41 protein-coding genes and 1 riboswitch (2 of these 42 cut by a window edge) are annotated in these 57,671 nt (G+C 46.8%); of the genes, 7 read left to right on the forward strand and 34 right to left on the reverse strand.

Annotation, left to right across the window (positions count from 1 at the left end):
• Positions 1 to 452 carry the 3' portion of a response regulator transcription factor gene (locus tag NYE45_RS25380; RefSeq protein WP_340014472.1) on the forward strand. The gene continues 247 nt to the left of window position 1, outside the view, so only the last 452 of its 699 coding nucleotides appear in the window; the start codon falls outside the window, past its left edge; the stop codon is at positions 450 to 452.
• 48 nt (positions 453 to 500) lie between these two features.
• Here the strand turns inward: NYE45_RS25380 and NYE45_RS25385 are convergent, their stop codons facing one another.
• Complete coding sequence (locus NYE45_RS25385) at positions 501 to 917, reverse strand: hypothetical protein (RefSeq protein WP_340014473.1); 417 nt, start codon at positions 915 to 917, stop codon at positions 501 to 503.
• 242 nt (positions 918 to 1,159) lie between these two features.
• Here NYE45_RS25385 and NYE45_RS25390 point away from each other — a divergent pair, with 242 nt between their 5' ends.
• The 3 genes from NYE45_RS25390 (at position 1,160) to NYE45_RS25400 (ending at position 5,272) form a co-directional block, all read left to right on the forward strand.
• Positions 1,160 to 2,302: a virulence factor gene (locus NYE45_RS25390; RefSeq protein ID WP_062836452.1), complete on the forward strand. Its 1,143-nt coding sequence runs from the start codon at positions 1,160 to 1,162 to the stop codon at positions 2,300 to 2,302.
• Between the two features lie 147 nt (positions 2,303 to 2,449).
• Positions 2,450 to 2,665: riboswitch (Lysine riboswitch) on the forward strand.
• Positions 2,666 to 2,782: 117 nt separating this feature from the next.
• Positions 2,783 to 4,261, forward strand: a complete 1,479-nt coding sequence (locus tag NYE45_RS25395; protein WP_339310812.1) for an amino acid permease — start codon at positions 2,783 to 2,785, stop codon at positions 4,259 to 4,261.
• 369 nt (positions 4,262 to 4,630) lie between these two features.
• Complete coding sequence (locus NYE45_RS25400) at positions 4,631 to 5,272, forward strand: class D sortase (RefSeq protein WP_340014474.1); 642 nt, start codon at positions 4,631 to 4,633, stop codon at positions 5,270 to 5,272.
• A 127-nt stretch (positions 5,273 to 5,399) separates the two neighbouring features.
• Here NYE45_RS25400 and NYE45_RS25405 read toward each other — a convergent pair whose 3' ends face one another.
• From NYE45_RS25405 to xylA, 9 genes are all read right to left on the reverse strand, one after another.
• Positions 5,400 to 9,923, reverse strand: a complete 4,524-nt coding sequence (locus NYE45_RS25405) for a collagen binding domain-containing protein (protein ID WP_340014475.1) — start codon at positions 9,921 to 9,923, stop codon at positions 5,400 to 5,402.
• Between the two features lie 152 nt (positions 9,924 to 10,075).
• Positions 10,076 to 11,203, reverse strand: a complete 1,128-nt coding sequence (locus tag NYE45_RS25410) for a transglutaminase domain-containing protein (RefSeq protein WP_340014476.1) — start codon at positions 11,201 to 11,203, stop codon at positions 10,076 to 10,078.
• A gap of 201 nt (positions 11,204 to 11,404) precedes the next feature.
• Positions 11,405 to 13,798, reverse strand: coding sequence for a YcdB/YcdC domain-containing protein (locus NYE45_RS25415; protein ID WP_340014477.1), 2,394 nt, complete (start codon positions 13,796 to 13,798; stop codon positions 11,405 to 11,407).
• A 227-nt stretch (positions 13,799 to 14,025) separates the two neighbouring features.
• A complete protein-coding gene (locus NYE45_RS25420; RefSeq protein WP_340014478.1) occupies positions 14,026 to 14,952 on the reverse strand; it encodes an alpha/beta fold hydrolase in 927 nt (308 codons plus the stop codon).
• A gap of 167 nt (positions 14,953 to 15,119) precedes the next feature.
• Entirely contained in the window at positions 15,120 to 15,746 is a 627-nt protein-coding gene (locus tag NYE45_RS25425; protein WP_340014479.1) for a bifunctional 4-hydroxy-2-oxoglutarate aldolase/2-dehydro-3-deoxy-phosphogluconate aldolase, read from the reverse strand.
• A 249-nt stretch (positions 15,747 to 15,995) separates the two neighbouring features.
• A complete protein-coding gene (locus NYE45_RS25430) occupies positions 15,996 to 18,137 on the reverse strand; it encodes a glycosyltransferase (RefSeq protein ID WP_340014480.1) in 2,142 nt (713 codons plus the stop codon).
• Positions 18,134 to 18,865, reverse strand: a complete 732-nt coding sequence (locus NYE45_RS25435; protein ID WP_340014481.1) for a glycosyltransferase family 2 protein — start codon at positions 18,863 to 18,865, stop codon at positions 18,134 to 18,136. Before NYE45_RS25435 ends, NYE45_RS25430 begins: the two co-directional genes overlap by 4 nt.
• A 220-nt stretch (positions 18,866 to 19,085) precedes the next feature.
• Complete coding sequence (gene xylB / locus NYE45_RS25440; RefSeq protein WP_340014482.1) at positions 19,086 to 20,579, reverse strand: xylulokinase; 1,494 nt, start codon at positions 20,577 to 20,579, stop codon at positions 19,086 to 19,088.
• Between the two features lie 515 nt (positions 20,580 to 21,094).
• Positions 21,095 to 22,411: a xylose isomerase gene (gene xylA / locus NYE45_RS25445; protein ID WP_062836441.1), complete on the reverse strand. Its 1,317-nt coding sequence runs from the start codon at positions 22,409 to 22,411 to the stop codon at positions 21,095 to 21,097.
• Between the two features lie 200 nt (positions 22,412 to 22,611).
• On the opposite strand from xylA, the gene NYE45_RS25450 reads away from it, so the two are divergent.
• Positions 22,612 to 23,778 (forward strand): ROK family transcriptional regulator, encoded by a 1,167-nt coding sequence (locus NYE45_RS25450; RefSeq protein WP_340014483.1) that lies wholly within the window; start codon positions 22,612 to 22,614, stop codon positions 23,776 to 23,778.
• 147 nt (positions 23,779 to 23,925) lie between these two features.
• Positions 23,926 to 24,123 (forward strand): hypothetical protein, encoded by a 198-nt coding sequence (locus NYE45_RS25455; protein WP_017692236.1) that lies wholly within the window; start codon positions 23,926 to 23,928, stop codon positions 24,121 to 24,123.
• Positions 24,124 to 24,240: 117 nt separating this feature from the next.
• Here NYE45_RS25455 and NYE45_RS25460 read toward each other — a convergent pair whose 3' ends face one another.
• The 3 genes from NYE45_RS25460 to trxB all read right to left on the reverse strand — a co-directional run bounded on the left by NYE45_RS25460 (position 24,241) and on the right by trxB (position 27,702).
• Positions 24,241 to 26,220, reverse strand: a complete 1,980-nt coding sequence (locus tag NYE45_RS25460; RefSeq protein ID WP_340014484.1) for an AraC family transcriptional regulator — start codon at positions 26,218 to 26,220, stop codon at positions 24,241 to 24,243.
• 247 nt (positions 26,221 to 26,467) lie between these two features.
• Positions 26,468 to 26,698: a glutaredoxin family protein gene (locus tag NYE45_RS25465; protein WP_056693307.1), complete on the reverse strand. Its 231-nt coding sequence runs from the start codon at positions 26,696 to 26,698 to the stop codon at positions 26,468 to 26,470.
• A gap of 62 nt (positions 26,699 to 26,760) precedes the next feature.
• Positions 26,761 to 27,702 (reverse strand): thioredoxin-disulfide reductase, encoded by a 942-nt coding sequence (gene trxB / locus NYE45_RS25470; protein WP_036668032.1) that lies wholly within the window; start codon positions 27,700 to 27,702, stop codon positions 26,761 to 26,763.
• Between the two features lie 256 nt (positions 27,703 to 27,958).
• Between trxB and NYE45_RS25475 the strand changes: the two genes are divergently transcribed.
• Positions 27,959 to 28,690, forward strand: a complete 732-nt coding sequence (locus NYE45_RS25475) for a ZIP family metal transporter (RefSeq protein WP_017692233.1) — start codon at positions 27,959 to 27,961, stop codon at positions 28,688 to 28,690.
• 123 nt (positions 28,691 to 28,813) lie between these two features.
• Here NYE45_RS25475 and NYE45_RS25480 read toward each other — a convergent pair whose 3' ends face one another.
• From NYE45_RS25480 to NYE45_RS25580, 21 genes are all read right to left on the reverse strand, one after another.
• Positions 28,814 to 29,623: an alpha/beta hydrolase gene (locus NYE45_RS25480; protein WP_340014485.1), complete on the reverse strand. Its 810-nt coding sequence runs from the start codon at positions 29,621 to 29,623 to the stop codon at positions 28,814 to 28,816.
• A 132-nt stretch (positions 29,624 to 29,755) separates the two neighbouring features.
• Positions 29,756 to 31,768 (reverse strand): heavy metal translocating P-type ATPase, encoded by a 2,013-nt coding sequence (locus NYE45_RS25485; protein ID WP_340014486.1) that lies wholly within the window; start codon positions 31,766 to 31,768, stop codon positions 29,756 to 29,758.
• 422 nt (positions 31,769 to 32,190) lie between these two features.
• Positions 32,191 to 33,498 carry a homocysteine synthase gene (locus tag NYE45_RS25490; protein ID WP_036606925.1) on the reverse strand — a complete coding sequence of 436 codons (1,308 nt, stop codon included), beginning with the start codon at positions 33,496 to 33,498 and terminating at the stop codon, positions 32,191 to 32,193.
• Positions 33,499 to 33,736: 238 nt separating this feature from the next.
• Positions 33,737 to 34,582 carry a sugar phosphate isomerase/epimerase gene (locus tag NYE45_RS25495; RefSeq protein WP_340014487.1) on the reverse strand — a complete coding sequence of 282 codons (846 nt, stop codon included), beginning with the start codon at positions 34,580 to 34,582 and terminating at the stop codon, positions 33,737 to 33,739.
• Positions 34,583 to 34,619: 37 nt separating this feature from the next.
• Positions 34,620 to 35,372, reverse strand: a complete 753-nt coding sequence (gene kduD / locus NYE45_RS25500) for a 2-dehydro-3-deoxy-D-gluconate 5-dehydrogenase KduD (protein WP_340014488.1) — start codon at positions 35,370 to 35,372, stop codon at positions 34,620 to 34,622.
• Between the two features lie 76 nt (positions 35,373 to 35,448).
• Entirely contained in the window at positions 35,449 to 36,207 is a 759-nt protein-coding gene (locus NYE45_RS25505; protein WP_169481506.1) for a DeoR/GlpR family DNA-binding transcription regulator, read from the reverse strand.
• A gap of 87 nt (positions 36,208 to 36,294) precedes the next feature.
• A complete protein-coding gene (kduI, locus tag NYE45_RS25510; RefSeq protein ID WP_036606918.1) occupies positions 36,295 to 37,134 on the reverse strand; it encodes a 5-dehydro-4-deoxy-D-glucuronate isomerase in 840 nt (279 codons plus the stop codon).
• Positions 37,135 to 37,350: 216 nt separating this feature from the next.
• Positions 37,351 to 37,680 carry a cytochrome o ubiquinol oxidase subunit IV gene (cyoD, locus tag NYE45_RS25515; protein ID WP_062836431.1) on the reverse strand — a complete coding sequence of 110 codons (330 nt, stop codon included), beginning with the start codon at positions 37,678 to 37,680 and terminating at the stop codon, positions 37,351 to 37,353.
• A complete protein-coding gene (gene cyoC, locus NYE45_RS25520; RefSeq protein WP_062836430.1) occupies positions 37,681 to 38,301 on the reverse strand; it encodes a cytochrome o ubiquinol oxidase subunit III in 621 nt (206 codons plus the stop codon).
• Positions 38,302 to 40,272, reverse strand: a complete 1,971-nt coding sequence (locus NYE45_RS25525) for a cbb3-type cytochrome c oxidase subunit I (RefSeq protein ID WP_062836429.1) — start codon at positions 40,270 to 40,272, stop codon at positions 38,302 to 38,304. It lies immediately after the preceding gene.
• Between the two features lie 21 nt (positions 40,273 to 40,293).
• Positions 40,294 to 41,268, reverse strand: coding sequence for a ubiquinol oxidase subunit II (gene cyoA, locus NYE45_RS25530; RefSeq protein WP_340014489.1), 975 nt, complete (start codon positions 41,266 to 41,268; stop codon positions 40,294 to 40,296).
• Positions 41,269 to 41,586: 318 nt separating this feature from the next.
• Entirely contained in the window at positions 41,587 to 41,850 is a 264-nt protein-coding gene (locus tag NYE45_RS25535; protein WP_076333587.1) for a hypothetical protein, read from the reverse strand.
• Between the two features lie 363 nt (positions 41,851 to 42,213).
• Positions 42,214 to 43,575, reverse strand: a complete 1,362-nt coding sequence (locus NYE45_RS25540) for a GH1 family beta-glucosidase (RefSeq protein WP_062836427.1) — start codon at positions 43,573 to 43,575, stop codon at positions 42,214 to 42,216.
• Positions 43,576 to 43,591: 16 nt separating this feature from the next.
• Positions 43,592 to 45,973, reverse strand: coding sequence for a glycoside hydrolase family 95 protein (locus NYE45_RS25545; protein WP_340014490.1), 2,382 nt, complete (start codon positions 45,971 to 45,973; stop codon positions 43,592 to 43,594).
• 189 nt (positions 45,974 to 46,162) lie between these two features.
• Complete coding sequence (locus NYE45_RS25550) at positions 46,163 to 47,848, reverse strand: ABC transporter substrate-binding protein (RefSeq protein WP_340017438.1); 1,686 nt, start codon at positions 47,846 to 47,848, stop codon at positions 46,163 to 46,165.
• Positions 47,849 to 48,179: 331 nt separating this feature from the next.
• Positions 48,180 to 49,883: an ABC transporter substrate-binding protein gene (locus NYE45_RS25555; protein ID WP_340014491.1), complete on the reverse strand. Its 1,704-nt coding sequence runs from the start codon at positions 49,881 to 49,883 to the stop codon at positions 48,180 to 48,182.
• Between the two features lie 386 nt (positions 49,884 to 50,269).
• The gene (locus NYE45_RS25560) at positions 50,270 to 51,958 is read right to left on the reverse strand and encodes an ABC transporter substrate-binding protein (protein ID WP_340014492.1); all 1,689 of its coding nucleotides are present in this window, start codon (positions 51,956 to 51,958) and stop codon (positions 50,270 to 50,272) included.
• Positions 51,959 to 52,145: 187 nt separating this feature from the next.
• Complete coding sequence (locus tag NYE45_RS25565) at positions 52,146 to 53,048, reverse strand: carbohydrate ABC transporter permease (protein WP_036606894.1); 903 nt, start codon at positions 53,046 to 53,048, stop codon at positions 52,146 to 52,148.
• Between the two features lie 15 nt (positions 53,049 to 53,063).
• Positions 53,064 to 54,047 carry a sugar ABC transporter permease gene (locus NYE45_RS25570; protein WP_036606891.1) on the reverse strand — a complete coding sequence of 328 codons (984 nt, stop codon included), beginning with the start codon at positions 54,045 to 54,047 and terminating at the stop codon, positions 53,064 to 53,066.
• A 278-nt stretch (positions 54,048 to 54,325) separates the two neighbouring features.
• Entirely contained in the window at positions 54,326 to 57,232 is a 2,907-nt protein-coding gene (locus NYE45_RS25575; protein WP_340014493.1) for a sugar-binding domain-containing protein, read from the reverse strand.
• A 175-nt stretch (positions 57,233 to 57,407) separates the two neighbouring features.
• Positions 57,408 to 57,671: the final stretch of a response regulator transcription factor gene (locus NYE45_RS25580; protein WP_340014494.1), read on the reverse strand. It continues 1,332 nt past the right edge of the window; only the last 264 of its 1,596 coding nucleotides appear in the window; its start codon lies off the right edge, out of view — the gene reads right to left on this strand; it ends in the stop codon at positions 57,408 to 57,410.

A 57,671-nucleotide genomic window follows, 5' to 3' on the forward strand; every position in this document is an offset into this window, starting at 1 on the left:
CCATGTTGAATGATCGACTTCGCGCATTGCACAATGGTGCGGATGACTTTCTGTGCAAGCCATTTAGTCTGAAAGAGCTGGACGCCCGAATTAAAGCACTGCTGCGCAGATCAATCATTTCCTATCAGGATAAACCGGTTAAAGAAGACAAGCAGACAGAGGTTACTGGACATGTGAATGTGAATGAGTACAGAAGAACTCTGTTTGTGGATGGTGTTGAAATCGAGGTCACTCATATCGAGTTTGAAATTATGAAGGAATTGTACCGGAATCCGGGCAAAGTGTTCACCCGCAATGAACTGATGGATCGAATTAAAGGCTCCGAACGTGCCTATCTGGATCGTACCATTGATGTTCATATCTCAAGTCTGCGTAAAAAAATTGAGCCTGACCCCAAGAATCCCCGTTATATCAAGACCGTTTGGGGAACAGGCTATAAATATGTGATCTGATTTCATCGTAACGATTGAAGTTCAAAACCTTTGGCCATATCCCTATTCTTATCTCATGGATAAGAATAGGGATATGGCTATTTGTGATTCATACACCGAAGCGTGTAACCACTGCTGCATGTCCTTGATCAGATGATTCGGATCTTGCTCGTTCCAGAGAATCATCTTCATCTCACCTGTACCTGTAATCTGTTGCAGGTGACGCTTCCGAATTAAAGATTTGAAATCGGTAATGACCAGTAGTGGAATCTGCGGCATAAAAGCCCGAATAGCATTCGCCGCTGACACCGCTTCTTCGGCGATCTGATAATCAACAATACAATAACGGGAGTTTTCCCAACTTCCCCGATGTGTTTCTATCACTGAACCGGATGGTGCATCAGCCATCCACTCCCTGAATAATTGAATAATATTTTCATATGCAATACGACGTTTTCCATCCGAAAGCACGGTAATGGGTTCCATAGGTATAACCTCCAGTTGTTTCTTCTTATTATTGTGCCAATTTTCGTTTAAAAATGTTTGTGCGTGAACATGAAAGAAGTGTTAACAAATTTCGTACTTCTTCACACAAAGTGTCAGTCTCGCGCACTTTGGTTCTGGATGATTTCGCAGATTCCACACATTGATGTAAAATAGAGAAATACCCGTGTGATTTAATTTACGGGAAGTGAAGGATGAATCTGGTACTATAGGAGGTTACACTGATGAATATTGTTTCCATTGAACCAACACCGAGTCCAAATACGATGATGCTGCATCTCGATGAACGTCTGGAGGACGGAATTCGCAAAACATATACACTGGACAACGAACGATCCGCTCCGGCGTTCATACGCCAGATGCTTCATATTCCTGGCGTAAAGAGTGTATTCCACACGACCGACTTTGTGGCGCTTGACCGTAAAGGGAATGCAGACTGGTCCGTCATTTTGGGCGAAGTCCAAAATCGCCTTGGACAGCAAGGCATTGATCTGGACTGGATTGAATCCGAAGATGCCTCAGGTGAGCACTTCGGAGAAGCACAGGTATTCGTACAATTCTTCCGAGGCGTACCGATGCAAATCAGGGTCAAAGCCGGGGTCAAGGAAGAACGAATCTCGTTGTCGGACCGTTTTGTCAAAGCCGTGACAGAAGTCGCCAGTGCGACGATGATCAAAGAACGTAAACTCAGCGATTACGGCGTTCGATATGGTGAATTGCCTGATATTGCTCGTGAAGTCGAGCAGGAATTGGAAGCTGCTTACCCGCCAGAACGACTGGAACAGGTCATCAAACAGGCCATTGAACATGGTACCAAAGCAGAAGAGTTCGTTGAGCGCCGTCGTGAATTGGATGGAGCTGAACTTGAAGAGGCTCTGCGAAGCGAGGACTGGAATGTTCGCTATGCGGCATTTGACGGCATGGAGCCTACGGCCGAAAGACTGCCCCTCGTAGCCCATGCCCTGCATGACAACAAAATGCAGATTCGCCGCTTGGCCGTGGTATACCTGGGTGACATTCGTACACCGGAAGCGATGGAATTGCTGTATGAAGCACTGCAGGACAGTTCTCCTGCGGTACGCCGGACTGCCGGGGATACCTTGTCTGATATCGGTGATCCTGCCGCCACTCCAGCCATGACAGCAACGTTATCCGATAAAAGTAAACTTGTACGCTGGCGTGCAGCACGTTTTCTATATGAAGTCGGAACAGAAGAAGCAGAACAAGCCTTGCGAGTTGCAGCCGATGATCCCGAATTTGAAGTCAGCCTACAAGCCAAGATGGCTCTGGAGCGGATTGAATCGGGCGAACAGGCTGCTGGAACGGTATGGCAGCAAATGGCTGGCCGTAACAAGAAAGAGGATTAGTCGTCCCTCAGACCTCACATCCAACAATTGTTATTGCACTGGAAAACCATGCGCGTTATACTGATTGTCTGTTTACTAAACAGAACACACAGTGTTAAGTTGTGTTGTTCAAAATTTCATAGACAATAGATACACCTCATCCATTGATGGTGAGGTAGAGGTCGCGGGTGCGATCAGTACGCTGAAGGAGGCGCGAAGGAGCCGCTTTTGATATCAGCCGAAAGGTGTACCCGCCGAAGCTTACTGGACGTTCCTTATACGGTCCGGTGGGCTGGGGCTGCTGTCGAAAGGCGCAGAACTGTCACGGAAGTACATTTCCTTTATATAAAGGTATGAATTCTTCTGTGTTGAGCTATCTTAATCATCTGGGACATGGTGCGGACATTGAAATATTAAAGACCGCAGGCTAATGCCTGTGGTCTTTTTGTTTATGAATTCAGGTATCGCAAACATCAGTATATCGAATGAAGGAGTGTTTCCATGCAAGACCGCAGTAACCCAACAACAACTGGACCTTCCCTGAAAAAAGGATTACGCGCACGTCATATGACGATGATCGCCCTCGGTGGCTCCATTGGTACCGGACTGTTTCTCGCAAGTGGTACCGCCATCTCAACCGCCGGCCCTGGTGGAGCATTAATTGCCTATGCGGCCGTTGGCATCATGGTTTATTTCCTAATGACCAGCCTTGGTGAGCTTGCGACCTTTATGCCGGACTCCGGTTCATTTAATACGTATGCCGCACGTTTTGTCGATCCGGCCCTCGGATTCGCCATGGGCTGGAACTTCTGGTACAACTGGGCGGTAACCATTGCAGCAGAGCTTGCTGCCGCTACAGTACTTATTAAATACTGGTTCCCCGACAGTTCATCCATGTTATGGAGCTTGTTGTTCCTCGTGCTGATCTTTGCCTTGAACGTACTGTCGGTCAAAGGCTACGGGGAGTCCGAATACTGGTTCGCCATTATCAAGGTAGCTACCGTTATCATCTTCCTGGCCGTTGGTGTACTCATGATCTTCGGTATTATGGGCGGAGAAGCAGTTGGTTTCAGTAACTTCACCATCGGTGATGCGCCTATCCATGGCGGATTCTTCGCCGTGCTTGGTGTATTCATGGCCGCGGGATTCTCATTCCAAGGCACAGAGCTTATCGGTGTAGCCGCCGGTGAAAGTGAGAACCCACGAGAAAATGTACCCCGTGCGATTCGTCAGGTATTCTGGCGCATTCTGATTTTTTACATTTTGGCGATTACCGTGATCAGTCTGATCATCCCGTATACTCATCCGAACCTGCTCAAAGGTGATTTGGAAAATATCGGGGTTAGCCCGTTCACGCTGGTGTTTGAGAAAGCCGGACTCGCCATTGCGGCTTCCGTCATGAATGCCGTTATTCTAACTTCCGTACTCTCTGCCGGTAACTCAGGCATGTATGCTTCGAGCCGGGTTCTCTATGCCCTTGCCCGAGATGGTAAAGCCCCTCGCTTCCTAGGCAAGTTGAACAAAAAGGGTATTCCGATGAATGCCCTGTTGCTCACGACAGCGGTTGGTATGTTGGCATTCCTTGCCTCCCTGTTCGGCGATGGCATTGTGTACACCTGGTTGCTGAATGCATCCGGAATGTGCGGATTTATTACTTGGCTCGGGATCGCCATCAGTCATTATCGCTTCCGCCGTGCATACGTTGCACAAGGCAGAGACCTGAGCGACCTGCCTTACCGGGCACGCTGGTTCCCGTTTGGACCGATCTTCGCTTTTGTCCTGTGTATCATCGTGATCATCGGACAGAACTACCAGGCATTCACTGGTGACCAGATCGACTGGAGTGGAGCCATCGTCGCTTACTTGAGCGTACCTCTGTTCCTGGTGCTGTGGCTCGGTTACAAATGGATCAAGAAGACCAAAGTGGTGCCGTTGCAGGAATGTGATTTCACACCTACCGATTCACCAGCTGATAAATAGTAACGAAGCAATTTTACACTTGCCACTTCGATGACAGAATAACCTTCCGATCGCTGTTATCCCCAAATTTTTTGATTCACTTTTACAAAGGTGAAAATCTGAGGATAAAGGCGAACGCTTCGCTTCTTCACGCTATTTCTGTCCTCTACGTTCTCATGTAAATGGTTAGTTTAACTTATACAGCTGAAACGATCCAACTTCATAAAATAAAACATCCCCGTGGTGATACGGGGATATTTTGTTTTGGAACGGCTCTCTCCCCTGAACATTCCCGTATGTCCTTCTGTTCCTGTCCATATTTTGTATAGGTCGGTAAGTAAAATAGAGGAAGGTAAACTATTTTTCTTGGACAACGGGAGTTGATGCATAATGAAAAAATTCTCTATCCTGCTCATCCTGCTGGGCGTTCTGATCATCAGCTTGCCTTTCCTGCGGGAGACGTATTATGACTGGCAGCAAACCCGTGTCATGAACGATCTGGAGCAGTTGCAAAATGGCTTATCTAAGCTTAATCACTCCTTCGAACAAGGTATGCAGGATGCAGCTTCTACCGAGCCGACTACGGACAATCCAGATACAGCGCAGGAAGCCTCTTCGAATACGTTGGGGGTGCTATCGATTGACAAGATTGATGTCCGCTTACCGATACTGGAGGGTGCAACGGAAGACAACATGAAGGTAGCTGCAACCCATCTTGTGGAAACTACCCGCATTGGGAACAAAGGTAATGCAGCCATAGCCGCTCATCGCGCCCACAAAAAAGGACGACTGTTCAATCGCCTGGGAGAACTCCAGATTGGGGATTCCATGGAGGTCACGCTGGCAGATCGAACGATTATCCAGTACAAGATAGATCAGATATCCGTTGTGGAGCCGAATGACTTGTCTGTATTGGAAGACCCGGGGCTCGGACAGGTCCTCACCTTGATTACCTGTGATCCACTCATCAATCCAACACATCGGCTAATTATAAGAGCCATTGAAGTGAATCCGGATGTTGCCGGATTATGATCTTCTCTAAGGTTTAGCCAAGAAAACACCCTCTAGTATATTCACACGGTGACTCTCAGTCACCGTTGTGAACGCTAGAGGGTATTTTGATCTGAATATGATCTGTTCCTGCATTACGTGCTGCGATCTAACGTTGAAACGATTGTCTACGTCGGAAGTAGGCGTATCCCACACTACCTAATGCCATTAGCATCATGCCTGTAACAGTGAAAGCCAGTGTGCTCTCTTCGCCTGTCTTCGGCAGCATTCCCTCTGATACAGAGTTTCCGGTCTGCTGTGATGCAGAGTTTCCAGTACCCTGTGATCCGTCTGTGTCCGTTCCAGCAGGAGGCGCTAATGCACTATCCCCATCCGGTGCATCTGTATCCCCAGTTGGAGCTGCAGTGTCGTCACCGTTCGAAACGCTAGGTGTCGGTGGCGCTACTCCGGAATCTTCATCTGTCGGACTTTCGGTTCCTCCCCCAGATACTGTAGGTTCAGTAACAACCGTACCTGGAATCGATGGTCCTGGCGTTCCTGGTTCCGGTATTACTGGTTTTTCCGGATCTGTTGTTACACCCGTAGTAGGTGTTCCCGGATTATAAGGTCCACTCGACCCACCCGATACCGGGATAGCCTGATTCGTTTTTTCCACAACTACAACTTCGGTTTGGATGTTCGTAATTTCAAATGGTACTGGTGTTGTGTCCAAGATATATCCATTAGGCGCTTTTATTTCAACCAACTGATATTTATTGATATCCAAGTCTTCAAGTACAATTTCACCTTGTTGATTGGTTGTCAGTGTAGCTTCATCTAGACCTGTTACCTTGTGGAACTCCCAATTCCCATTTGCGTCCATCAATGCACTCTGAGCCCATAATTCAAAAACTGCTCCCTGCAGATGCTGAGTTCGACCCGCATTATATTTAATCAATTTTACGGAACGATCATTTTCTTTATTTTCGATGGTCAATTGGGTTTGCGGTTTGGTAATAGATACAACCGTCTCGGGCTGTTCAATCACAAAGCCTTCTGCCTTGGTCTCTACCAATGTATATGGACCATAGGCCAAGTTATCAAATTCAATAACCCCGTTCAGGTCCGTTACTTTAGTATTAACGACCATATTAGAAGGATCACGCAGTTCGAACTCAATTCCGCTTAATACGGACTGATCCTTGGCATTTATTTTGGTAACGACAAGTTTCCCACCCGTCCCCATCACATTAGACTTCGTCAATGTAATAATCTGAGTCTGGTTCTCTACAATGGTGAAGGAAATTGGTGTAGCATCCAATTGGTAAAACTCGGGCGCTTCGACTTCTACCAGTTCATAATTCCCTGGTAACAGTTCCCCTTTGGCAATCTTCCCATCTTGTCCTGTCGTTATCTCGTCTATTTTCTCCCGGGTCACACCATTGTTCAAGTACAATTCAAAAGCTGCACCCTGAAGTGTCTTGGAGGAGTCCACAGCATCTACCTTGGTTAATTCAAAGCCTTGACGAATCTTTTTATTCTCAATTTCAAAGGCGATATCCGCATCCTTGAATTCAATTGTTTTGCCTGAAGCAGCGCCATACTCAGGATCAACCAAGTATCCTGCCGGTGCAGACAGTTCTTTTAACTTATACGGTACGCCATTCGTCAGATTGTTCAATCGATAATTTCTGGCGCTTTCAATCACTCCGTTCTCATCCGTTGGTTTCAATGTTTCCAGAAGCGTAGTTCCAGACGCATTATAGATTGCGAATATCGCTCCCTCCAGCGGAAGTCCTGCATCACTGACTTTGTGAATAGTGATTTTGCCCAAACCTGTGGAGGCTCCTCCACCTGCTCCAGCCAATGAAACTTTAATGCCCGCCTGATTGCCTTCGCCTACCACTGAGGAAGACTGGCCTGCGAATTCAACCTTATTCTCAATTCGAGCGCCATGATCGGCATTAATATAGGACTGATATTCCAAAATGAATGCAGTATGAATGTCTTTCTTGAAGGTGAAGGTAAATGTATTGCCCTCCACGACCAATTCATAGTCAGCCGGATCAACCAGACCCGCTTTGGTGGATACATTGCCTGAATTGTTGGCAGGCAGGTTGGTTGCATATAATTTCAATGAATCGGCCAATAAAATCTGGTTCTCCGACAGGGTATCTGTTAGTTGAGTACCCGCTGGAATATAGGATTGGCTTGGATTGATATTTACCGTCCATGATGCTTTATCTGTTGAACCGATCTGTTGACCTGCTTTTTGTACATACACACCACCGTGAGCTGGCGTGACGCTTGCTGATCTATTAAAGCGTACTTCGCCGCCCTCACCGTCCGTTAGAACAGCCTGATTCGCATATGCGCCTTCAACGGAATAAGGTCCATCCAGGCTTGTTTGGTACTGAATACGATAAGCTGCTTTGCCGATGTTACCCAGATCCAATGCAAAACCTTTACCGTCCGGGTTCAGCTGGAATTGTCCAGCCGTCAGCACAACCTCGCTACCTATTGCAGTAACATTATTTTCTCCCTGCAACACCAGCTCATGAACCTTCAATGAACCGTCTACAAAAGATTGGTTACCCGTGTAGGAATCCTTAAGGATTGCATCCTGAATATCGTACAAGTTGTAGTTTACATCAATTGTCCAAGTGATCGTTTTGTCTTTGGCGCTGTATTCGCCCTTCTTGTTACCATTTTGAATGGTGTACTCTTGGGGTTTGACCACAGCAGATTTGCTAATTGTAGTCTGTGCTACATCGGACTCTTCCCAATCGATCGTAGCTGAGTTGCGATATTCATTATTCGTTGGCATACCTGCCGTTGGATCAAAGCTTGTCGTGTAGGTAATAACATGCTCTGTGTTAAGTGTGACGCCGTTCTTCAGCCGAACGGAGAATCCTTTTTCATACGAGGGATCCGTCGGGTCTGCATTCAGTTCAAAGTCGTCTTTGTTAGCACCACTAATTTGCAGACTACCCGGAATGAGTTTCATATGTTTGCCGTCATAATTGTCGGTGATGACGATATCCGTCATGTCCTGCAAATCGCGGTTCACTACGATCTGCCATTCGATTTCTTTTGTGTTGAAGTTTTCACTTCTTACGTTCTTTGCAAAAATAACTTCCTGAATGTCTCTACGGCCTGTTTTTGAAGTGCCATCATACATATTCACGGTATTGGTTATCGTATCGTTTGTATAGACCCGAGCGATGGATTGTGTATCATATTCGATCTCATAGGCCATTGTAATATCGTTCTTAAAATGTAATCTGAAGCCGTCATCGAAGCCTGTGTTCAATGCTTCAAGTGTGTATTCATTCGGATTAATCAGCGTTCTGTTCGAAGCCGCTCCGCTTGGAGTAATGTCCACTTGATATACTTTAACGGAATTGTCGATGAGCTTCTGTTTTGCCGTATCAAAACGGTCCTCAATCCAAGCATTCGCTTGCACGATTTCTTGTTGATTGTAGTTGTATTGCACTTTCCATGTGATCGTCTGTGTCACCGGATCATATGCACTATCTTGCCCTGACTTATTCAAAGGCTCATTAAAGCTCACGTTGACCCGGCCAATGTCCGTTTCATGGTACTCACTCTGATCTGCTGTAAGCGCAACCTGATTTTGATACACCACATTGGTGAACGGAGCAACGGTTGGTGCTTTAACACTCGTTGTGTAGGTCACACGATAGGCCTTATCTGTGTCTCCCAGTTGAACAGGAAACGCAGACTCCGTTTGCACCACTGGACCTTCTTTTACAGATCCATTCAATTGCACTTCCAATTCGCGAATTTCGATGTTGCCCTTGAGTTCCAGGTTTGTTGGCAACGTATCTGTAAGAACAGCATTTTTCATGGCCTTCTCGCCTTGGTTAAAATCAACGGTCCAGTCAATTTCATCGGAGTTAAAGTTGTTTTTGTTTGCGCTTCCCGATTTCTTTAATTTATCCGTGGCTGTATTGGCAAAGTGTACATCAATGATGCCTTGTCCAACGGAACTAAAATTTATCTTCTGTTTCAATCCATCTTCCATCTTGCTCTCATCGAACTTGATCCACACATAGAAGTTACCTTCCAGCTTCGCATGTTCAATCAGTTCATTAAAGGTAAAGATGATTGTGCCATCTGTATTCACCACATACTCCCCAACACCGCCATCCAGATCACCTTTAAGCTGCGATCCTATGATGAATTTATCGGGCAAGTTAAAGGTGTACGTAGACCCATCGCTATAGTTGTGCGTGTCGTCTGCGAGTCCCCATGTAAAGACTACAGCCACCTCATCCTGAATACGTGGACGAATATCCTCAATCTTATCGCCTTTTATTTCGATCGTGCCATCACCATTGTCTCCAGGGACCTGATTGTACATCTGCACACTTGTAATCAAATGTTCTGTGATCACTGGGCCTGCGGATGCATTAAGCAAACGCATCGTGTGTTCCTCCTGATCTTCTGGAGTACTGGCATCCTCTTCTTCCGGTTTGGCAGCAACGTCGATGTTGTTCCCCTCACCCGAATCTGCCGAGCCTTCGTCTACCGCTGTATCGCTCATTGCACTGGTTGGCAAATTAGTCATTTCATCCTGAGCATGCATCGTTGGTGTAAATATCCAACCCTGCATCATTTGCGTGACCAGCAATAGAGCAATGATCACTATGCTCACTTTTTTCCTCATTTTTTGCATATCCTCCTCTAACGTAGTGTTGGCGTACGCCGAAGATTAGAATAACAAAGCGACATATACAAAAAATAGACAACACATAAACCCTTGTCATTGAACACAAAAAAGGACACTCCTCATACGGAGCATCCTGTTCAAAACGGTTGTTAAAGTGTCCAGTTAATCTTGACGCGCAGATCGGTGGTACCTTCCATTTTGGACACATAATAAGATATCGATTTCATGCCAAGCTGGTACAAATCCTGCAAATCTTCAATCAGCCCAGCCTCGGTACCCTTATACCTGAACGTGAGCGAGGTTCCGCCTTCCTTCAGTGTACTTTGAACCTTGGTCTTCAGCGCAGCATGGCCTTTAACTGCATCCTGTTCATCATACAGGGAATAGTCCAGAGCATGGTACAGCTTCTGATAGGCAGCCTTTTTGCTATCTCCGGCCTTCACCAGCTTCAATAAAGCTTCCCGATACGGGGCTGGCGCAGCAGGGTACTTGCTTTTGCCTGTCCAGATATGGTCCCGTGCCATCTCATCATCGCTCAGCAAATAATAGCTGTGGCTTACCTTACCTTTACGGTCAGGAGTAGGATCATCCCAGGTGGTATCCATGTGATACCACTTGCCGTCCAGGTTCACGATATTCCAGGCATGAAGCTGCCCACCTGCTGTGCCTTCCACAATCCGGTTATCAATGCCTACTCGCTCCAACATCCGATATGCCAGCAGTGAATATCCCTGACAGACGGTACTGCCCGTAACAAGCCCGTCGTAGGCGGTATATTTCTTCAGAGAGGTATCATAGGAGAGGTTAAGCACAATCCAATCATGGATGACTTTGACCTTCTCATGATCCGTCATGCCTGGTTTGATGATTTCTTTCAACACGTTCGTGACTTTACGATTCACATAATCGGTCTGTTCCTTGGTTTCCCGGTAGGAGAGCGTCACATGTACTTCGGCCGATACATTGGAACCTTTATAATTAAATGCATAACTTTTAACGGTATATTGAATATAGGGGTCACTCTTCATTGCCTCATCGATGGAGGTTTGCAATTGTTTTTTGAGGCCTTTCACATTGCCTTTGTATGTAAAAACAAGTTCCTCCGTTCGCTGTGACATTGCGGTAAGCAAAGTCTGGCGCAGATCCGTAGCCGTGGATATATCTGATGTACCCGATGCGGCATACAGCTGATCCAGATCAACCGTACGTGGTAACGCTACAGCAATCAGACAGCCTGCCAGCAATATGGTGAACATTCGTTTCCCGTTCTTACCCATGAAAGGAACCCACCCCTCTTTGCAAAGTTCTCACGCCCTATTGTATCACAAAAGGCTCTGTCGTCATTCTTCTAGTTTTGTCAAAGCAAATCAAAAGAGACCTTCAATGGAAGGTCCCTCTGATCTTCAGTTCAATGAATCTCGTTTACCCGTTATCTTCATCCTATGATTCACACGGGCATGATATGCGTCATTCCTCGTCTAATACAGACGATTACCACTCATAAACGTATCTGTCTTGCCTTGAAGCTTGGCAAGCCGTTCCAATACCTGTGACGCTTCAGCTACTGTCACTTTGCGTGCAGGCATGAATCGTCCTTCAATCGAAGGAAGCAAGCCCAACTTCAAACTCAGGGAAACCGCCCCCTTGCTCGTAATGGCACTGGCATCCGCAATGTTGGGAAGATCCGATGGCAGCGTATAGAATCCGGCCAGCTTCTCATAGCGTAAAATACGTACAAGCAGCACTGCCAATTCTTCACGTGTCATCTCTTCTTGCGGATTTAGATTCTGTTCAGGGTCTGCTCCGGCAAGCCAGCGCTGATCGATTAATGCCCGAACTGCCTTATAATACGGGCTGTCAGGTGTAACGTCGGCATACAGCTTGTCATCTCCGTCCCCACTATAGTAGAGATCCATATTCGGGTTAATCGCTCTTGCCAGATAGTTAAACCAGTCACCTCGGGTGATCACACGATCCGGGAATACACGTCCCTGCTCATCCGCAAGCAATACGCCATGCTGTGTCATATTCCGCAGAGCTGCTTCAGCCACATGCCCAGAAATATCCGTAGGATCAGCCTTGGTTGCAGAGCTTGCATCTCCGTATAACAACGTCCATTCTCCCGTATTAGCATCCAGCACTTCATAGGTGCCGTAGATCGAATTATCATCTCGTGTAGGCATATAAGCCAAGTTAACTCCCACCGGGATGACTTCACCGCTGCTCGTACCCCATCCACCGTAACGAGAATATGCCAGAACCAGCTTGAACTCTTCCAGATAGATTGCCTTTGCCTCTTCGTAACTGATGGCTGGTTCTTTCTCTACTGGCAGTTGTTCAGGCGTTGCGGCAATACGCGTATAGAATTCATTAACTGCCCCGTTGTTCAACACCTGTACTTGTGCCGTATCATCCTTGACCGGGATGCCGTTCAGATACCGTTGGAACATAAAGGTGCGTGCATCGTCTATCTCAATAACGTTAGCCAGCCGGAACTGCTCCGTTGCATCTGGAACTAACGCAATGACAGTGTTCATCGCCAGTTTCTCAGCCTGTTTCCGGGTTACCAATTTCGCTGCCTTCTCTTCAGTTGGCTTCTCCTGCTCCATCTCCGGTCCCATTCGTTGCATCATTGTATAGCTGTAGATCTGTCCTGTAACTGCATCTACCTGTGCTGAGATATCCCGCATGAACATATAGGACATATTGGCACTTCGATCGCTCCAGCTCAGACTCCATACCTGATTGTTCGGACTTGCATACAATCCCTTGCTTAACTGGCTGTGCTCCAGCTTGTAACCCTTCGGTATATCAAAGTTCGTTGCCACCCGATTGGCAGCCTGCTGTACATTTAACCTCGTACCATTGGCGGGCACAAAAGGAGTCACATCACCTTGCAACTTCGTATCCTGCTGTACATAATCTTTATCCACAGCTTTACCTGTTAAAGTATTAATCCGTTCCAACGTATTGGCCTCAATCGGAACGATACTGATACTCTTCGGTGTGTAGCCAAGGTAATACTGCTGACCCTGCTTGGAGGACAAACGATCTTTGGAGATATAAGCCAGCTCCACATCGAACTGTTCTTCAAACTGCTGTCTGGCTTTCTCTTCTGAAGCTGCCGGTTTCGATGAAGGATACTTAGCTGAGGTAGTACCTCGTGAGTAACCTGTCACCAAACCACTTTCATCCACATTTATGTAGACCGTCTCTGCGTCAGATAACAATCCGTCATGTTTTAACTGGTAAGCATATCGATACTCTGTTCTGCCAAACAATGACTGTTGTTCAATGGAAGAATACAGATCTCCAAGCGGAGCATACTCCGTGTCCTTCAGAACTGGAATCGCTTGGTACAACAGTGCCACGGCCTTCTCTTCGGCTTCAGCCTTGGTTAGCTTCACATCCGATTCCGAGATATGCTTATCCATGACATCCGACGGCAAATGTACACTCAACACTTCCCCTGTGCCTGCATGTACAGTTGCATTGAATCCTGACGTATGATTGCCTTGTGTGATCTGGAACCCGATCTCCCATGCCTTGTAGTCTGGCGGTGGATAAGAATTAGGTGCATCGAATCGGGCAGATGAGATCTTTGCTTTCTTTAACAATGGAAATAATTTCAGTATATTTTCACTGGCTTGCCTGGATGAGATTTTCGCTCCCTCAGGCACGTCATTGCTCGTTGCGTCTAGTTGTTCATTCTCCCCCGTTGTCGCTTCGGTCACCTGTTCAGCTCTCGCGGCTGATGCACTGCCTGCAAAACCTGGTGTTTGCGAAGCAAGCAGCAGTGTTGCCATCGCTGCGGTTGTTGCTTTGGTTGCGAACATTTTGAAACGTACATTAAACTTCAAATTCAAACTCAAATCTGGACCTCTCCCTTCAATTTCATACAAAGAAGCATAGCAAATAACCTCGCATGAATATTGCCAGTCTATTCTATGATACCATAAGCTTCCTTTTTAATGGTCATTTTCGGAGCAATTTTACAAATGTGAATTTCTGCATATTGCTCATAACAGCAAAAAAAACGCCAACCACGTTGGCGTTTTCTCTGTTAGCCTGCACTCTTATGTAGGCTGATTCTCCCCTGTCAACTGCTCGCTATAGACGAATCGTTCGACTTCGTCCGACCTTGGACATGGGTTTTCAAAAATGGGATAACGGTGTTCCAGAAGGCGGGATCTTCCTCGGAACAACTGTGTCCTCCGCTGTTGACCCATAGATGTTCCACAGGCGGATCGGCTTTGGACATAAAATATTCAAGCTCACTCGGGGGAATGAAATTATCTCCCTTGGAGTGTACCATAAGCATCGGCAGTTGCATCCCCCTGCGCCGTTCATTCAGCATCATTACCGGATCACGCTGACGATAGGATTTCAGAGATTCACCCAATCGCCAGAACCAGATTCTCGGAATTAACTGGGCCAGTGGAAACAAGGGCAGACGCCGGCGTCTCAGCTCCGAACTGACGATTACTTCAAATTGTGATGGCATCGAGTCCGTAATCACTGCTGATACAGGGATTCCCTCCGTCACTGCAAGAATCGTACCCAGTCCACCCAAAGAATGTCCAAGCACACCGATGGCATCCGCATCAATCTCTGGTCGTGCAGTCGTATACTGCAATGCCGCGAGCAGATCATCCCGGAACAGGTAGGCTGATGCAGCACGAACCGGATCACTGGCCCCATGACTGCGAACATCATACATAAACAGGGCGTATCCTGCTTCCCAGATCGGACGCGCGTAACGAAGAACACGGGAGCGATTGGAGCCCCAGCCATGTGCAATAATAACGAGCGGCCATGGCTTCGGAATGTCAGCTCTGGCCGGAATGAACCAGCCATGTACACGGCCTCCTCCACTGTCGAAAGTCACATCCTCAAATGGCATCGGAGGCGTCAGTGTGATTGGAATCTTCTTGGGTGTCTGGCTCTTCACCGCCGCCTTCCATAATCCACCTGCCGTTACTGCGGCAACGGCCAGCATGCCGCCAATCATTGTTTTAGCTTTCACAGGGCATCTCTCCTCTCCGAATTCTGTCATACATCCATCATAAGACAATAGAATGAACGGCACGTTAAACGACATCGGTTTTTATGATAACGATTGATCTAAAATTGTTCTAAAAGATACCTTCATATATATACCCAAATCTCCGTACTTCTCGTCCGTCGCTGTGCCTACACCTTCGCTGCTTCCACAAATTTCTGCGCGCAAGCTGCAATCTGCTCATGATCTCCTGCGGCCAGAGCTTCTCGTGGCAAAAGTGCACTTCCCAGACCCACTGCAGCAGCGCCTGCTGCGTAATAGTCAGCAATGTTCTCCAGAGTTGCGCCGCCTGTTGCCAGCAGTGGAATATGATTCAGTGGGGCTTTGATCTCCCGCAGATACGGAATGCCCAGACTTGCCATCGGAAATAACTTCACAACTCGTGCTCCCGCTTCATGTGCAGCGACAATCTCCGTGGGAGTCATGGCTCCAGGCCAGATCTCGACACCATGTTCTACAGCATATTCAATTACAGACAGATCGACATTGGGGGACACCAGAAATTGTGCACCTGCAGCAACCGCTTCCTTGGCCATCTGCACATTCAGTACCGTACCCGCTCCAACATAAGCCTTCCCTTCATGCCGCTCACGCCAGTCTGCAATAATATCATGTGCTCCCGGCGTGTTCAGTGTGACCTCCATAAGTCGGATGCCACCACTCGTCATACCTTGTCCAGCTGTTACCGCCGCTTCACGGCTAATGCCCCGTACAATCGCGACTAGCCTCGATTCCAATAGTACTTCCGTCAGATTCATATCCAGTTCCCCTTGCTTCATCAATTCGGTAGCCGAAGACAGGCAATCATGTTCACCGCTTTTCCGTTACTATTATTGTAAAGCATATCCTCCCCTGGATGAAATACATTAATCCATTTCCGAAGTGAATACGTCTGTCACCAACTCTATGATGTTCTTTTATAACAACGTAAAAAAACCTCTTCATGGAACATGGGCTGATTCACCCACTGAATTCCACGAAAGAGGCATCCATTTTAATCGAAAATGCTAGGCATTTTCCAATACGTTATCCTTCTCCAAATCTTTAAAGTAACGATCGTTATATAACATACTTGGATGCGTTGGATGATAGGCGAGTGCGATATCATTATGTTCCCGGGCCTTGGCACGGTTACCCATCCGGTCATAACATACACATAGTTGAAGATGCGGCATCCAGGTCCAAGCTGCTTCATTCAGCACTACCATAGGATCATCCGGACGTACAGCCCGAGTCGCCTGTTCGTACCAGAACAGGGCCTTGCGATAATCTTCACGGTCGGCAAAATAACCACCCAATCGACAGCAGATCTCGGCTCTTGGCAAATCATAGGCAAACGATCGGAACAACGCCGTTACTTCCTGTTCCGGACGTTCACGTGCGGCTTCACAATCCGCAATTTTCTGGCAAGCAGCGATCTGATCTTCTACCCAACCGAGTCCAGTATCCAGAAACTTCTCATAGTATTTCACTGCATCCTCATGCTGTCCATGGTCCTTCAATTCATTGCCGAAATAGTACAAGTCACGTGGTGGGAAGTCCTCTCCGGCCTGTTCCCTTTTGCGATAGATCCGCAGATTACGATCGGTATACTCTTTATCTTTCTTGTGGGTAACCGCCACATCACTATGCAGCAGATTGCCCGCTACAGCCAGATATTCATGCACTGCGCCAATCCAGCGAAATTGCCGATCCCTACGCACCAGACGATTCCGGCGCAGGCTGTAGGCGACCTTGCCATCTGCTGTGAATGACAGATTGTAATCCATCGTGACACTGTCAACAGCCGGGTCCAGCGAACGCTTCAAAGCAATTAGCTTGGCGCGATCTTCTGCTTCAAACACATCGTCGGCATCCAGCCATAGAATATATTCACTCTTTGCCTGATCGAAGGCAAAATTGCGTGCTGCTGCAAAGTCGTCCACCCATTCAAAATCAACGATACGATCCGTATATCTGGAAGCGATCTGACGGGTACGATCCGTTGAACCGGTATCGACGATTACGATTTCATCGGCAATGCCATTGACCGAGTCCAGACATCTGGCGAGGGAAGCCTCTTCATTTTTCACAATCATACACAGCGTAATACTGATCGTCTCTTCGCCTCGTCTGGCCCTACGGTTAAAGGCAGATACCCCCTGCAGCTCAGACAGACGATAGATGTGATAGGCCGGAAGATGTGTATCCACGAACAAACGAAAACCCAGTGCCTGAGCACGGATGCAGAAATGACGATCTTCGCCCCAGAAGGATACATTGGGAATCTGGTCATAGGAAACTCCTGCTGCCAGAACATTTTTGCGAATGAGCGTACATGCCCCCAGCCCTCCAACTTCATAACAACCCGGGACACGTAGCTGATTCAGAAAAGCAGTCGTTTGCGCCCCCTCGTCTTCCGCCTCGTTCCCGGCTGATGATTTGCCGCCGCGTCGATACAAAGCATACTCATCCTGCAGCCATACCTGCGGCATCTCCCTTGCCCCCGGCTGCCATCGTGTCCAAAAAATATTGGATACAATGTCTTTGCCGCTCGATACGAGTTGCTCCAGCGTCCGCGGATGCAGCACCAAGTCAGAATCAATCAGGAAAACTGCATCGTAGTGGTTATCACGTGCATATTGCAGAATATGATTTTTCAAACCGGCTACGCGCCAAATCTGCTCATCCTGCCAATAGTGGCCTCCCTCATCCTTGTTGTATACCCCTTTGTTGTGAGGACTGTCACCATCAAGTTCATCTGTATGCATAACCGTCCCTTCATGCTGAAGCACAAATTCACGCAATATATTCGATGCGGCTTCTTCCTCGTTATCGTCTACAAACAGATAGTCCGTCTTCACCGTTGTTCGTTCCAATGCATGCAGAGAATCCAGAAATTCACGGAGCACTGCAGCAGTCTGACGAACAGGGCTGGCGATGAGGATTCTTTCCTGGCCAGACTCAGAAAGCTTTTCCGATTGAAGGGTTTCCTGCGATTTAGCAGAGCGTCTGGACGGTCGATTTTCATTCTGGCTCACATGCTGGTTCTCTTTTGTTTTCTCAATCTGCTTCTCTTTCTGATTCTCTTTTTCTTGGGAATACGGCTCTATTGGAGGTGTGGATTCTTCTTGCGATTTGCGTACCTGATCTTTCTTCAACTCCTTCACTCCCCCTCTCCAGATTCAGACCATAACAACAGTCGTGGCGCTTGATCCAATATCGATTCATACTGTTCCTTCCAACCGTATCTTGCTTCAGGGTCCAGTGCTTGATAGCGATCATATTTGCGGATACGGTCTTCTTCCCGCGCCCAACCATAGTGCTTCACCCGGGGAGCATGACATCCATAGGACCAATGCTGGATCGTTATCGGAAAACGACCACAATGCTGGGGGGTTTCTTTCCATTCATAGCTCATACCCGGGTGATACCGAATTAAAAATGGCCGATAATAGGCGTGCGCCTGCCAGAACTCATCTTCCCGGTAATGCGTCTCACTCCACATATCAAACAATCTGAAATAGATTGCATCTTCATGTCCACTGAGCAACAGATCGCGCACGGCCCCAAAGTCACGGGTCAGAATCTCATCTGCATCCAGATTTAAAATCCATTCCGGTTCAGTCGCCACTGTCTCTTCCCATTGTTGTTTTCTCAGACTTACCTCATCTGCAAAACGTGAAGCAGAATTCTCCACTAATATGAGTGGAATACCGTCCAGAAGTTCCCGGCACAGCGCGACCGTTCCGTCTGTGCTTCCGTCATCAATGATTACCGCACGATCAATCCAGGGACGGTGTGTCTCCAAAGCCTGCCTGAGATATCGATTCTCCTCATTACGAACGATCATCGACAAGGTGATATGTGGTCTTCCATGCTCCTTTTGTTCATCCAAAGCTTCACCCCCATGCTCAAGCTTCTACCTATTAAAATCATCGAACATCGATGCCTGGACAAATCACAACCCTCTATTTCCAATCTATGCAGAGCTAGAATGCGGATATGCAGGCCAAGAAAACCTTTCATGAGATTAATCCGGATGAACGACAAAAAAAGCACCCGCCTGCGCGGATGCTTTAATGTACTAACAAGATTAATGTAGTGAAATAAATGAATTAACGGTACGCAGCCAGACGATCATTCAGACTACGTGTCTGTCCGTAGACTTCCTGGTAGAGTGCGAACAGGCCATCATACACCGCAACCGTTTCCGGGTTCGGCTCATAGGATTTCGCTGGACGAATAAACGCCGTTGCACATTCCTGCAAGGACGGGAACCAGCCACAGCCATAAGCGGCGAGCATCGCTGCACCCATCGCAGGACCCTGTTCGCTCTCCAGCTTCACAATCGTGGCATTAAAGACATCCGCCTGCATTTGCAACCATGCTTCATTTTTGGCACCGCCACCAATGGAGATGACTTCATTCACGGTTTTACCTGCACCGCGCAGAATATCAATCGACTCCCGCAGCGAGAAGGTAATGCCCTCCATCACCGCGCGTCCGAAGTGCTCCAGCTTGTGCCCCGCATCCATACCGATGAAGCTACCCCGAATATTCGCATCCGGGTGAGGTGTACGCTCCCCAACGATATAAGGTGTGAACAACAATCCATTGCTGCCCGCCGGCACCTGATCAATGCCCTGTAAGAGCACATCAAATGATTTGTCCGCTGCAAATGTATCCTTGAACCAGGACAGGCTGTATCCTGCGGCAAGCGTTACCCCCATAATATAGAAGGCATCTTTCTCTCCGTGGTTAAAAAAGTGAACTTTTCCTTCGAAATCGAGATCTTTACGCTCTTCGTAGGAAAGCACAACCCCGGACGTGCCGATGCTGCACATCGTTTGTCCTTCACTCAGAATGCCTGCGCCAATCGCACCACACGCATTGTCCGCACCGCCTGCATATACTTTCGTCGCAGCCGCCAGACCCGTTTGATCGGCAATCTCAGGCAACAATGTGCCGACTTCCTCAAACGATTCCACGAGACGTGGACACAGGGAGATTGGCAGTTCGAATGCTTCTGCAATCTCATTGCTCCACTGCTTGCCTGCAACGTCCAGCAGCAAGGTACCCGCTGCATCGGAATAATCCATGGCGTAATCCCCTGTCAGGCGATAACGTACATAGTCTTTTGGCAACAGGAACAACGATGCTTGCTGTAACAATTCAGGCTCGTTCTCCTGAACCCATAGAATTTTAGGTAAAGTAAAGCCTTCCAGGGCACGGTTCCGCGCAATGCTTAACAGCTTGCCATCCAGCACTTTTTCAATGCGACGGCACTGAGCCGTTGTGCGTGTATCGTTCCACAGGATTGCATTCCGCAGCGGTTTACCTTCGGCATCCACCAAGACCAGTCCGTGCATCTGGCCGGAGAAGCTCAACCCTTCGATTTCCGAAGGCTGCACGCCAGACACTTCCAGCAATTTGCGCAGGGAGACAATCGTCTGCTCTACCCAATCTTCTGGATTTTGTTCGCTGTATCCAGCCTTGGGCTGGTACAACGGGTATGCCTCGGATGCTTCAAATGCCACTTTTCCTTCACGATTGACCAGTACGGTTTTGACTGCACTGGTTCCTAGATCGACGCCAATTACGTAACTCATAGGTTAACTCCTCTCGTTTATCACAGGTTATATCCACGAAAGATCCAAGTTCGCATGAAAGTCACTCCGTGATCAGAAAACCCTCGGATCGCCGTTACCCCCAGATTTCCTTTAATCCCTTTGAAAAGGGAGAAATCCGGGGATAAATGCGTACGCTCCGCTTCCTCGGGTCCTTTCTGCTCACTCCGTTTTGCATGCATGATCCGGACACACATGGATATGAAACGAGTAAATCGTACTCGTTTCTGTAGCGAAAAATCGTGCCAACGACGTCTATCCGTCATTGATATATAAATAAAACTTTGATACGCATGTAGGTCACTTGTGCATGATTGGCTCAGGTATTAAAAAACCGTCCCCGTCTTCCCAAGGGAAAGTCGGGGACGGTCCGAATGTCATGCTTGTTCAGGCGTTCCGTGGTACAAGCTTGTGCAAGGCAGGTATGGTTACTAATCACTAACCACATATGAGTAACCATCAGTGGTCGGCGTGCACCAACCCTGCCTAATCCGCTATTAGTCAGCCAGGATGTACTGGTTGAGTTGTGCTCTCAGCAATTCCTGACGTCCGGATTGGTTTTTGCGTGGGTTTTCGTTGTTCAACGCGTACTCAGCAAGGGATGCCAGTGTTGCTTTACCTGCAACTACATCTGCGCCAATACCTTCGCTGAAGCTGCTGTAACGTTTTTCGATGAAGTCATCGAATACGCGATCTTCAATCAACTTCGCTGCTACTTTCAAACCTTTCGCATACGTATCCATACCTGCGATGTGTGCCAGGAACAGATCGTCTGCTTCGAAGGATCCACGACGTACTTTCGCGTCAAAGTTCACACCACCACGGCCGATACCGCCGTTTTTCAATACTTCATACATCGTCAATGTAGCATCGTACATATCAACCGGGAACTCATCCGTATCCCAACCGATCAGCATATCACCTTGGTTCGCATCGAGGGAACCGAGCATGCCGTTTGTACGAGCAACGCGGATTTCGTGATCAAATGTATGACCAGCCAATGTAGCATGGTTCGCTTCCAGGTTGAGTTTGAAGTGTTTGTCCAAACCGTATTTTTGCAAGAAAGCAATGGAAGTTGCTGCATCATAATCATATTGGTGTTTCGTTGGCTCTTTTGGTTTAGGCTCGATCAGGAATTGTGCATCAAAACCAATTTCCTTCGCGTAGTCTACAGCCATATGGAACATGCGAGCAATGTTGTCTTGCTCCAGTTGCATGTCTGTGTTCAACAATGTGTCGTAACCTTCACGACCGCCCCAGAATACATAGTTTTCAGCGCCCAGACGTTTACCGACTTCCAGACCTTTCTTGATTTGTGCTGCAGCGTGAGCGTACACGTCTGCGTTACAAGTGGAAGCTGCACCGAACATGAAGCGTGGGTTCGAGAACATGTTTGCTGTGTTCCAGAGCAGTTTTTTGCCGCTGGATTTCATGTGGTCTTCAATCAGACCAACGATGGTATCGATGTTGCTGTAGAATTCACGCAGGTTGTTGCCTTCTGGTGCGATGTCCACATCGTGGAAACAGAAATATGGAAGATTCATTTTTTCCAAAAATTCAAATGCCGCTTCCACGCGAACTTTCGCGAGGTCCAGACCTGAATATTTATCCCATGAACGAACAGCTGTCTCCGCACCAAACGGGTCACTGCCGCCTGCAGTTAATGTATGCCAGTAAGCCATACCGAAACGGAAATGTTCTTCCATCGATTTGCCGGCTACCACTTCTTCCGGATTATAATGTTTAAAAGCAAATGGATTCTTGGAATCTTTACCTTCGAATGTAATTTTATTAACGGATTCAAAATAGGCCATGTGTAAAATGCCTCCTCAATAGTTTTAAAGAAATCGTTTACACCGTTATCCTATCACATCGATAATACTTTGTCTATTGGTTAAACAAAGTAAAAATAAAAATGTTTTTTGCCTGTTTGTTTACGCTATAATAGTCGAATAACTTGTTTCGGATGTGGGTCAGAACCCTTTTATCAGAAGAATAGGAGTGCCTTAACCATATGAAAATTACCGGAGACCAGATGCTGGTCAAAAAAATAAATAAGTCGATCGTGCTGGATACGATCCGGCGTCATGCCCCTCTTTCACGCGCGCGCGTGTCTGAACTAACAGGACTTAACAAAGCAACGGTTTCCAATCTTGTAGCCGATCTGATTAACGATGAACTCTTGGAGGAGATTGGCCCTGGAGAATCCAGTGGTGGACGCAAACCACTCATGTTACTGTTTCGAGGGACATCCGGATATGCTGTTGGATTAGAACTTAGTGTGACCCACTTAAAGGGTGTGCTTACGGATCTGGAAGGTCACGTCATTACAGAGTATGCCATTGTGTTGGAACATCATGATGTGTCCTCTGTACTGGAGCAATTGAAATTGGCGGCACAGCAACTTATTGAAGCAGCTCCTCCTTCCCCTCATGGTGTCATTGGTATTGGCATCGGTGTGCCCGGTATGGTTGATGAGGCAGGAACGGTCCTGTTTGCACCCAACCTGGGGTGGGAAAAGGTAGCTCTGCGCTCCATGCTTGAAGAAAAATTTGAACTACCTGTAACCATCGATAATGAAGCCAATGCTGGCGCCCATGGAGAGTTGAATTTTGGAGCAGGCATCGGTGTTCGTCATATGATCTATATCAGTGCAGGCATGGGAATTGGTTCAGGCATCATGGTGGATGGTGAATTATACAAAGGAGCGTGGGGCTATGCTGGGGAAACCGGCCATATGTCCATTGAAGCGGAAGGTCTGCCCTGCTCCTGCGGTAACCGTGGATGCTGGGAGTTATATGCATCGGAAAAAGCCTACGAGCATCCGGATCATCAGCTAAAATTACCTGCTCATACCACACGAGAGCTTATTCATTATGCGGAGCAAGGCGACGAAGCTGTTCAAGCATTATACGACACGATTGGGCGCAAACTGGGGATTGGCATCACCAACATCGTGAACAGTTTCAACCCGGAACGCATTATCATTGGTGGCCCTTTATCTGAAGCAGGTCCCTGGATTGAAACGGCGTTAAAACAGGTTGTCGAGGAACGAACATTACCCTATCACCGCCGCAGTTTGCAGATTGAGTGGGCAGCTCTGGGCAGCCGTTCCACCCGTGTTGGTGCCGCTTACTCTGCAATTTCCCAGTTTCTAGGAAGAATAAGGGTTTCCGTCTAATAACAGATGAAAATTGACATCATTTCGCCCCATTTCCTCCCTTTTTGTTAAAGAAATCCAGATGTATAATGGGGTTATGTGATTTTTGTCATGGCTATGTGAATGTAGCTGTGTTAATTCCGATAATGAAACGGAGTGAAAAAAAGCGTGACCTACGTGGATACTTCAGATATCTCGGCGCAAATGTTTGTCACCGTACTCCTGTTCCTGATTGTGCTTGCGCCCCTGTTCAGCCTTGGCATACTCCGATTGTTTCAGAGCAAAAAGAAGGCTGGTTTCATGTACATGCTGTCAGGATTGCTGGTGTATGTTGTATTTCAGACTTTCATGAGTATTTTTTTCTAGATCATATAGTTTAATTAAATGCAAAATCCCCTTTCGCAGTAATTGCTGGAGTTCATGTTACCATGTGCTCCACATTACAACGGTAAGGGGATTTTTCACGTTACCTGTGTTAGATCACTACTTTTTAGATTTCTCCAGAGCCCGTTCATCCATCATGTCGACAATATCCTGAATCTGACCCATGACGGAAATCGGATCGGAAAAGTAAAATTTATAGCCATCAATTTCGTATAACTCATTGTTTTTGACTGCGTCTAACGTTCCCCACACCGGATCACTCGCATAGTCAAACGATTCCGCTTTGGCATTCACGGCCATAAATATGTAATCACCAGCATATGATCCGGCGAGTTCATTAGAGATCGTAGCCCAGCCCACTTTTGGATCAATGCTGCGTATCACGTTCTCGTTCATAGGCAAGTCCAATTCACCATGGATCGTTCTGCCTGTATGCGCATTACCATAAAGCGTGATGTCTTTGCTCAAGCCTCCGTCAAACACAGTAACGGTTTCTCCCTCTTTGATTATACTGCTTAAACTCTCCTTGGCCGAAGTCACCTTTTGTTCAAAATCGGTAAGCCATGCCGATGCTTCAGCCTCTTTCCCCAATATAACGCCAAGCTCTTTAACCTGATCACGAACGGGGGCCGAGTTGTCCAGAAAGACGGTTGGGGCGATTTTGGAATAAGCATCGTAACTTTTGGCATTGCCTGTAACGATTAGGTCAGGGTTCAGTCCAGTTATTGCTTCAAGATTGTCCGAAATATCCTCGATACCGGAAACCTTGCCCTCCAGATAAGGGTTTTGCATGAATACGCCGTTACTTCCTACGGGTTTTACATTCAAGGCCAGAATATGACCCAAAAAGAAATCCGTTACGACACGCTGCGGATTAGCTGGCACTTCGACCTCACCCATGGATGTGTTCACTATACGTGTTGTCGCTTGGACATTTTCATTTGTATTAGTTTCGCTTGAACTGTTTACTTGGGAAGCTGGTGCTTTCGATTGAGCTGTACTTCCATCTCCTGTTGCAGCCCCTGTATTCCCTGAAGAACCGCCACTACATGCACTTAACAGCAACCCAAAAGCCATCAGTAAAGCCATTGGGACTCTCTTTATATTTCTCACCATTTCATCAGACCCTCCATCTAAATATTGATAATAATTATCATTATCATATGAAGGAATATAACATGGGGCTGGAGAGCCAACAATATAATTTCTTCCTGCTGAGGATGTAACATCTTCCTCTACGCATTGCTTACGATACTTCTGCGGTGAAATTCCCATGTACTTTTTGAAAGCGTTGCTGAAATAGTACGCATCCTGATACCCAATTGCCGACGCAATCATTCGTAAGGGAAGCTTTGTTTCGGCCAATAGCTTGCACGCTTTTTGCATACGCAAACGGATTAGACAGTCAATCGGTCCACGATTAAGTACTTGTTTGAAACAATTCGAGAGATGGCCCGGACTCCGCCCCATTGTTGCCGCCAAAGAGTCCAACGTATGCGGTTTTGCATAGTTCTGCAACAGGTACTCCAGAGTCTGTATGACCAAATCGACGGGGCTGGTTACTTTTACAAGCAGAGGCTGTAGATAGTACTGCTCTACCAGGTGATAAACCCATTGATAGAACGATGCTTTGAGTTGCAGTGGAACCGAAGGTAGCTCATGCTGCTGGGCCTCTAACATACGATCTGCAATTTCATATAACATCATTGGCTGCGTTAGTGTCACCCGGTATGTAACGTGAGTTGGATATCCGCGTTCGTCTAAAAACATCGGCTCATCGCCATACGATGGTCCCCGTTCTGCTTTATACAAAATCAATATATACTCTGCTCCGTCTGAACCTGCGTTAACTTCAAACAGACTTTTGGGAGGTGCGTGAATAATCTCAAAAGGATTGATGGAATAGGTATTCTGATTGAGCAGTACCAGCACGTTCCCTCTCTTCATACAGAAAAAACTGCTGGATTGCACTGTGAATAATGTTCTTTCCCCCTTTGCAAGGGTAACTCTTTCAACATGGATATCTCGTATACTCGCCTGTTCCCAGAAGCGAAAATGCTCCTGCTGATCTATAATCATGCTGCTTGTTCACCTCAATTGTGCTCTGTGACATAAGAAAAGGATATCGCACTTCTGTACATTGGACAATTCCGAATAATGCTTGAGGTCAGTTAAATATCCGCTCGTTTCATTCAGAGTAAGTGCACAAAAAACCGTACCCAATCGGGTACGGTTCTTTCTATATCCTAACGGCTCGCGAAAACCGGAATTGCATATGAATCGAATCTTTCTTTCATCACATGATGATCCAGATGATCAGCCTGATTTAAGCGTCCAATGCTTTGGCGAATTGGGTCTTGTTCATACCCAGAATGCGGTGTTCACCAATAACAGTCAAAGGCACGGCGCGTACACCCATGTCCCATACTTGTTGTGCAAACTCATCGCTAGTTTCGATATTGCGCTCTTCGTAAGCAATGCCTTTGTCAGCCAGGAAACTTTTTACGGATTTGCAGTTCGGGCAGTTCGTTGATGTGTATACAATTACGTTTTCCATGTTTAATTCACCTCATATGGTTTTATATTAATCTATAGTTTGTTTGAAATCAGCTCATTCTATTACAGAACAACTGCGCTGTGCTCCAGGCTTTCAATGTATTTCTCTGTGTCCATCGCAGCCATACATCCGCTACCTGCAGCTGTGATCGCTTGTTTGTAACGTGTATCCTGAACGTCACCACATGCGAATACGCCTGGGATGTTTGTCTCGGATGTACCCGGTGTAGTCAGGATATAACCGTGTTCGTCTGTAGTGATCTGTCCGCCGAGGAATCCAGTGTTTGGTGTGTGACCAATGGCTACGAATACGCCGCTCGCCGGAATCACTTCTTCTTCACCTGTTTCGTTGTTCAACACTTTCAGACCTGTCACGCCGTTGTCGCCAGCAAGTACTTCGAGTGGTGTACGGTTCAAAGCCATCTCTACTTTTTCGTTGCTGCGTGCACGATCCTGCATGATTTTGGAGCCACGCAGTTCTTCACGACGGTGTACCAGCGTTACTTTGGAACCGAAACGGGACAGGAAGCTTGCTTCCTCAAGGGCAGAGTCGCCACCGCCGATAACGATGATCTCTTTGTTACGGAAGAAGAATCCATCACATGTTGCACACGTGCTGACACCGCGGCCCACATTCGTTTCTTCCCCAGGAATACCCAGGTATTTAGCAGATGCGCCTGTAGATAGAATCAATGTTTCGGATACGAGTTCACCCATACCTTCAACTTGAATCTTGAATGGACGCTCGCTCATGTCGATGTTGTTCACCCAGCCTGTGCGGAATTCAGCACCGAAGCGCTCTGCTTGTTTACGCATGTTATCCATCAGTTCAGGACCCATAATACCATCAGGGAAACCTGGGAAGTTCTCCACTTCAGTCGTTGTTGTCAATTGACCACCAGGTTGTGGACCTTCAATAACGAGTGGGTTCAAGTTGGCACGTGCCAGATAGATTGCTGCTGTCAGCCCTGCAGGGCCTGTTCCGATAATAATTGATTTATACATGTATAGTTCCTCCCCCGGGTTCTGTAAAAAGGTTGGGCCCTCCGGCATCAAAAGCTTATGCTTTTGCATACACTAGAACGAAAAGCCTACATCATGTCCACAAGACCTGCCTGTGTAATGACAATTGCCCTATGCAGAAACGGAATTCTAATTTATAATCATTCTAATCTGTTGTTCATTATGATCTCTTTTATGTACGGTGTCAATGCTCGGCAGCGATTATGAAGAAGTCTTCATCAGGAGGGAAAATGGAAGCATGAACGATGCACTCATTGGCAGTTTTATATCAGCCATGTCCACCGGCCTAGGGGCCGTACCGATTCTATTTATGCGCAAAATATCGCACCGTCTGCGTGATATCTTGCTGGCATACGCTGCAGGTATTATGACCTCGGCCTCGGTGTATAATCTCATTCCCGAAGCGCTTGGCCAATCGAACCTCTTTGTACTCGCATTTGGTATTATGCTTGGTAGCCTGGTGCTACTGGTGCTGGAGATGAAGATCCCACACGTCGATCTGGAGAATCCCGAGAAAATGCCTTTTAAAATTGAAGCCAAAGCCTTCATGATTATTGCAGCCATCACCATGCATAACCTGCCGGAAGGGTTATCGGTTGGAGTCAGCTATGCAAGCTCGGATGAGAACCTGGGCAATCTCATTGCCTTCTCCATCGGATTGCAGAATGCGCCGGAAGGATTCCTGGTGGCCCTCTTTCTCGTGAACCAGAATATTGGCCGCTTCAAAGCGCTGGGTATTGCCACTCTGACCGGAGCGGTAGAGATTATTACAGCTATGATTGGTTACACCTTAAGCAGTCTCGTTGCTGGCCTTGTCCCTTATGGTCTGGCTTTTGCAGCCGGTGCGATGATGTTCATCGTCTATAAGGAACTCATTCCCGAGAGTCACGGTGACGGCAATGCACGTGTGGCGACCATCTCGTTTTTACTCGGACTTATCACGATGATTGGTCTGACCGAGCTGTTTTAATTGAAGACTAAAGAACCCGAGCGAACAGTTCAAGACTGTCGACCGGGTTCTTTGTTTAGCCACAAATGAAGATTCCATGAAATTACTGGGAGTGCCTGTATGAGGCACTATGCCCCCACCTGATCAGGATTTGATAAATCGGATCAGTTCCGAATTGAATTTCTCCAATTCATCATAGAATGCGCCATGACCACTCTCTTCAAAAGCAATCAATTGAGATGAAGCGATGCCTTGGTGCATCTGTTCGGCGAATTCGAACGGACAGATCTCATCCTTTTTCCCGTGCAAAATAGCTGTCGGCACCTGAATCGAACTCAGTTCATCACGCAAGTCCTCATCCCGCAACGCAATTGCACTGCGGATGGTACCATAGGATGAAGCCTCCATGCCCAGTGCATGGAACCAATCCATGAATGGCTTGCTGTGTTCCTTCGCGAAGAACATGCCGCCAAACGTCTCCAGCAACTTCGGTCGATCTGCGAAGATCGGCTCAATAATCTGCTCGTTCAGCTGCTCCGGGGTCAATCCATACGGATATCCTTCACGCTGTGTGAACACAGGCGCTGCCGCAGATAACAAGGCCAGCTTGGATACACCATGTCCCTTATGGCGAGCCATGTAATGTACTGCAATTGCTCCACCCATGGAGAACCCTGCGAGTACCGCGTCTGTCAACTCCAGATCATCAATAACGGCACGAACATCGTCTGCCATGCGATCATAATCATATCCGGTGGATGGCTTATCCGATAAGCCATATCCTCTAAAATCTATCGCAATGGCACGAATGCCATGGTTAGGTAGAACATTCAGCTGATATTCAAACATTTTATAATTGACAGGCCAGCCGTGCAAAAAGACAACCGGGGTTCCTTCACCAATATCTTCAACATATATTTTTACATTCGGTTCCACTTGTACATAACGTCCCATATCTCACAGCTCCCTTATTATCGAATCGTCTCTTCGAATCATTACCCGCTGACCCAAGGTTCAAACGTGAGCCGTTCAACGAGCCGCATAGTACCAGCAAAACCAACTAACCATTTTCCTCTCCAAATCTGATTACCGTAGCAGCCTAAGTCCATTTAGAATAACCAGAATTGTACTGCCTTCATGACCTATTACACCCAGAGGCAATGCGACGTCTTGGAGGAAGTTACCCGCAATTAAGGCCAGAATAACGGTGATGGCAAAAAACATATTTTGCTTCACCGTACGCTGTGCTCGACGAGCCTGCCCAATCACCCAAGCGATCTCTTCAATGTTATCGTTCATGAGTACCGCATCAGCGACCTCCAGTGCAGTCCCGCTGCCGGACAATCCCATCCCCATACCCACAGTAGCTGCTGCAAGTGCTGGTGCATCATTGACACCATCCCCTACCATCAGCACAGGACCATACTGTTTGCGGAGTGCCTGTACCTGCTTCACTTTATCTTCAGGCAGCAAGTCTGCATAGAACATGCTTACTCCTGTTTCACGCGCGATCACAGAAGCTGTTCTGGCCCGATCACCTGTTAACATCGCAACTTGTACACCCATGGCTTCAAGCTTTTTCACTGCAGCTGCCGCCTGTGGCCGTACCGTATCCCGCATGGCGATCAGACCCACTAATTCACCATCAGCCATAACAACGGAGACGGTTTTTCCCTCCCCCTCAAGACGGGAGCGTACATCGCGCCACTCAGAAGATACCTCCACATGGTTAGCACCATTTTCATCTGGATCAACGTTGCTGCCCTTCATCTCCCCTGACTGCATCTCTCCCAATACATCTGTTTTACCAATGCTCCAGACCACATTGTTCACAGTGCCTTCGATACCCCAGCCTGTTAGTGCCTGTACATGCTCCGCTTCCTCAAGATTGATATTCTCCTTGTTCGCCTGATCTACGATGGCACGAGCCAAAGGATGCATGGAGAGGTTCTCAATAGCCGCTACCGCAGCTAATAGCTGGGCGCGATCTACATTTTCAGCCGTAATAATATCGGTCACTTGCGGGGTGCCCATGGTCAATGTACCTGTCTTGTCAAAAGCCACGACCTGCGTGCGAGCCATATTCTCCATATGGGCACCCCCCTTGAAGAGAATGCCCCGGCGGGCGCTGCTGGACATCGCGGACAGCATAACAGGCATGATGGAAGACACCAATGCACAAGGCGAAGCCACAACCAGAAATACCATCGCTTTGTAAAACGCCTCATTCCATGTCCAGCCAAGCAGCAGCGGAGTTCCTGCAATGACAAGTAAGGTCACCCCTACAACAATACGTGCGTAAATCCCTTCAAACCGCTCCATGAAACGCTGAGAATCCGGCACTTCCGCCTGCGCTTCCTCCACCATTTTAATGATCTTGCCGAAGAGTGACCCTTCAGCTGATTTTGTGACCTCTACGTATAAGGCACCCTCCCCGTTTACCGTACCTGCATAGACTTCATCACCCGCAACTTTGTCCACAGGCAGGGATTCTCCAGTGATGGACGACTGATTGATAAAAGAACTCCCCCGGTACACCACACCATCCGCAGGAACCAGCTCTCCCGGTTTGACCAACAGCAGATCACCCGGCTGCAGATCATCAATAGCCACGAGATTCATCTGTCCTTCCTCAATACGCAGTGCAGTCTCTGGCTTCAGCGCCAGTAAAGATGAAATATCTTTATGACTGCGCTCTGTCGCGTAACTTTCCAATGCACCACTGAGTGCAAAAATAAAGATCAGCATCGCGCCTTCATTCCAGTAACCAATGGCTGCTGCCCCGAGGGATGCGGCAATCATCAGCAGGTTTACATCCAGATCACGGTCCTTCACCAGTGTCTCGATGCCCTCCTTCGCTTTGGTCCAACCACCAACGGCATAGGCCACAATGTAGAGCATGATGGACAAGGTCCCAAAATACGGCGCAGTTCCCCAGGCAATCAGCATCAATAACCCGCTGCCCAATGCAGATTGCATCTCTTTATTCTGCAACATGGCTCGAAAATCAGGCTTACGTCCCCGGTTTGGGTCTGGTGTTTGGGATGAGCGCTGTTCTGCTTGTTTCTGTCTGTGTAGTGGTTGATGTATCGCTTGCATATGAATCACGTTCCTTTCGAATGGTAGGTTTGCGGATAGTGAATGTGCTCCAGTTCCGCTTCCAGAAATGAAGTTGTATTGAGAATGAGAGCCATTGTTAATGCCCTAAAAATGACACATGCTGCTGCGGGAATCCCGCAGCAGCATGGTTTTGAGAATGATTTTGTAATAATCTCGAATGAGAATGATAATCATTTTTGCACTTATGCAATTGTGTTTACTCAATACAACTTTTAACCAGTATATGCCTGTGATCCACATTTGTAAATGGGCTTTTTTCGATGCTTACTCATAAATGCTTGTTCAAAAAGACAAAAAGCCGCTGTCCCGGAGGACAACGGCTTTAACCATCTATGAATATACGTTTGACCTGTTTATGGCATATCGCTTAAGTAATTGTTCGCACATCCACCCAATGCCATTTACGCGCCTACACTTGCTCCCTGACTTGCTTTGATCGCTTGCTCCAGATCATAAATAATGTCTTGAATGTTTTCCGTACCCACAGACAGACGAATCAATTCCGGATTAACCCCTGCGGCGGTTTGTTCATCTTCAGTCAACTGCGCGTGAGTTGTACTTGCCGGGTGAATGATTAGTGACTTGGAGTCACCCACGTTTGCAAGGTGAGAGAACAGTTTGACACTTTCAATCAATTTACGACCCGCGTCCGCACCACCTTTGATTCCAAAGGTCAGAATGGCGCCCTGTCCTCTTGGCAGATACTTCTGTGCAAGCTCGTAAGAACCGTGGCTCGGCAGACCTGCATAACTTACCCAAGACACATCCTCATGTTTCTCAAGGAATTCCGCAACAGCCAGAGCGTTGCTACTATGACGTTCCACACGTAAGTGCAATGTCTCCAGTCCTTGCAGCAGCAACCATGAGTTGAATGGAGAAATTGTTGCACCCAGATCACGCAATAGCTGTACCCGAGCTTTGATAATATAAGCAATCGGTCCAACCGCTTCCGTATATACCACACCGTTATAACTGGAATCCGGCTCCGTCAATCCAGGGAACTTGCCACTCGCTTTCCAGTCAAATTTTCCGCTATCCACGATAACGCCACCAATGGATGTACCATGACCGCCAATAAATTTCGTCGCAGAGTGAACGACAATATCTGCTCCATGTTCAATCGGACGAAGCAGGTACGGACTCGGGAACGTATTATCCACGATCAAAGGGATTCCATGTTCATGGGCGATGGCTGCCACCGCTTCAATATCCAGTACATTCCCCTTCGGATTACCGATCGTTTCGGCATATAACGCTTTCGTTTTCTCCGTAATGGCTGCCCGGAAATTCTCAGGATCACTGGAATCCACGAATTTCACGTCCAGACCCAATTTCGGCAAAGTAGTCGAGAACAGATTGTACGTACCCCCATACAAACTCGCCGAAGACACGATCTCATCACCTGCACCGGCAATATTCAGAAGTGAAAACGTAATAGCTGCCTGACCGGAAGCTGTAGCGAGTGCCCCGGCTCCGCCTTCCAACGCCGCAATCCGTTGCTCAAACACGTCGGTTGTTGGATTCATCAGACGGGTATAGATGTTGCCAAACTCTTTCAAACCAAACAAATTAGCGGCATGCTCGGTGTCCTTGAATCCATAAGAAGTTGTCTGATACAAGGGCACAGCTCGTGCGTTGGTGGTTGGATCAATCTCCTGGCCTGCATGAATTGCCAATGTTTCAAATGAAAGCTCACGTTCGTTTGACATAAATCTGAATCCTCCCTTGGTATATACGTTCTCTGAGTCCCTGATGTCTTGGCATGGTGGCGTATGTTTTCCATATTCTCTCACAAGATGTCGCATTTGAAAAGAATTATTTCCGATTTTTCCGATAAGAAATATTCAATATGTAAATTATCGATTTCTTTACCAAAAAAACCTTTGCCCTCGCAAAGGTTTTTCAGCTACTTTGGCTTCGGTATGCAATACCTCATCCAGGCTTTTGTTAGACCCGAACTGCACTCCATACTTCACGCAAATGTTTGGCCGCAGGCACAGCTTCCTCCGCAGTTACGCCTTCAAGTGAAATATCGATATGTGGCTTATACGTTTTCAGCAATTCAAAAAATAACGGGTAATCCAGTATGCCTGCCCCAGGTACGGGATTGAACTTCTCTCCCTGTGCATCAAAGGCTACATCCTTGGCATGGATCACAATCATGCGCTGATACAGTGATTCCATCACTTCGCGCAAGAAAGCTCCTTGATCTGCTGCATGTGGCTGTTTGATCAAATTACACGGGTCAAATAGCATCCCCAGATTGGATGAAGGAATCTCTTCAAACAACCGTGTCATATGTTCATGGGTATGAAGGGTATGGGTGGATACAGGCTCAATCGCCGCATGAACGCCCCACTTCTCTGCTTCCTCAGCCAGTTCCTCAACCGTTTCTTTCAGCACGCTCCATGCCTTCTCTTCATATCCATCCGGATGCGTACCCTGATAGGTGTCCAAGCCCCCGGTCTCCGTTGCCACCATGCTGCAACCAAAATCCCGGGCATAACGCAGATGCTCCTTGAATCGATCAATGTCCGCACGCCTTGTTACCGGATCAGGGTCAATCGGATTAATATAACAGCCCAGTACCGCAATCTTCACCCCGCGCTGTGCAAATTGATCTCCAATCTCATTCGCCAGCCCGGGGCTCAGCTTGCCATTCGATGAGTCCACATCGGATAATGCTTTGGCAAGCGCCAGCTGTACGGAATTGAATCCATTATCCGCAATCGTCTGCGCAAGCTGTGCTGTAGGCTGTTTGCCAAATGTATGTGCCAGAATACCAAGTTTCATCTCACTGCCTCCTTATGCTAATCCGATTATCAAGCGATTAACGTGCCATCCAGCCGCCATCGACATTTAGCACATGACCATTCAGATAATCCGAAGCGGCAGATGCCAGGAAGACAACGGGCCCTTTCAGATCTTCAGGAGTCCCCCAACGTCCAGCAGGAATACGGGCTGTAATATCCCGGTAACGATTCTCATCTGCACGAATCTGGGTTGTATTATCGGTTTCCATATAACCAGGTGCGATCCCGTTAATCTGAATACCTTTGCCTGCCCACTCATTGGCGAGAGCTTTGGTTAATCCGGCAACACCATGTTTACTGGCCGTATAACCCGGCACATTGATTCCGCCTTGATAGGACAACATGGATGCAATATTAATGATTTTGCCGCTTCCGCGTTCAATCATATGTCTACCAGCCAATTGGCTTAGGAAAAATACAGTGTTCAGGTTCAGACCAATTACATCATGCCAGTCCTGCCCTGCATGATCAGCCGCAGGTGTGCGGCGAATGATTCCCGCATTGTTGACGAGAATGTCAATTCTGCCTTGGAACGCAAGCCCCTGTTCGAACACAGCCGACAACTCATCTTCACGACTTAAATCCGCTTCAATCACGTAAGCTTTGCGTCCGAGGGCTTCAATGGCACTTGCCGTTTCCGCAGGCTTGGAATAAGAGACCAGCACTACATCAGCACCTGCTTCTGCCAAGCCGATGGCCATCCCTTGTCCAAGTCCTCCCGAGGTACCTGTCACCAGTGCAACTTGTCCGCTTAAATCAAATGGGTTCATGAATGATTCCTCCGCATGGTTTGATATGCAAACAATAGATCTGACCGTTCTTTAATCCCATGAAACGTGAATATGGTTAACTTTGATAATCCACTGTGACACCGCTCTGCTCATATAATGCAGCCGTCTCTTCATCCAGACGACTGTCACTGATAATGTAGTCCAGTTCCGAACACTGGGCAAAAGTCCGAAGTGCAAATTGTCCGAATTTATAATGATCCACAACGCCGTATACTTGCTGCGAGGCAGATATCATTGCTTTTTTCAAAGGAACCAGATCTCCCGTGTAGATCGATAGCCCGAATTCCGGATGAAGGGCTGTCGTGGATATAAAGGCTTTGTGAATGTTTAGACTGGATATAAACGCAGCCGTATCATCGCCCACTAGCATATTCCGTACACGAGCCCCGCCAGGCACGACCAGTCGCACCTGCTCCTTTTTGGTTAGCTCCGCAATGATGAACAAATCATTAGTCACAACCGTAATGGGCTGATTGTCGAGACGTTTGGCCATCTCCAGCGTGGTGCTGCCACCATCGAGGGCAACGATATCTCCAGGTCGAATGTAAGCAAGGGCACGTTCAGCAATCTCCGTCTTCTCCGGATGATGCTTCTCTGTGACTCCGCGGCTATTCAAGATGCCGTACTGGTCATTCTGAGCCAGCATAGCCCCTCCATGGACACGTACGAGTAGTCCCATGCTCTCCAACTTGTCGAGATCCTCTCGCACAGTCTTCCCCGTCACCTGCAACAGTTCACTCAGATCACTTACGGTTACTTCCTGGCGCTCCAGCAGAGCCTCCATAATTTTTTCATGTCTTTTCAATGGGTTCATCATAATCAACTTCCTATACTACCTGAGTCAAAAGAATGAGTGTTCTAGCGTCTACCCTGTCAATTTAACTCAGACATCTGTAATTTATTATTTCAGGTCTTTCATCGCTACGCCGTCCATATCTTCGAACGTCTGGTTCTCACCAGCCATAGCCCAACAGAAGGTGTAATTGCTTGTACCCACACCACTGTGAATGGACCAGCTTGGGGAAATGATCGCCTGGCGATCACGTACAACCAGATGACGTGTTTCGTTCGGCTCGCCCATCATGTGGAACACAACGCCATCTTCAGGCAGATTCCAGTACAAGTATACTTCGGAACGGCGGTTATGGGTATGTGCAGGCATCGTATTCCACATGTTACCCTTGTCGAGTTCGGTAATGCCCATCACCAGCTGACAGCTCTGGATTCCACCTTCTCCTTGGTGAATATATCGATAGATCGTACGCTCATTGGAAGTTTCGATGCTGCCCAGATGATTCGGCTGAGCTTGTTCTTGCGTTGCTTTTACTGTTGGATAGGTGTGATGAGCCGGTGTGGATACAAAATAGAATTGGGCAGGTTGAGCCTTGTCACTGCTTGTGAACACAACTTCCTTCACACCTCTACCGATGTAGAGACATTCCTTCGCTCCAATCTCATAACCTTGTCCGTCCGCTGTCACTGTTCCGTGACCACCAACATTAATGATACCGATTTCACGACGCTCCAGGAAAAAGTTCGTTCCGATATCCTTCAGGTTCACTTCAAGGGTAATGTCCTTGCTCTCAGGTACAGCCGTTCCCACAATATAACGATCCACATGAGAATACACCGTTACCAATTCATCGGTTGCAAACAGTTGCTCCATCAAAAATTCCTCACGCAGGCGAGATGTATCATACGTTTTCACTTCATTGGGATGTGCAGCATAACGATTTTCCATTATTAATCCATTCCTTTCGTCATTTGAGTTGGTTTAGATTGATGTTGAATAATGTTCATATAAGTTCATTTTAGTTCATTGTGTATCTTTTGTGTACCTTTATTTTCAAAATAATTAATATAATTAATCATTAATTCTATTTATTTCTTAAATGAGAACAAAAAAAGATCCCCACAGTCTGTAATACAGACCGGGAGATCTTCCTTAATTCACATATTAATGTGCAACAGCGTTGTTGAGCATGATCCAGATCGAACCGATCACGATAGTCATCATGATCAGCAAACCGAAGATAAGAGCCATAACATTCCAGCGTGGTTTTTCTGTTTCACGAATATGCATGAAGAAGAAGAGTTGAACCACGAACTGAAGTGCTGCTGTACCTAGAACAACAATGAGTGTTCCTGTTCTTTCCATCATATCATTGAGAACCACCACAAGTGGAATGATTGTCAGAACGACGGACAGGATGAAGCCGATGACATAGGACTTCAGTGAACCATGTTGCTCATGACCGTGGGAATCATGTGAGTTGTGCCCTGACATCTACATCACCCCCATGAGATAGACGATCGACAGGAGGAAAATCCATACGACGTCCAAGAAGTGCCAATACAAGCTGATAACGTTGATTTTACCGCGAGTAACATCGGTAATACCACGTTTTTTCAGTTGGAACATGAGTCCAATCATCCAGATCAGACCAAGCGATACGTGAAGTCCGTGAGTACCCACAAGGGTGAAGAATGCGCCAGAAGCAGCACTCGTTGTAAAGCTAAACCCTTCGTGAATCAACTCAATAAACTCATATACCTCAAGAGCGATAAAGCTTGCACCCAGAACAGCTGTAACAGCCAACCAACTGATTAATTGTTTTACTTTACCCTGATTCATTGCCAGAACGGCAAGGCCGCTCGTAAATGAACTTGTGAGCAAGATAAACGTCTCGGCGATAACGCCAGGCATTTTGATCAATTCAGACAAAATCGGTCCGCCCGCCGTATTGTCACGCAACACAATGAAGGTTGCGAACAATACGGAGAACAGGATAACGTCGGAAATCAGGAAGAACCAGAATCCGAGAATTTTCATTTCCTGTGGATCATGGTGGCCATGGTCATGACCATGTGCATGATTCTCACCGTGCTTAGCGGCTGCTTGAGCCATCTATACCGACCCCCTTAACGACGCTTCGGTACGCTTAATTTCGTCGACCGGAATATAATAATCCGTATCGTAAGAGAATGAACGGGCGATCATGCAAATGCCGACGCCAGCAAGTCCGAGAATCGCCATCCACAGCCAACCGAATACGAAGCCGAAACCGGCAACGAACCAGAAGACAGACATGATGAACGGAATCGAGGAATTCTTCGGCATATGAATCGGCTCAAGCGGTTGCTCAGGCGGATAGATGCCTTTGGCACGACGTTCTTTCTCTTCCCACCACTCATCAATATCATCTCCGCGCGGTGTAACAGCGAAGTTATATTCAGGAGCTGGTGAAGGAATCGACCACTCGAGCGTACGACCATCCCATGGATCGGCGGAAGCTTTGAGTGTTTTATATTTGCGAATACCGTCTGCGATTTGTGCAACTTGGAACAGGAATCCGACACCCATCAGGAATGCCCCGATTGTGGATACGAAGTTCAGTTCCCACCAGCCAGTATCCCAGCCGTATGTGCTCAGACGACGTGTCATACCCATCAGACCGACAGCGTACTGCGGCATGAAGCAGACATAGAAACCAATATTCCAAGTCCAGAATGCCCATTTGCCCAGTTTCTCTTCGAGTTGGAAACCGAACATTTTAGGCCACCAGTAATACAGACCTGCGAAGTATCCGAAGACAACGCCACCGATCAATACTTGGTGGAAGTGGGCAATCAGGAAGTAACTGTTGTGGAACTGGAAGTCAGCAGGAGCAACGGATAACAGAACGCCTGTCATACCCCCGACAATAAAGCACGGGATAAAGGCAAGTGTCCACATCATCGGAGTCGCCATGCGTATCCTTCCTCGATACATGGTAAACAGCCAGTTAAATATCTTAACTCCTGTTGGAATAGCAATCAACATCGTAGTTACGGCGAAGAATGCATTCACGTCCGCTCCGGAACCCATCGTGAAGAAGTGATGCGCCCATGTGAAGAAGGACAGGAAGCTGATGATTAACATCGCAAATACCATCGACTTGTAACCAAACAGTTTTTTCCGAGAGAATGTACTTACAATCTCGGAGAACACACCGAATGCCGGCAAGACGACAATGTATACCTCAGGGTGACCCCACATCCAGATCAAGTTGATATACATCATTGGGTTACCGCCCAAATCAAGTGTGAAGAAATGCGCCCCGGCAAACCTGTCGAGGAATAGCAATGCAAGCGTCACGGTCAAGATTGGGAATGCAAACAAGATGATGATACAAGTGGAGAATACCGACCATGTAAACATCGGCATTTTCATCCATTTCATGCCTGGCGCACGCATTTTAATGATGGTAACCAGGAAGTTGATACCGGTAGCCAGGGAACCGATACCCGATATCTGTATACCCCATATATAGAAGTTCTGTCCTACCCCCGGACTGTGCGACAGCTCCGATAGAGGCGGATAACTCAGCCATCCCGCATCCGGTGAACCACCGATAACGAAGGACAGGTTAAACAGCATTGCGCCCAAGAAGAATAACCAGAAACTCAGTGCATTCAGGAACGGGAACGCAACGTCCCTTGCTCCGATCTGTAGTGGCACAATGACGTTAAATAAACCGAACATAAATGGCATCGCCATAAACAGGATCATAATCGTACCGTGAGTTGTGAATACCTGATTATAATGTTCAGGATGTAAGAAATCCATATTAGGCATAGCCAGCTGCAGACGCATCATCAATGCATCCACACCACCACGGAACAACATGATAATGGAAGCAATGATATACATAATACCGATCTTTTTATGATCGACAGTAGTTAACCAGTTACGCCAGAGCCAGCCCCATTTTTTGAAATAAGTCAGCACCGTTACGATAGTAATCATCGTAATCCCGATCGCCACGTCTGCTCCATAGATCAGCGGGTCGCCGGTAACGAAGAACTCCGATGCAAACTCTTTAAGTCTCTCTAACATTGGGGGCCTCCTTTCGAATCTTTAGTTAGCACTCTTGTCCTCATCTTGATTGGACACATCGTTTGAATTCTGAATAGCTCCAGCAGCTTCGTTTGAAGTACCGTGCTTACTGTGAGCACTTTGACCATCTACAACGTATTTCGTCACAATATTTTGGAACAATCCTTCTGGGAAGGCAGAATAATAAGCAACATTGCTTGTTCCTGGTTCAGCCAGTGCCTTGTAACCTTCTGTGGTCAATTCCTGGGAACTTTGTTTCACTTCAGCTACCCATTTGTCAAAATCTTCGTCCGATGTAGCATTCACATCAAAACGCATTTCTCCAAAATGCTCACCTGTGAAGTTAGCGCCTGAACCCCAGTACTTGCCTTCATGATCTGCCTGCAGATACAAGGTCATCGCCATACCCGACATCGTATAAATCTGTCCTCCAAGTTGCGGAATCCAGAATGAGTTCATCGGTGAATCCGCAGTGAGTTCAAATTTCACGGGCCGGTCTGCCGGAATATTCAGCGTGTTGACCGTTGCAATCCCTTGCTCAGGATACATAAACAACCATTTCCAGTCCAGTGAAGACACTTGGATGGTAATTGGTGCTTTCTCGTGAGCCAACGGCTTCGAAGGCTCCAGATCATACGTGTAACGGACAGTAACAATGGCAAGCAGTCCAATAATGATAATTGGAACCGTCCACCAGATTGCCTCCGCCTTCGTACTATGAGACCAGTTAGGCTCATAAGCAGCTTTGTTATCCGGCTTGTCGCGGTAACGCCATACGATTACGGCAGACAAAATGAGTACTGGCACAATGATGACAGCACACAAAATTGTCGAGATGACAATCAAATCTCTCTGCGAAGCGCCAATTGGCCCCTTCGGATCCAGAACAACGTACTGCCCGCCTGCCAGCATTGGCCAGACAATCAATGCAATTGTAACCAACGTCAGGACAACCGGAATGATAATCCGGATTAGCGACCTAGGTTTCTTGTTCATTTTGATCCCCTCTCCTTAAATTCGCTCATACTGAAAAATCAGTATACTACTCTCTTCCTACTAAAGATATCAGAAATGAACAACTTTTTTGTTCTTGTTAACAAATTTGTCGATTTTACACCTTAAATGTGTGAATTTTTTCTCACAAATCGCTTGCATGGTTGATATTTGCTTATTGTAATCTTTACACATCAAGTCACAAAATAAAACCCTTTGCAGTCCCGTTGAACAGTGTCAACGAATCCGCAAAGGGCTTTATTGACTGGATTCCGGGTACTTATCCAGTCTTATTATGAACGAATGTACGCAGGATTATAATCAATCGGCGCCTTCGTCTTCCCGGCGTGTATGAACAAGGCCTATCGCTTTGGCAATAACGTAGATAAACACACTACCTACAAGGAATCCAATACCGACCATCAAGCCAAGATTACGATCATTAAAATCATTCAGATTGATCAGACACATGATCACTCCCGTAATGAGTGCGACCCATGCCAGAACTGTCATCGTCAAGACGGCGCGCCGCATATTTTTGTCTTTGCGCTCCAATTGGCTAACCATTGCTGTCTTCGATGCCATAGTAAACACTTCCTTTTCCCTTTTTGTAAGTGCTTTCCTTATACCAATATACCACATCAGTATGATTTTTAGTCAACAAATGTTCAAATTTCCTTCGCAATTTGGACACTTTATTTTAATTTAACCTGTTGACAAAACATTATTCATTTCTTCCTTACTTCTTATAACCCAAAAACCGTCTATTCATAACAGGAACTACACTTGACCTGATCAAACCTTTATGATCTCCTCGTTTTCATCTGTAATAAAACACAAAAAAGACGGCATATCGGAATACTCCAATGCTACCGTCTTTCTCTTTGTTAATAAGGTAACTCATAATAAAATAAGGACCTGCTTTTCCCTTAAAAGCTGCCACCAAGTCTATTGGGGATTATGTTCGTTCCGTGTTTCCAACCAATTATTCTTGATGACATTCTGATACCAGTAATAGCTCTCCTTCGGCGTTCTCACAAGTGAACGATAATCCACATGAACGAGACCGAAGCGCATACGATAGCCTTCTGCCCATTCGAAATTATCCATCAGTGACCATGCCATGTACCCTTTCAGGTTAATGCCGTCATTAATGATGCGGTGAATCTGAGCCAAGTGCTGTTCATAATATGCAATCCGGCGATCATCATTAATTTTGCCATTCTCCAGATCATCATTGATGCAGGCACCGTTCTCCGTGATATACACATCTACATTGCCATACTTTTGCAGATAATGCATGAATTCATACAAGCCGCGTGACTCCACTGGCCAACCAATATCGGTTTTGGTGAGGCCCATATCAACTTCTTCCGATTGCAGAGCGCCTGCCTCCGGATTGAAGCGATTAATCCCCATGGTGTAATAGTTAATGCCTAGCAGGTCGATCGGTTGCGAGATGATCTCCATATCGCCTTCTTGAATTGGCACCGTAGCTCCCGCTTCTGCGAACCAGTCCACCATAAATTGCGGGTACGAACCTTTGTAGATCGGGTCAAGGAACCAGTCGGTATTGAGCGCGATTGATCTATCACAAGCAGCCTGGTCCTCAGGAGATTTGCTGTAAGGCTCAGCCCAGCATACGTTTGGAGCAATACCGATCTGTCCGGTTGTACCCAAGCGACGGAAGGATTGAACGGCTTTACCATGAGCAACTAGCAATCCATGAGCAACATTGATTGACGTTTGCAGGTCTTTGTTTCCTGGCGCATGAATCCCGAGAAGGTTTGACAGGAACGCGATACACCATGGTTCGTTGAATGTCAGCCAGAAGTTGATTTTACCCGAGAATTCTTTGAAGATCACTTCGGCATATTTCACAAAAGCATCCACCGTTCTGCGGTTGCCCCAACCTCCGTCATCCTCCAACGTTTGCGGAAGATCCCAGTGATACAGCGTGAGGAACGGTTCAATTCCAGCCTCCAGCAATGCATCCACAAAACGGTGGTAGAAGTCCAGACCTTCCCGATTGATCTCCCCATCCCCGTCAGGAATAATACGCGGCCAGGCAATGGAAAACCGGTACGTATTAATCCCGAGTTTCTTCATCAATTCGATATCTTCCTCATACCGATGGTAACTGTCACATGCAACATCACCATTGTCTCCGTTATATACTTTGCCAGGCGTGCGCGCAAACGTATCCCAGATGGATACCCCACGTCCACCTTCCTGTGCCGCTCCTTCTATTTGATAGGAAGCTGTTGCTGTTCCCCAGCGGAAATCTTGCGGAAATTTAAAAATCGTCATGGTTTACTCCTCCGTCTTATGATGACACGCGGATCGTCTGTCCTGCGGTCATGGTTAAAATAACTACATAATCGCCCTGTGGCGTAAGCTCTGCCTTAGCTTGTTCATGTCCTTCCACACGCAGCGGATAAGCACTGCGAATGGTCAGCGAATCATTTCGGTCTGCCTTGATGACCGCTGACGCGAGCTTATTGTCCGCCCACGTTATGCCCACGGTATAGCCACCTCTTGCACGAAGCCCTTCAACACGACCTTGAGTCCAGAGATCAGGCAGTGCCGGCAGTAAATGTAACTCATTCAAGTGGCTCTGCAACAACATCTCGGCCATTCCGGCCGTGCCTCCAAAGTTACCATCTATCTGGAAAGGCGGATGGTCGTCAAACAGATTCGGATGCGTAGATCGGGCCAGCAATGTGCGTACAAACTGATGTGCCTGGTTCTTATCCAGCAGTCGTGCATACAGATTGATCAACCATGCACAGCTCCATCCTGTATGCCCGCCACCTTGTGCGATACGGCGTTCAAGCGATACTCGTGCAGCTTCCACGAGTTCCGGTGTCTGTATTCGATTGATCTGCTCCCCCGGATACAGTCCATATAGATGGGAGACGTGACGATGCCCTGGCTCGGATTCGGTAAAATCCTTAAACCACTCCAGCAGTTGTCCTTCGCTTCCAATTCGGAATGGATAGAGTTTGCTAAGAGCCTCACTCCACTCACTCGCCAATGACTGATCTATTCCAAGCTGTTTTGAAGCCTCAATACAGCGGCTGAACAGCTCACGAATCAAGCTCATATCCATCGTTGAAGCCATGGATATGCTGCGTGCCTCTCCAGCTTCTGTCAGGAACTTGTTCTCTGGTGAAGTGGATGGAATCGTGACCAGATAACCATCCGGTCCTTCCACCAGCCAGTCGAGACAGAAGAGTGCAGCCTCTTTCATAATGGGATAGGCACGTTCCTCAAGAAAACGCTGATCACCGGTAAATTCGTAATGCTCCCATAGATGCGAAGTCAGCCACACGCCACCCATCGGCCAGAATGCCCAGCTTGCATCGCCACCTGTCGGTGTCGAGGTTCTCCAGATATCCACATTGTGATGGGCAGTCCATCCACGAGCTCCATACAGAATCCGGGCTGTTCTGCGTCCTGTATCACTGAGATCTGTCAGCATATCAAACAGCGGCTCATGACATTCACTGAGATTGCAGACTTCTGCCGGCCAGTAGTTCATTTCGGTGTTGATATTGATCGTGTAATCACTGTGCCATGGCGGCTCTACCTGATGATTCCAGATTCCCTGCAGATTGGCAGGCTGGCTGCCCGGACGCGAACTCGCCATTAACAGATATCTTCCATATTGAAAATAGAGTGCCTCCAGCCCAGGGTCTTGTTCCCCTGCCTGATAAGCCTGAAGCCGCTCATCCGTAGGTAATTCGGCGTTAGCCGATACACCTAGATCAATATAGACTCTGTTAAACAGAGCGTTATGATCTTCTACATGTCGGTCACGAAGCGATTCCGCACCATGTGCGATTGCTTTGGAGATCGTATCCCTGCATTCCTTTTCCAGCACCAGGTTGTCCTTCACAGGCAACACATCGTAACTTTCAAAGGACGTAGCTGCCGCCAGATAGAAAACAACCTGATCAGCACCCTGAATATGTAGTTTGCCTTCCAGCTTGGAGACCTTCGCCTGCTCTCCTGTTGCCGTAACTGCCACACGCACAGCATACGCGGTTCCCCGATCCTCTTCATAGATAACGGATTCCGGGTGATCCCTGAAGTAATTGGACTCCACATGACTTGGGCACCGGCTGAACATGGTGAGTGCATCTCCCGAAGTCTGCACCTGATAAGGATGAGGACTGTCTAGCGTAACACTTACATTCACAGCACCCTTCCGATCAGCTTTCAATGTGCAGACCATCAGATCATCCGAAGCGCTGGAATATACTTCACGTACATAACGAGTTTCTTTCCATGAGTATGTCGTGGTGGCAATACCCGAAGCCAGATCAAGCTCACGCTCAAATGCATCATACGAAAGATCATCCAGACCCTCATGGTGTAGTAGAAAGTGACCCATCGGCTGATAGGCCTCCACATCACGACCCAGCATTTCACGGTTCAACAAATCCTCGGCTTCGCCATACTGCCCAGCCATAATCAACTCACGCGTCTGTTTCAAATACCGCTGACTACTGTATTGAATCGTATCCCGTGGAAATCCTGACCATAATGTATCTTCATTGAGCTGAATTCGTTCATCTGCTGCGCCACCGTACACCATGCCTCCAAGACGGCCGTTTCCGATGGGCAATGCTTCTTCCCAGCGTTTAGCCGGTTGTCGATACCATAGACGATTGATTTTAGTTTGGTTATTGTGTTGGGACATGATTAGCTCCTGTTCCTAAATCAGCTATAGAATTCTTTAGTACATAAAACGTTTTCGGTAAGTGCTTACAATAATAAAATTATATGTGATTTCAAAATTTGCGTCAATGCAAATCATCACATCATCCACAAAAAAAAGGCCCTATATAGGGCCTTTCCTTGTGTAACCATGGATTGCAGACAATGCATATTATTTTACGTCTTTTCCTGTCCACAGGGAGACACGTTCCTTAACCCAAACCGTAAATTGTTTCTCCATTTCAACTGCACCTGCTTTGTCCAAATCAGCAAGTAAAGCATCATAGGTTGCATCAAAGTTGGCTGGTGTAGTCAGAACAGCTTCCGGAATACGTTTACGGATGATATCCTGCGTTTTCTGGAAAGTTACCTCATAGTCTGTACCGGAAGGTACGGACATGTTATAAGCTGCGCCCCAATCCTTGACTGGCAGATCTTCTTCAGCCGGATAGAACTCTTTCCAAGTCGTGATACCATAAGCTTTCAGCGTTTCTTTCTCTGCAGCCGTGTAACCAGCTACAATCTGCTCAGGGAAGTTCGTTGTATAGTAGTTATCCGTAGAATCTTTTACACCATCACCGTATCTTGCACTAAATACGTTATACATCCCAATTCCTGTTTCTTTGCTGAAATTGGAGTTGTCATTTGTTTTACGATCTTGAACTTCATCTGGGATAATCCGTTGACCATCCTCTACGTTGTAGTGTTCGCCTTCAATACCCCAGTTTCTCAATACCTGGCCTTCATCGGAAGCAAGCCAATCCATGAATTTGATAATACGCACTGGATCTTTGGCAGAAGTTGTGATCCCGATGCCATAACCGTCAAATCCGGCTGGTTGGAACGTATGATCCACAATTTCGTCGTTAAGTGATACAGAGAAGTGAGCATATGTGGCATCATCCTTGCCCGATGATTTGAGCGCGTTCTCTGCTTCTTGATAATTCCACTCTTGGTCAATCAGACCGAGGACACGGCCACTTGCAATTTTGGACTTATATTGGTCATCCTTTTGAACAAATGCATCTTTGTCCAGTAGGCCTTCATTGTACATTTTGTTCAACCAGCGGAAATATTCTCTTTCCTCTGGACGTTTGTAGTGCAGCTTAGCTTCATACGTTTCAGGATCAATGTAATACTCACCATCATCCGGTGCGCCTGTTGCCTGGAAAGCTGGGTTTGTTACCGTGATCATGATCTTCCAGTCATCTGCATTCAATGTCAATGGAATGGTTGGCTGACCATCAATGGTTGGATGTTTTTCATAATAGGCTCTGAGTACGTTCTCGTAATCCTCAAGTGTCTTCACTTCAGGGTATCCAAGCTCTTTCAATACTCTTTGCTGAATTTCGAATCCACCTGTAGCGTCAAACGTAACATTATCGACACCCATATTGGTTGGAATAGTATATATCGCTTGATCTTCAAGACTGTATTTCAAACGGTTCATCTGTTCTCCATAGATTTTTTTCAAATTGGGAGCATGCTCCTCAATCAAATCCGTGAGATCCAGCATCGCGCCTGCATCCACAAGCTTAGATAAGTTACCTTTAGGGTAGATCATATCAGGAAAGTCACCACTGGCAGCCATAAGCGCAATCTTCTGGTTACCACCATCGTTTACATCATACTCTGCTTCAATGGTAACGCCTGTTTGCTCCGTTATCTTTTTACCAACAGCATCTTGCATCTTGTTCCAGGTTGGACTAGCATCCGCCCCGAAGAATGTAACTGTAATCGGTTCGGTTCCGCTGGACTCCGAAGTCTCTTTGGTTCCCGAATTCCCACAGCCAGCTGTGACCAACATTGCACTTGCGAGCATCAACATTGCAAACGTCTTGGGTGTATTACCTTTCATTTTGCCTCTCATTGTCTAGTTCCCCCTATTATTTATGAAGGTTTTATCTGTATAACAGGCTTTATGCCTGAGGATACCACTTTTTTTGAATGCGCTTTCGATACAGTCCATTATGGCTTTTTGTAAAGCTAGCATCTCAATCGGATTAAGCGATAAAACATTCTGCTAACAAGCATAAAACGTTTTCGTAATAACTATAAAACGCTTACTGAAAGTGCTTACATTATAGATTATATGCTATCCACAACCCTACGTCAACAACAAAAAAAGCCCTTTCTCAAGGGCTTTTTTTGAAATGAAAACCATTGGCTTTTATGCCTTGTTTTCAATCTTATTTCACATCTTTTCCAGTCCATAGCGCAACACGCTCTTTAATCCAAACGGTATATTGTTTCTCCATTTCTACCGCACCCGCTTTATCGAGTTCAGCCAGGAGACTATCATATACGCTGTCGAAGTTCTCTGGTTTGGCAAGGATGGCTTCTGGAATCCGTTTACGGATGATATCCTGCGTTTTCTGGAACGTTACGTTGTAATCCGTGTCGGAAGGTACAGGCATGTTATATGCTGCGCCCCAATCTTTCAGCTTCAGTTCATCTTCGGAAGGATAGAAATCTTTCCATGTTGTAATACCATATGCTTTCAACGTTTCCTTCTCTGCTGGTGTGTAACTTGCTTGGATCTGTTCAGGGAAGTTCGTTGTGTAATAGTTATCTGTAGAATCTTTTACACCATCACCGTATCTTGCACTGAAAATGTTGTACAATCCAACTCCCGTTTCTTTGGTGAAGTTCGAGTTGTCATTCGTTTTGCGCTCCTGAACGTCGTCAGGGATGACACGTTTGCCATTTTCAACGTTGTAGTGTTCGCCTTCAACACCCCAGTTTCTCAACACTTGGCCTTCATCCGAAGCGAGCCAATCCATGAATTTGATGATACGTACCGGATCTTTGGCCGAAGTTGTGATCCCGATACCATATCCGTCAAATCCGGTTGGTTGGAACGTATGATCCACAATGTCCTTGTTAAGGGACACGGAGAAGTGAGCATATGTGGCATCATCTTTGCCCGCTGCTTTGAGAGCATTCTCAGCTTCACCATAGTTCCAGTCCTGGTCAATCAGACCGAGGACGCGACCACTGGCAATTTTGGATTTGTATTGATCATCCTTTTGCACAAAAGTATCTTTATCCAGCAGTCCTTCATTATACATTTTGTTCAACCAACGGAAATATTCTTTCTCCTCAGGACGTTTGTAGTGAAGCATTGCTTCATACGTTTCAGGGTTAATGTAATATTCACCATCATCCGGTCCACCTGTTGCCTGGAAGGCAGGGTTCGTTACCGTGATCATGATCTTCCAGTCATCTGCATTCAATGTCAGCGGAATGGTTGGTTGACCATCAATCGTTGGATGTTTTTCATAATACGTTCTAAGAACGTTTTCGTAATCCTCAAGTGTCTTCACTTCAGGGTATCCGAGCTCTTTCAAGACTCTTTGCTGAATTTCGAAACCGCCACCTGCATCAAATGCAACGTTATCTACACCCATATTCGTTGGAATAGCATAGATCGCCTGATCGTCCAAACTGTATTTCAAACGGTTCATCTGCTCGCCATAGATTTTTTTCAGGTTTGGTGCATGTTCCTCAATCAGGTCAGTCAGGTCCAGCATTGCGCCTGCATCCACTAGCTTCGACAAGTTACCTTTAGGAAAGATAATATCAGGGTAATCACCGCTGGCAGCCATCAAAGGAATCTTCTGGTCGCCACCATTATTCACATCATACTCTGCTTCAATTGTAACACCTGTTTGTTTGGTGATCTCTTGGCCCACTGCATCTTTCATGTTGTTCCAGCTCGGACTTGCGTCTGCACCAAAGAATGTAAAGGTTACCGGGGTGGTCGTATCTCCAGAATCAACCGGCTTTTCTGAAGCGGTAGTTCCTCCTCCACTGCCGCTGCATCCTGCTGTAATTGCAAGAGCACTGGCTAACAGAAGCATTGCGAATGTTTTTGGTGTTTTGCCCTTCATGTGTAATCCCCCTTATGGATATAATGAAGCTGTATATTTGTATAACAGGCTGACCTGCACATACCGTGACCAGATGAAACAAATGTAACTATTTTGTTTTTCTAACATTAAAAGCGCTTTCGTTATAACGGTGAATGGATCTTGCATCACCTTAATTCACTCGTCAACCTCTAAGTGCCTTTGAACTAATAGGACAGAATGTATGTCGTTTTCCCTGATGTACAAGCAAATGTAAGTGCTTTCATAATTGAATAATAATACCTCCAATAGTCCTTGTCAATAGCGAATATTCAAAATTGAAAACGTTTTTTAGAAAACGTTTTTGACATAAAAAAGAACCCGGTTTCCCGGGTTCTTTCTCTGTTTGAATCTGACCTGACACATACTTATTTAGCCTCTTCACCGCTCCACAGTTGAACACGGTTTTGTACGAGTTCTGTATATTGTTTCTCCATATCCTCTGCTCCTGCTTGGTTCACTTCTGCAATCATGCCGTCATAGATGGCATCAAACTGTTCAGGAGTACTCAGAATGGCTTCCGGTATACGTTTCCGGATGATATCCTGTGTTTTCTTGAAGATAACGTTGTAGTTAGAGTCACCTGGTGTTGGCAGATTGTATGCTGCTCCCCATGGTTTGATTGGGAACTCATCTTCACTTGGGAACAGGTCTTTCCACGTAGTAGCACCATACGCTTTGAGTGTTTCTTTCTCTGCATCGGAATAGGCTGCCACGATCTGTTCAGGGAAATTCGTAGTGTAGTAGTTATCCGTTGAATCCTTCACACCATCTCCATAGTGACCGGACATATTGGTGTAAAGTCCAATACCCGTTTCTTTCTGGAATACGGCTGCGTTATTAGTTTTTTGGTCTTGAATGTCGGCAGGAATCACACGTTTGCCGTCCTTCACTTCATACTGCTTGCCTTCAATTCCCCAGTTCATCAGCACTTGCCCTTCTTCAGAAGCCAGGTAATCGAAGAATTTGATCGTACGAACCGGATCAGGGTTCGATGTTGTAATCCCTACACCCCAGCCGGATACAAAACCAGGGTCTTGGTAGGCATGATCCTTGATATCCTCGGACAGGGTTACCGGGAAGTGTGAGTACGTTGCTTCATCCTTGCCCGCAGATTTCAGTGCATTTTCTGCATCGGAATAACCCCAATCCTGGTCAATGACACCAAGAACACGTCCACTTGCAATTTTGGATTTGTACTGGTCTGTTTTTTGGATGAAGCTGTCCTGATCCAGCAATCCAGTGTTATACATATGGTTCAACCATCGGAAGTACACTTTTTCCTCTGGACGTTTGTAGTGCAGACTTGCTTCATACGTCTCTGGATCGATGTAGTATTCGCCGTCATCTGGTGCACCTGTTGCCTGGAAGGCCGGGTTCGTCACAGTAATCATGATTCTCCAATCATCCGCGTCCAGTGTTAAAGGGATGGTTGGCTGACCATCAATCGTTGGGTGTTTCTCTTTGTACGCCTTCAATACATTCTCGTAATCCTGAAGTGTACGTACTTCCGGGTATCCGAGTTCTTTCAGTACACGGTGCTGAATACCAAATCCGCCACCTGCATCAAAGTACTTTTGGTCTACCGCATAATACGTTGGCAACACATAAATAGCCTGATCCTCATTACTGTATTTCAACCGGTCCATGTAATTACCATACAGCTTTTTCAGATTGGGAGCATATTGGTCGATCAGATCTGTCAGATCGAGCATTGCTCCGGCATCCACCAGTTTGCTGAGTTCTCCTTTGGGGGAGACGATATCCGGATAGTCTCCGCTCGCCGCCATTAAGGATATCTTATCTTGACCACCACTAACGGCAAATTCACCGTTAAGGGTTATCCCTGTTTTTTCTGTAAGGACTTTACCTACTTCATCCTTCATGCCATTCCAGTTCGGACTGGGGTCAACGCTGAAGAAATCAAAAGTAAGTGGAGTTGTCTCTGCGCTTGTATCCTTGAACGACGTATCACCGCCGCTTCCTCCACCGCAACCTGCGAGTAAAGACATTGCAAGCACTGGTGCCAGTGCAATCTTCATTTTGGAACTTGCCATAATGGTAATCCTCCCTGATTCATATGTCTGTTTTGTCCGGGACTTTTTTGTCCCTGTCTATAGCTTCATGAATACCACACCGCAGCCCTATACGGTGAAGCGCAGACCAATTGGCTGCGCTTCGGGTATCCTGATGCTTCATTTGTAGGTGTACGGCCGCTCTATGTGGCAGCCTGTACAAGCTTGTTTAACCTTTTACTGCGCCCAGTGTCATACCGCCAACAAAGTACTTCTGAAGGAATGGATATACAATGAGGATTGGAACCGTTACAACGATCGTAATCGCCATTTTGATCGATTCCGGTGAAATCTGTGTCATTTGCTGCGCCATATCATTGGCATTTCGTCCAGCACCTGAGCCTTGCTGTGTACTTTGCAGTACTTTCATCAGCTCATATTGGAGCGTGGTCAAATGTGCCTTTGAACCATTATACAGGTACGTATCGAACCACGCATTCCATTGACCTACAGCCAGGAACAATGCGATGGTAGCAAGCACTGGTTTACACAGTGGCAAGATGATTCTGTAATAGATTGTAAAGTCATTCGCTCCGTCCAGCTTCGCGGATTCCTGCAATGAGTATGGCAGGCCATCAATGAATGAACGGATGATGAACACGTTAAATGCACTGATCATGCCAGGCAATACATATACCCAGAATGTACCGATCAGGTTCAAGTCACGCATCAGAATGTACACCGGAATCAGACCACCGGAGAAATACATCGTAAGTGCGAGTGTTGTGGATACAAATTTTCTAAGTCCAAAATCAGGTCTACTCAGTGTAAAGGCGATCATGGATGAACTGATCAATCCGAGCACGGTACCTACAAGTGTACGCAGAATGGAGATCTGCAAACCTTGTAGCAATCCATCATATTGGAAAATCGTTTTGTAGTTCTGTAATGTGAATTCGCGAGGCCACAAGTAAATTCCGCCACGTACTGTATCTGTCGAGTTATTGAGTGAGATGGCTAGTACGTTAAGGAATGGATAAAGTGTTACAACCAGCACCATGGTCATCGCGAGGATGTTGAATATATCGAACAGTTTATCGCCCCGAGTAGCATTGAATGCTTTGTTCGCCATAATGTCGTCCCCTCCCTACATGATGCTTTCTTTAGTGAATTTTTTGAACAAGCCGTTCGCAGTAAACAGAAGGATGATACTGACAACGGAGTTGAATATACCTATGGCTGTACCATATGAGAATCGTCCCATATTCAAACCATAATTGAGCGCATATAGATCAAGTACTTCCGAGTAGTCTGTGACCAGACTGTTGCCAAGCAAGAACTGCTTCTCGAAACCGATACTGATAAGATGTCCAATTGACATGATGAAAAGTACGGAAATCGTGGTCCGTATGCCAGGCAGCGTAATATGCCACATCTGTCTCCAGCGATTGGCTCCATCTACACGGGAAGCTTCATACAGCTCATTGTCGATACCTGTAATCGCCGCCAGATAGATGATGGCATTCCAACCGGTTTCCTTCCACATATCTGAAGCGGTTACAATGTACCAGAACAAGTTCCCCTTGGCCATGAACTGGATCGGCTGATCGATAATGTTCAGTCCTACCAATAGATCATTGATAATCCCTCCATCGGTGGAGAGCATCTTCGTAATGATCCCGGCTACAACAACCCAAGATACAAAGTGAGGCAGATATGATACCGTTTGCACGGCACGCTTGAAGAACATGCCTCTCATTTCATTCAGGAGAATAGCGAAGAATATCGGCACGATAAAACCGACAACTAGTCCCATCAAGCTCATTGCAAGCGTATTTCGAAGTACCAGATAGAAACGATCATCACTGAACAGCTCTACAAAGTGTTTAAAGCCAACCCACTCTTGATCACCAAACGATCTGGCAGGTTTATAGTTTTGGAAAGCCATCGTCCATCCCCATAGTGGCAGATAGTTAAATACGAAAACCCAAGCTACGAATGGCAATGACATGAGATAGAGATATTTCTGCTGCTTCATTCTGTCCCAAATTCCGTTCCGCCGATTCTTTAAAGGCGGTTTGGGGTCACTGCTTCTGTTCGCGGAAGCGGATTTTTTTGTTAGCGTTTCCATCTCCGTTCCCCCTCCTCTGTTTTATAAAATAATCATACTCGATAGAGCGTTTTCAAAATACCATCTGGATTTTAGAGAAAATCATATAAAAATTAGATATAGACATATATAATCAGACATAAATTAGTTAAAATCAGTGATAAATTCTACTTCCTAATGCAATAAAAGTAATATAAAGGTGTAATATAGACTTAAATGGTAAATATCGAAAACGTTTTATAGTAATCGTTTACTTCAATTACATGGCATACAAAAAGGACCCTTTCGAGTCCCTATGATTACAATGTAAATTGAATGGTTTGCAGTTTAACGATCCCGAGCAATTGTGCTACAGATATGGAGGTTGCTGGACGAAATTGATCTCCATGCAGATACGAAAGGATCTCCTGAAATAAGTAGGCGACTTCCGGACGCTTCATTAACGACAGGTTAGTAAAAGGAAGTGAGGATACCAAAATCCTGCCTTTCCCTACGTTTGCCTCAAAAGCATAAGCGAGTCGTTTGGCCCGATGGAAATGGTCCACCACTTCAATTAGTGGCTCAACACCGTGCAACGTATCCAAACATATCGCCGGTGTACCGTTCACCAGGTGATACCAATGCCAGTCCGAAGCCCCATCCTGCGGGAAGGAGCCCAGCAGTGGTACCTGATCCCTCAAAACCATGCCCATTGTTGCACCAGGCTGTGTAGCGAACATCAGGTAATTCCAGAATACAGGCAGGTACTTGGTCTCCACTGAATCATATAGCCCTTCTGCCGTTGGCTGTAGCCAAACACTTCCCCCATTGACCACATAATCAACGACATTAGGTGTTAACGACTGAACGATAACCAAGTCAATCTCCCTATTTTTCAACAAACGAAATCCATCGATGTGATCTACGCAATCAGCATGCGCTTCACCCAGGAATGGCTTCAACTCTGCCACGGTATTCCAGAACCGATTCGAACCCGGATGAGACTGGTAAAAAGGAAACGACCAGCCATGCCATACATTCGCTACATGCCTCTCCGAATCACCTGACCGCAGTTCCGCTTCGATCCGAAAAGCAGCTACTCCTTCATGAGGTGCTCTAGTGACAATGCTTCCCAATGACATAACGGACCCACATTGGATTTCTCCGGTTTTCCATTCCCCTTCCGTAAGCATCACATCATCGCTAATCAACTTCCACTGTATGGATGCATCCTTAAGCGGATCTTTACCATAGTGTGATATGCGTACATCGACATGAATAGGTTCTCCGGCGTAAAATGTACGTTCATTGCAGCTTAACAACAGCACCACATCTGCGTTGAACTGCATGAATTCTTCAGGTGTTGTAATGCCTTTGTCGTCCCAGAATACGTCCAGAATGCCCGTCGTAGCATGTCCCTGCCCTGGAAAATCGCGGATGTCCAGCAGCTGCACGCCCGCAGCGTCTGGTGTTCGTCGAATCCGCTCCATGGCTTCTTTTAAGGAACGCATCAAATGTGTGCCGGTGGCCTGTTGAAAATGCTCCAGGTCCGCCATCATGCCTTTGTCAGACAACGATTCTTCGACGGGTCCTAACCAGCTAGGACGTAATATGCCAGTATACTTAGCTCGTTCCTGAGGCCGCACATACATGGTGTACTGTGCATGTTCGTGCCCAATGATGGGATGCTCCGCAAGTCGGGTAACCGCATGATAGTCCAGCGTGGTATCCGGCACAGCAGAATATGCGGATTCCAGCGGGGGATGCCAGTTCAACGACTGGATATAATAATCACCTTCCCGCCCTTGCGCCGGAAGCTGTCCAAAACCTGTATTGTCCGTATACAACCGGGTCGGGTCCATATCCCTTGCCCTCGATACCAATGCATTGAGTTCAGGATGGCCATTCGGACCAATCAGTTCATTCCCCATGGAGAACATGACGAATGAAGGATGTCTGTGCAACGATTGGAGCAACCCGTCCAGTTCTTGTGTCAGATAGGACAATACTTCAACTGGCGCAGACTGATTCGATTGCTCAAAGAAACGGGACCAATGTGGAAGTTCTGCCTGCACCAACATGCCCTCTTCATCAGCCGCATCCCAGAACGGCTCTGGCGCGCTCCACCCATGCAGACGGACATGATTGAAGCCGTACGATCTGGCGACTCGAAACTGCTGAAGATAATGCTCCTTGTCCCAGACGGGATAACCCGTCAGTGGAAAGATACAGCAATCAACGTACCCGCGCAGATACACCGGTGTGCCATTCAATACAAGCTGCTTCCCGTTTGTTGCAAATGAACGTAGACCGAATGATTGCTGCACCTGGTCCAGTTCCTGTTCACCGTCATGCAGTCGAATCACTGCTTTGTACAGTTCAGGGGATTCATCCGACCATCTTGCGATAGACTTCTCTGTTCCAAGCTCCAATCGCCACTGGTCTATTACAGCGTTGCTTTCAGTTGAAACTGTGCTTATATCAGCATGCACTGGAGCACTCAGCTCCACATGACAAATGTAACGATCAAGCCATGTGCCGTCCGGATGCTGGATATCCACATGCAATTGCATCGCTCTGGCCGATTCATTTGCGGGAGCGCTTACAGTACAATCAACCAGTATGGCTCCTTTTTCAGCATCTGGTTGAATACGTAACGTCTGTACTCGGGATGGGGGCAGAATGTCCAGATAAACGCCACCCGTGATTCCACCCCAGGCTGTGGCCGTATGCAATGAATGAATATGGCTGCCGGCCAGCGGAAGTTTCATCGTATTATCCACGCGGATCTCTATCCAATTCACTTCTCCCTGCTTCAACAGAGAGGTAACATCCCACTTCTGTTGATTCACCAGACTATCTTGCTGCCCGGCATACTGTCCATTAATCCAAAGATTCGTGGTCCAGCGGACCCCTTCCAACCTGAATACATACTGGCATCCGGAATCGTCTGATGGAACATGAACATCCTGAGCATACCAGGCTGAGCCTTCATACTCACGTACCTTAGTCCAGGTATCGAGTCTTTCGTATTCGGGCTCATCTCCGTACCCTTGCTCTTCCCATGAACCAGGAATCTGAATGGTCTCCCATGATGTGTTTTCACTCCGAGGAGGTGGGGATTTTATTTGTTCAACGAGCTTATCGGACTCCAGATCCAAACGAAACTGCCATGCTCCATTTAAGTTCAATGTATGACGTACAGCACCTATATCAGACAAATTCATATCGTATAGCCATCCCTTCATCTGGATTCTTGTAAATCCAGTCTAAGATGTGAAGCATTCCGTGACCATTGCTTATCATGGGAAGTGCATGGACAATATGATGAATCTGAAGAATGTCCAGTAATTCCGAAAACGTTTTATAAAACAAGCATGGGCAAAGCCCAGCACTTCGTACTTATTCTTCGTTTATATCGGTAGCCGATTCTTTGGCAAGGGATTGCGTTCTTGCTTGTTTGTAAGCGGATGGGGATTCCCCTACATACTTCTTGAATTTACCGTGGAAATAGTCCACATTTGCATATCCCACTCTCGCAGCAACCTGATGGACCTTCAGTCCTTCATCCAGCAATTCCTTGGCTTTCTCCATACGAACCTTGTCCAGAAATACATTGAAGTACTCTCCTGTATGATTCTTGAACAACTTGCCAAGGTAACTGCT

The sequence above is a fragment of the Paenibacillus sp. FSL K6-1318 genome (assembly GCF_037976905.1).
In the GTDB taxonomy this organism is placed as follows: domain Bacteria; phylum Bacillota; class Bacilli; order Paenibacillales; family Paenibacillaceae; genus Paenibacillus; species Paenibacillus amylolyticus_A.

Excerpts from the sequence above, each read along its gene's own strand:
- NYE45_RS25385 (WP_340014473.1), bottom strand. The coding sequence starts at position 917 with ATGGAACCCATTACCGTGCTTTCGGATGGAAAACGTCGTATTGCATAT.
- NYE45_RS25390 (WP_062836452.1), top strand. The coding sequence starts at position 1,160 with ATGAATATTGTTTCCATTGAACCAACACCGAGTCCAAATACGATGATG.
- NYE45_RS25395 (WP_339310812.1), top strand. The coding sequence starts at position 2,783 with ATGCAAGACCGCAGTAACCCAACAACAACTGGACCTTCCCTGAAAAAA.
- NYE45_RS25400 (WP_340014474.1), top strand. The coding sequence starts at position 4,631 with ATGAAAAAATTCTCTATCCTGCTCATCCTGCTGGGCGTTCTGATCATC.
- NYE45_RS25405 (WP_340014475.1), bottom strand. The coding sequence starts at position 9,923 with ATGAGGAAAAAAGTGAGCATAGTGATCATTGCTCTATTGCTGGTCACG.
- NYE45_RS25410 (WP_340014476.1), bottom strand. The coding sequence starts at position 11,203 with ATGGGTAAGAACGGGAAACGAATGTTCACCATATTGCTGGCAGGCTGT.
- NYE45_RS25425 (WP_340014479.1), bottom strand. The coding sequence starts at position 15,746 with ATGAATCTGACGGAAGTACTATTGGAATCGAGGCTAGTCGCGATTGTA.
- xylB (WP_340014482.1), bottom strand. The coding sequence starts at position 20,579 with ATGAGTTACGTAATTGGCGTCGATCTAGGAACCAGTGCAGTCAAAACC.
- xylA (WP_062836441.1), bottom strand. The coding sequence starts at position 22,411 with ATGGCCTATTTTGAATCCGTTAATAAAATTACATTCGAAGGTAAAGAT.
- NYE45_RS25450 (WP_340014483.1), top strand. The coding sequence starts at position 22,612 with ATGAAAATTACCGGAGACCAGATGCTGGTCAAAAAAATAAATAAGTCG.
- NYE45_RS25460 (WP_340014484.1), bottom strand. The coding sequence starts at position 26,220 with ATGATTATAGATCAGCAGGAGCATTTTCGCTTCTGGGAACAGGCGAGT.
- NYE45_RS25465 (WP_056693307.1), bottom strand. The coding sequence starts at position 26,698 with ATGGAAAACGTAATTGTATACACATCAACGAACTGCCCGAACTGCAAA.
- trxB (WP_036668032.1), bottom strand. The coding sequence starts at position 27,702 with ATGTATAAATCAATTATTATCGGAACAGGCCCTGCAGGGCTGACAGCA.
- NYE45_RS25475 (WP_017692233.1), top strand. The coding sequence starts at position 27,959 with ATGAACGATGCACTCATTGGCAGTTTTATATCAGCCATGTCCACCGGC.
- NYE45_RS25480 (WP_340014485.1), bottom strand. The coding sequence starts at position 29,623 with ATGGGACGTTATGTACAAGTGGAACCGAATGTAAAAATATATGTTGAA.
- NYE45_RS25485 (WP_340014486.1), bottom strand. The coding sequence starts at position 31,768 with ATGCAAGCGATACATCAACCACTACACAGACAGAAACAAGCAGAACAG.
- NYE45_RS25490 (WP_036606925.1), bottom strand. The coding sequence starts at position 33,498 with ATGTCAAACGAACGTGAGCTTTCATTTGAAACATTGGCAATTCATGCA.
- NYE45_RS25495 (WP_340014487.1), bottom strand. The coding sequence starts at position 34,582 with ATGAAACTTGGTATTCTGGCACATACATTTGGCAAACAGCCTACAGCA.
- kduD (WP_340014488.1), bottom strand. The coding sequence starts at position 35,372 with ATGAACCCATTTGATTTAAGCGGACAAGTTGCACTGGTGACAGGTACC.
- NYE45_RS25505 (WP_169481506.1), bottom strand. The coding sequence starts at position 36,207 with ATGAACCCATTGAAAAGACATGAAAAAATTATGGAGGCTCTGCTGGAG.
- kduI (WP_036606918.1), bottom strand. The coding sequence starts at position 37,134 with ATGGAAAATCGTTATGCTGCACATCCCAATGAAGTGAAAACGTATGAT.
- cyoD (WP_062836431.1), bottom strand. The coding sequence starts at position 37,680 with ATGTCAGGGCACAACTCACATGATTCCCACGGTCATGAGCAACATGGT.
- cyoC (WP_062836430.1), bottom strand. The coding sequence starts at position 38,301 with ATGGCTCAAGCAGCCGCTAAGCACGGTGAGAATCATGCACATGGTCAT.
- NYE45_RS25525 (WP_062836429.1), bottom strand. The coding sequence starts at position 40,272 with ATGTTAGAGAGACTTAAAGAGTTTGCATCGGAGTTCTTCGTTACCGGC.
- cyoA (WP_340014489.1), bottom strand. The coding sequence starts at position 41,268 with ATGAACAAGAAACCTAGGTCGCTAATCCGGATTATCATTCCGGTTGTC.
- NYE45_RS25535 (WP_076333587.1), bottom strand. The coding sequence starts at position 41,850 with ATGGCATCGAAGACAGCAATGGTTAGCCAATTGGAGCGCAAAGACAAA.
- NYE45_RS25540 (WP_062836427.1), bottom strand. The coding sequence starts at position 43,575 with ATGACGATTTTTAAATTTCCGCAAGATTTCCGCTGGGGAACAGCAACA.
- NYE45_RS25545 (WP_340014490.1), bottom strand. The coding sequence starts at position 45,973 with ATGTCCCAACACAATAACCAAACTAAAATCAATCGTCTATGGTATCGA.
- NYE45_RS25550 (WP_340017438.1), bottom strand. The coding sequence starts at position 47,848 with ATGAAAGGTAATACACCCAAGACGTTTGCAATGTTGATGCTCGCAAGT.
- NYE45_RS25555 (WP_340014491.1), bottom strand. The coding sequence starts at position 49,883 with ATGAAGGGCAAAACACCAAAAACATTCGCAATGCTTCTGTTAGCCAGT.
- NYE45_RS25560 (WP_340014492.1), bottom strand. The coding sequence starts at position 51,958 with ATGGCAAGTTCCAAAATGAAGATTGCACTGGCACCAGTGCTTGCAATG.
- NYE45_RS25565 (WP_036606894.1), bottom strand. The coding sequence starts at position 53,048 with ATGGCGAACAAAGCATTCAATGCTACTCGGGGCGATAAACTGTTCGAT.
- NYE45_RS25570 (WP_036606891.1), bottom strand. The coding sequence starts at position 54,047 with ATGGAAACGCTAACAAAAAAATCCGCTTCCGCGAACAGAAGCAGTGAC.
- NYE45_RS25575 (WP_340014493.1), bottom strand. The coding sequence starts at position 57,232 with ATGAATTTGTCTGATATAGGTGCTGTACGTCATACATTGAACTTAAAT.